This is a genomic window from Streptomyces sp. NPDC044002, from assembly GCF_056434525.1.
In genome coordinates, this window is record NZ_JBWKEZ010000006.1 from 158553 (window position 1) to 213173 (window position 54621).

A 54621-nucleotide genomic window follows, 5' to 3' on the forward strand; every position below is an offset into this window, starting at 1 on the left:
TTTCCCCTTTCCTCTCACCTTCGGGAGCGGAGGGACAAACAACAGACCCCCACACGGGCCGAGGCCCCGTTCCCCCCCCCTTGCTTGGGCCCCGCCCCCGGGCCGTTCACGGCGTGCTCCGCTGGACTTCCGGTCAGGCCTTGGCCCGCGCGGCGGCCTCGGCGGGCTCGGTTGCCTCGGAGGGCGCAGGGGCCCCGGCGCCGCCCTCGGCGGCCGGCTCGTGCAGGGCCGGCTTCGACTTCAGGGCGATCTCCTTGATGAACAGCACCAGCAGCAGCGCGAGCAGCGCGCTCGGGGCCGCGTACAGGAAGACGTCGCCGACGCCGTGCCCGTACGCGGACTCGATGACGGTCCGGAACGGCGCGGGCAGCTTGTCGAGGTCGGGGATCCCGCCGCCGCCGGTGCCGCCGTGCCCGAGGGCCGCGGCCTTCGGGCCGAGTGCGGCCAGCCCGTCCTGGACGTAGTGGGTGACCCGGTTGGCCATGACCGCGCCCAGTGCCGAGACGCCCATGGCGCCGCCGAGGGAGCGGAAGAAGGTGACGACGGAGCTGGCGGCGCCGAGGTCCTCGGGAGCCACCTGGTTCTGCGTCGCGAGGACCAGGTTCTGCATCATCATGCCGAGGCCGAGCCCGGTGAGCGCCATGTAGAGCGCGATGTGCCAGTACGGGGTGTCGTAGCGCAGGGTGCCGAGCATGCCGAGTCCGGCGGTCAGCAGCACGCCGCCGGAGACCAGCCAGGCCTTCCACTTGCCGGTCTTGGTGATGATCTGGCCGGAGACCGTGGAGGAGACGAAGAGGCCGCCGATCATCGGGATGGTGAGGATGCCGGACATGGTGGGGGACTCGCCCCGGGCCAGCTGGAAGTACTGGCTGAAGAAGACCGTGCCGGAGAACATCGCGATGCCGACGAACAGCGAGGCGGCGGAGGCCAGGCTGATGGTCTTGTTGCGGAACAGCCGCAGCGGGATGATCGGGTCGCTCGCGCGGGACTCGACGAGGAGGAAGAGCAGGCCGAGCACCACGGCGCCGCCGGTCATCGCCAGGGTGGTCCAGGAGATCCAGTCGTAGGAATCCCCGGCCTGGGTGACCCAGATCAGCAGGAGCGAGACGGCCCCGCTGATCAGGAAGGCGCCCAGCCAGTCGACCTTGACGTCGCGGCGGACCACCGGCAGGTGCAGGGTGCGCTGGAGGACGATCAGGGCGATGACGGCGAAGGGCACGCCGACGTAGAAGCACCAGCGCCAGCCGAGCCACGAGGTGTCGGTGATGACACCGCCGAGCAGCGGGCCGCCGACGGTGGCGACGGCGAAGACGGCGCCCAGGTAGCCGCTGTAGCGGCCGCGCTCGCGCGGGGAGATCATCGCGGCCATCACGATCTGGGCGAGGGCGGAGAGGCCGCCGACGCCGATGCCCTGGACCACCCGGCAGGCGATGAGCATCCCGGTGTTCTGCGACATGCCCGCGACCACGGAGCCGAGGACGTAGATCACCAGGGATATCTGGACGAGGAGCTTCTTGCTGAAGAGGTCGGACAGCTTGCCCCACAGCGGGGTCGCGGCCGTCATCGAGAGCAGGGCGGCGGTGACGACCCAGGTGTAGGAGGACTGGGTGCCGCCGAGGTCGCTGATGATCTGGGGCAGGGCGTTGGAGACGATCGTGGAGGACAGGATCGCCACGAACATGCCGAGCATGAGCCCGGACAGCGCCTTCATGATCTGCGGATGGGTCATGGGTGCGCCGTCGGACGTGGTCTCCGACCGGCCGCCTCCCCGCACACCGCCGGGTGTGGTCGTAGCCATGTGTTTCCTTTGCCTAGAAGCTCGATCGGAGTCGGGCCAGCAGGGTGTTCAGTGCGTCGATGTCCTCGGCCGACCAGTCGGCCAGGGCCTTCTCCAGCGCGTCGGTGTAGCGGGCGCCGAGCTCGGCGAGCATGGCGCGTCCGGCTTCGGTGAGGCGCAGGATCCGGCAGCGGCCGTCGCCGGGGTCGGTCTCCCGCTCGATCCAGCCGTGCTGCGCCACGTGGGCGACGTGCCGGCTGCTGACGGAGATGTCGACGGCCATGAACTCGGTGAGCCGGCTGAGCCGCATCTCGCCGTGCCGGTCGAGGACGGTGAGGACGGCGGCGGAGCCGGGCGGGCAGTGCGGGGGCAGCATCCGGGCCAGGTCGCGTTTGACCGCGCCGATTCCGGTGAGCTGGCGGGCCAGCTCCTCGTAGCGGGTGTGCTGGGCCGTCTGCGTGGTCACCGGGAACCGCCCCCATCTTGTTGCTTAGGGCAACCATAGAAGCGCATGGTTGCTACAGGCAAATGAATTCGGGGGGTGTGGCGGTAAAGGAATCGGAAAACCGGGATCGGGCGGCGGCGGTCGTGCCGCCGGCCTCAGTTCCAGGTGGCGGTGACGTTCCGGGTTTCCACGTGCATGCCCAGCGGGACCCGCCACGCCTCCACGCAGACCGTGTAGGTCTGCGTCTTCGAGCTGCCGCCCGCGATGGGGGCGGGCAGGGGCTGGGTCGTGGTGATCGTGGCCCAGTCGACGCCGAGGGCGCCGATGATGTGCGTCGCGAAGCCGACCGTGCCGGAGCGGGCCGCCGTGGTGCCGGTGTTGGTGAAGGTCACCGTGACGCGTTCGCACCAGCGGGAGGACGCCGGCGCGCGGACCGGGGCGCCGAGCGTGAGCCGGGCCGGGGTGGCCGGTGGGGCGGGCGGCGTCGTGCCCGGCTTCGGGGCGGGAGGGGCCGGAGGGGCTGGGGTGCCGGGGGTGCCCGGGGTGCCGGGTGAGATCGGCGGGGCGGGAGGGGCCGGGGTGTCGGGCGCGCCCGGGGTGGTGGCGCCCGTGCCCGCGCCCCCGGTGCCGCCGGGGGTGGCCGGGGTGTCCGGGTCCGGCGGGGTGCCGGGGGCGGGTGCGGAGCCGACCGGGGCGGTGGCCGTCCCTCCGCCCGGGCCGGAGCCGTCGCCCGGCCGGGACCCGGGCGCGCCGGGCGGCGTAGAACCGGGGGCGTCGGCGGAGGGGGCCGGTCCGCCGGATGTCAGCGGCTGGAACTCCACCTGGCCCCGCGGCGGCACGTTCTCTCCCGCACCCCGTTCGGGGCCCGCGGCGGCGGCGCCCACGACGACGTACCCGTCCCGGTCCTGCCCGCAGCCGGCGAGGGCCGCCAGGGCGGTGCAGCAGAGGGCGAGGGCGAGGGCGGCGCGGGGTCCCGTTCGCATCGCGCCAGTGTTCCTGACGCAGTGTCAAATGTGAACCCCGCCCGCCGGCGGCTCTGTGACTCAGTCCCCGATCAGGCCCGTCCGCAGCTGGGCGAGCGTGCGGGTGAGCAGGCGGGAGACGTGCATCTGGGAGATGCCGACCTCCTCGCCGATCTGCGACTGGGTCATGTTCGCGAAGAACCGCAGCATGATGATCTGCCGTTCCCGGGGCGGGAGTTTGGCGAGCAGCGGCTTGAGCGACTCGCGGTACTCGACGCCCTCCAGTGCGGTGTCCTCGTACCCGAGGCGGTCCGCGAGCGAGCCCTCGCCGCCCTCGTCCTCCGGGGAGGGCGAGTCGAGCGAGGAGGCGGTGTAGGCGTTCCCGACGGCGAGGCCGTCGACGACCTCCTCCTCGGAGACGCCGAGCACGGCCGCCAGCTCCGGGACGGTCGGGGACCGGTCCAGCTTCTGGGCCAGTTCGTCGCTCGCCTTGGTCAGCGCGAGGCGCAGTTCCTGGAGCCTGCGCGGGACGCGGACGGACCAGGAAGTGTCTCGAAAGAATCGTTTGATCTCGCCCACGACGGTCGGCATCGCGAACGTCGGGAACTCCACGCCGCGTTCGCAGTCGAACCGGTCGATCGCCTTGATCAGGCCGATGGTGCCGACCTGGACGATGTCCTCCATCGGCTCGTTCCGGCTGCGGAACCGGGCCGCCGCGTAGCGCACGAGCGGCAGGTTCAGCTCGATCAGGGTGTCTCGTACGTACGCCCGTTCGGGGCTGTCCGCGTCCAGGGCGGCGAGTCGCTGGAAGAGGGAGCGGGAGAGGGTGCGGGTGTCGATGGCTTCCGAGCGGTCGGCCACTGCCGGCAGCTCACGCGTGTCGAGCGTGAGCACCTTGGAGCTGCCCTGTTCTGCGGACATGCCACCCCCTTGAGGTCGCGGACGGTCGCGTCTCTGCGCCCGTCGGAGGAACGCAGCCTCCACCTGAATACCGGAGGCGGGGCTGCGGCAAACGCGGTTCCAGCAGAATGTCACATGTCGGCAACACGCTGTAGCGTCATGTCGACAAGTATCTCCAGCGACAGTCGGGCGACCGAGCAGAATGAGCCGATTCTGTAGGGAAACGCTGGAACAGCTCCACCCGATCCGGTTAGGCCTCGATCCTGTTTGCGGATCTCAGACGGGCGAAGCTCCGGGCGAGCAGCCGGGACACGTGCATCTGCGAGACGCCCAGCTCCGCGCTGATCTGCGACTGCGTCAGATTGTTGTAGTAGCGCAGGAGGAGGATCCGCTGCTCCCGTTCGGGGAGCTGCACCAGCAGGTGGCGTACGAGGTCGCGGTGCTCGACGCCGGCCAGCTCGGGGTCCTCGTAGCCGAGCCGGTCGAGCAGCCCGGGCATGCCGTCGCCCTCCTGCGCGGCCTCCAGCGAGGTCGCGTGGTAGCTGCGGCCGGCCTCGATGCAGGACAGCACCTCGTCCTCGCTGATCCGCAGCCGCTCGGCGATCTCGGGGGTGGTCGGGGTCCGGCCGTGGAGGGTGGTGAGGTCCTCGGTCGCGGCGTTCACCTGTACCCACAGCTCGTGGAGGCGGCGCGGGACGTGGACGGTGCGGACGTTGTCGCGGAAGTACCGTTTGATCTCGCCCACGACCGTCGGCATCGCGAAGGTGGGGAACTGCACCCCGCGCTCCGGGTCGAACCGGTCGATCGCGTTGATCAGGCCGATGGTGCCGACCTGGACCACGTCCTCCATCGGCTCGTTGCGGCTGCGGAAGCGGGCGGCCGCGTACCGGACGAGCGGGAGGTTGGCCTCGATCAGGGCCCCGCGCACCCGGTGGTGCTCGCTGGTGCCCGGCTCCAGGTCCTTCAACTGGCCGAAGAGCACCTGGGTCAGGGCCCGGGTGTCGGCGCCCCGTCCCTGCGGCCTCGCCGGCGTCTGGGGCAGGTCCCGGGGCAGGTCCTGGGGCAGGTCCCGGGACGGCTCCTGCGGCGGCTCCTGAGACGGCTCCCGGGACGCGTCCTGCGACTGTTCCTGCGGCTGCTCCCGCGACTGCTCCTGAGGGCGGGGGCCGGGGCGCGGCTCCCCCGTGCGCGGTTCCGCCGGACGCGGCCCGCCCGGGCGGAGCTCGGCGGTGCGGGGCTCGGCCGGGCGCGGCTCCTGGTGGCGCGGTTCGTGCGGGCGGAGCTCTTGCTGGGGAGGCACCTGAGGCGCAGTACTGGCCGGCACGGTCACGCCACCCCTTCGGTCAACTCATCGGTCAAAAGCGGTCATAGCATCACAAGAGATGTGCACTGTGTGCAAGCACCGTATATAGCCGTGTTGAGGGCAAGTTGGGCATTTAGGGGTATTCTTTTTACCGGCTCCCCCGACCGTGAACGCGAAAGGTCCCCCACCCGTCGGAGTGGGGGACCTGGAAGTCCGGAAATCGCTTCGGCGTACGGTTTCAGTTCACCAGTTCGGTGATGAACTCGCCGATGCCCGAGGCGGCATCCGATATGCCCTGGAAGCCTATTCCCACCATCTCCGCCGCCCGCTTGGGCTGGGTGATGATCACGAAGAGGACGAACACGGTGAGGACGCCCGTGATGAGCTTCTTGGTGTCCATGGACGGTGTCGGCCTCCCCAACCGGCGCTGCAAAGTCGGGTGAGTCTAACCGGTCAGGTTTGGTCACTCACCTGTCCTTTAAGGACCAATGACCCGGTGGTTGGGGCCCTTTGCCGCTGGGTGCCCGGTCGGGGCGGGCGCAGGATTGAACACGAGCCCACCGGTTCTGGCAGGAAACCGGTGGGTGAGGGACAGGGCCTCACTGCGGGGTCCGAGCCGCAAGCTTCCCCCCTGACTGCGGCTCGGGCTGGCAGGTCCGTCCCCGTCGGGGGAAGTGGCTTGTCCCCCCGATCGCCACTTCCCCCGTCCCCATCGTCGAAGGTCCCGACTCCGGTCGGGACCTTCTTCGCGTCCGGGGGAGGGCCGGGAAGGGGCAGGAGCGCCAGGGAGCGCCAGGGAGCGCCGGGCAGGGCCAGGGAGCGCCGGGGCTACTGGATGGCGCCGGCGAGGCCCAGGAGCGGCTGGACGGGCGCGATCACGGGGGAGAGCTGGTCGGGCAGGGTCATCAGCTGGTTCAGCTGGTTCGCGCCCTGGCTGAGCCGCGCGCCGATCTCGGGGACGGAGGGCTGGGCGCCGGCGGGCATGCCCGGGGCGGCGGCCGGGAGGTCCGGGAGGCTGAGCGGGGCCGCTTCCAGGGGCGCGGCGGAGGCGGCGGGTGCGGCGAGGCCCGCGGCGGCCCCCGCGAGGGCGAAGGCGGCGAGCATGCGCTGGGTCTTGGTCATGCCGTGACAACGGCCGAGCGGGCGGCCGGTCACGGCGGGCACGCGCGAGAGCCCCGGTTCGTACGAACCGGGGCTCTCAGTGGCGGTGGTGGAGGGATTTGAACCCCCGATGGGTTGCCCCATACTCGCTTTCGAGGCGAGCTCCTTCGGCCACTCGGACACACCACCGAGAGAGATCCTAGCCCAAGGTGGGGAGTGGTTTGCAAATCCGCAGGACGTGGCCTGGCTCACCACTCCCGGAAGGCTCCCGCGAGGGCCTCACAGCTCCCGGAAGAAGTCCGTGAGCTGCCGCGCGCACTCCTGCTCCAGCACCCCGCGGATCACCTCGGGGCGGTGGTTGAGCCGGCGGTCGCGCACGAGGTCCCACAGCGACCCGGCCGCGCCCGCCTTCTCGTCCCCCGCGCCGTAGACGACCCGCGCCACGCGGGACTGCACCAGCGCGCCCGCGCACATCACGCACGGCTCCAGGGTCACCACCAGCGTGCACCCGGTCAGCCGCCATTCCCCGAGCCGGGCGGCCGCCCGGCGCAGCGCCAGCAGCTCGGCGTGCGCCGTGGGATCTCCGGCGGCCTCCCGTTCGTTGTGCCCGGTGGAGAGGAGCTCCCCGCCGGGGCCGAGCACGACGGCACCGACCGGCACGTCGCCGGCCGGTACCGCCAGGGCGGCCTCCTCCAGCGCCAGGCGCATGGAGTCCCGCCAGGGATCCCGTACGGGATCGGGGTCGTACGTGATGTGGTGCTCGGTGATCACTAGCGGACGGCCTCCAGCACGTCGGTGGCGCCGAGGGCGTCGGCGATCTCGCTGAGGGCGTCTCCGTCGAGGTCCAGCAGTTCCTTGTGGCCGACCCCGAGATCGGCCAGCAGCCCGGGGTCGCCGAGGGGGCCGGCCGGCAGGGGATCGGAGCCGGCGCGCGGCTCGGCGTCCGCGTCGTCGTCGTCCTCGTCCGAGTAGGCGGCGATCGGCTCGTCCTCGCCGTCCTCGGTGCCGTCCAGGTCCAGTTCGTCGAGGTCGTCGTCCTCCTCGTCGGTGCCCAGCAGCTCCTTCGTCAGCATCGATCCGTAGGAGCTGCGGTCGGCCACGGCGGCGTTCGAGACGAAGTACCGAGGGTCCTCCTCTCCGTCCACGCGGATGACGCCGAACCAGGCGTCCTCCTGCTCGATGAGGGCGACCACCGTGTCGTCGTCGACAGCGGTGGACCGTGCGAGATCGATCAGATCACTGAGGGACTCGACGTCGTCGAGTTCCAGGTCGCTCGCTTCCCACCCGTCTTCGGTGCGCGCGAGCAGTGCGGCGAAGTACACCGTGACTCTCCCACTGGTCATAGGCGTGCCGGTTGGAGGTCCCCCCGGCCGGAGGTTGGGGTGTGCACGGCCGTGACGCTTGCCGTCCGCACCCCGCCCAATCGGCATCGTGGCAGAAACAGCGGCTTTGCGAGAGGTCTTCCGCGCGGCGGCCGTGTCGCGGCGCCGGTGGCGCGCCCCGCCGGGGGCCCGGTCGCGGGCCCGGTCAGGGGGCCGCCGGCGCGCACGCCGGTGGGCCGGGTGGCGCGCCGGGTGGCACACCCCGGCCGCAGCCCGGCCGCGCATCGGCCGCGTCCCGGCCTCCCGGTCACCAGCGGAAGGTGCGCATCCGCATCTGCTGCCGCATCCGGGCCGCTCGGGCGCGACGGGGCTGGACCCGGTCGCGCAGCTCCCTGGCCTCGTTCAGATCGCGCAGGAACTGCGCGCGTCGCGCCCTGCGCTGCGCCGCCGTCTCCGGCGCCTCGTACGCCTCTCTCCCGTCGGTGTAGTTCGGCTGCGTCTCGGGCATCGGCACCACCCCAGGCTGGTCCGGTCGTCCTCCTCCGCCGTCACGGAGCAGACCCCCCGGCTCCCACCTTCCCCCGGCCGGCGCGTTTGATGCCACCGGCGCGCAGATCGCCCCAGGTCAGGGGTCAGACCCCGGCGTCCTCGTCGGTGAGGGCCGGTACGACGGCCACCGGGCCGTGCGCGTGCTGGAGCACCGCGTGCGCGACCGACCCGATCAGCAGGGACCGTACGCGCGGGTGGTGGCGGCCCACCACGACCAGCGCGGCCGACCGGGACGCCTCCACCAGCCGCCCGGCCGCGTTCCCGGGCTCGGCGGCCTGCTCGACGGGCACGTCCGGGTACCGGCTCCGCACCGCCTCCAGCCGCCGGGTCTGGGCCCGCAGCATCTCCCGTTCGGCCGGCACGGCGTCCCCTCCGTCGGCGAGCGCCTCGGGCGGGATCACCGCGAAGGGGCCGCCGAGCACGTTCGCCGGGCCGGGCGGGATCGCGTACGCCGAGACCACCTGGACGGTGGTCCCCCGTGCGGCGGCTTCCGCGAAGGCGAAGGACAGCACGTCCTCGGGCGTCTCGGTGACGTGCAGCCCGAGCACCACCTTGCCGGCCGAGGCGCCCGCGGCCTCCCCGGCGGGGTCGGCGGCCGCGTCGCGGTCGGCGTGCGGGACCACCACCACGGGGCAGGAGGCGGTGGTGGCCACGGCCCTGCTGTTCGAGCCGAGCAGCAGCGCGGCGAACCCGCCGCGCCCCCGGGAGCCCATCACCAGCATCCGGGGCGAGCCCTCGCCGCTGATCACCCTCAGCGCCGCCGGGACCGAGCCCTCCAGGGCCTCGTAGCGGATGTCCGCGGGCTGCTCGGGGGAGGCCTCCAGGATGGCGCGTACGCGGTCGCCCACGGGGTCCGCGTACTCCTCGGGCTCGTTCGGGTCGTGCAGGGCCGAGCGGCGCCCGGCGTACAGCTGGGTGGCCTCGGGCAGCACGTGGGCGACGAGCAGGCCGGTGCCGTGCCGCAGGGCCGCCGTGCGGGCCCACTCCAGGGCGCGGAGGCTGTGCTCGGATCCGTCGACGGCCGCGATCACCAGTCCGTTGCTCACCAGACCAGCGTGCTGGGCGGCGGGGCGGCCCGCATCTCAGGGCCCGCGGCGGACGCGCGGCGGTGCGCACAGCGCGTAGCCTTTTGCCAGTGGGTCGCGAACAGGCGGCCGTTTTCGCAGGTAGCAGGGTCTCGCAGTTCGCTGATCGCAGGTCGAAGCCCGGCTGAGTCTTGGAGGATGTTGTGCGTTTGCAGGTCGTCGATCACCCCTTGGTGGCGCACAAACTCACCACGCTGCGCGACAAGCGCACCGACTCCCCCACCTTCCGTCGGCTGGCCGACGAGCTGGTGACCCTCCTCGCGTACGAGGCCACCCGCGACGTGCGCACCGAGCAGGCCGACATCGAGACCCCGGTCGGCCCGACCACCGGCGTCAAGCTGTCGTACCCGCGCCCGCTGGTCGTCCCGATCCTGCGCGCCGGCCTCGGCATGCTGGACGGCATGGTCCGGCTGCTGCCGACCGCCGAGGTGGGCTTCCTGGGCATGGTCCGCAACGAGGAGACCCTGGAGGCCTCCACGTACGCGACGCGCATGCCCGAGGACCTCTCCGGCCGCCAGGTGTACGTGGTGGACCCGATGCTGGCCACCGGCGGCACGCTGGTCGCCGCGATCCAGGAGCTCATCAAGCGCGGCGCCGACGACGTGACCGCCGTGGTGCTGCTGGCCGCGCCGGAGGGCGTCGAGGTCATGGAGCGCGAGCTCGCGGGCACGCCGGTGACGGTGGTGACGGCCGCCGTGGACGAGCGGCTCAACGAGCACGGCTACATCGTTCCGGGCCTGGGCGACGCGGGCGACCGCATGTACGGCTCGGCCGAGTAGGCGCCCCGGTTCAGGGGATCAGCACTTCGCGGAGGGCGCGGGCGCGGGGTTGGCCAGGACGGCCAGCGCCTTGTCCGCGTCCTCCTTCGTGCTGAGCTCCTTGAAGGAGTCGCCGAGGATCAGGTCGATGTCCGCGCCCTCGCGGGCGTCGGTCTGGGTGGTGACCCCGGCGAGCTGGGTGCCGAGGACGGAGTAGGCGGCCTTGTCCGTCCGCGGGGAGCCGAGCAGTATCCCGGGACCGGGGACCTTCTTGTCGAAGTCGGCGGGGGCGTTGCCGACGTGGCCGACGGCGAAGCCGCGCTTCTTCAGCTCGTCGCCGACGGCCTTGGCCAGGCCGGCGCGCGGGGTCGCGTTGTAGACGTTGACGGTGATCTGGCCGGGCTGCGGAAGGGCGACCGCGGGGGCCTTGGAGGCGGCGGGGCCCGCGTCCGGGGCGGTGGCGGGCTTCACCGCGTTCGCGGGCTTGGCGGAGGCCGTGGGGCAGTTCCCGTCGGACGCCGCCGTGTTGCGCTTGCCGCTGTCGTCGCCGCCGAACACGTCGATGAGCTGCAGCGCCCCGTAGCCGAGCAGGGCCAGGGCCAGGACGGATCCGAGCAGGGCGAGGACGATCTTCCGACGCCGCCGGGGGCGGCTCATACGGGGGTAGGCAGCTCCCGTTACGCGGTACTTTCCGCCCATGCCGGGGGGAGTGAGCATGCTCATGGGCGCAGCGTAGTGCCGTACCGGAACGATGCCTACTAAATGATCTGTTGATCGGGTAAGGCAGACCCGAAAGGCGCAATCAGTCCAGTTCGAGGACGCGCGCGTGCAGGACCTGGCGCTGCTGGAGGGCCGCGCGCACGGCGCGGTGCAGCCCGTCCTCCAGGTAGAGGTCGCCCTGCCACTTCACGACGTGGGCGAAGAGGTCCCCGTAGAAGGTGGAGTCCTCCGCGAGCAGGGTCTCGAGGTCCAGCTGCCCCTTGGTCGTCACGAGCTGGTCGAGCCGTACCGGGCGCGGCGCGACGTCCGCCCACTGCCGGACGCTCTCCCGGCCGTGGTCGGGGTACGGCCGCCCGTTTCCGATGCGCTTGAAGATCACACGGAAAGCCTACCGGGCCGGTGCCTCCGGGCGCAGCCTCGCGCGGTCGGTGCAAAAGTGGCAGACAGGCCTATTCCGGGAGGGATGCATGAGCCAGAGCACCGGCCCGGCCGTTCCGGCCGACCCGCCCGAACCGCCCGAACCGCCCGGCGGGCAGGAACCCGGGGCGCCCGACCCCGCCGTCGACGCGATCGCCGCCGGGTACGCCTTCACCGGCCCCGCGCTCGACCTCGGAGCCCTGCTCTGGGACGGGAAGTGCCTGCCCGGCCGGCAGATCCGGATCCCCCTCTCCATGCTCAACCGGCACGGGCTGGTGGCCGGGGCGACCGGCACCGGCAAGACCAAGACGCTCCAGCTGATCGCCGAGCAGCTGTCGGCGAACGGCGTGCCCGTCTTCCTGGCCGACATCAAGGGCGACGTCTCCGGCATCTCCGTCCCCGGCGCGGCGAACGAGCGGACCGCGGCCAGGGCCGGCGAGGTCGCGCAGGAGTGGGAGGCGACCGGGTACCCCGCCGAGTTCTACTCCCTCGGCGGGATCGGCCCCGGGATCCCCGTCCGCGCGACCGTGACTGCCTTCGGGCCGGTGCTGATGTCGAAGGTGCTCCAGCTCAACCAGACGCAGGAGCAGTCGCTCGGCCTGATCTTCCACTACGCCGACTCCAAGGGCCTGGAGCTGATCGACCTCAAGGACCTGCGGGCGGTCGTCGCCTTCCTCGTGTCCGACAAGGGAAAACCCGAGCTGAAGGGAATCGGCGGGCTCTCCACCGTGACCGCCGGAGTGATCCTGCGCGCCCTGACCGCATTCGAGCAGCAGGGCGCCACGGAATTCTTTGGCGAGCCCGAATTCGACACCGGTGAATTGCTCCGGACGGCCGCCGACGGGCGCGGAGTGGTCTCTGTACTGGAACTCCCGGCAGTACAGGACAAACCACAGCTTTTCTCCACATTTCTGATGTGGCTGCTCGCCGACCTCTACGGAGGACTTCCCGAAGTCGGTGATCTGGAACGGCCCAAGCTGGTGTTCTTCTTCGACGAGGCGCACCTCCTCTTCAACGGGGCCTCGAAGGCGTTCCTGGAATCCATCACCCAGACCGTCCGGCTGATCCGCTCCAAGGGGATCGGCGTCTTCTTCGTCACCCAGACCCCCAAGGACGTGCCCGCGGACGTGCTGGCCCAGCTCGGCAACCGCGTCCAGCACGCCCTGCGCGCCTTCACCCCCGACGACGCGAAGGCCCTCAAGGCCACGGTGAAGACCTTCCCCAACTCCCCCTACGACCTGGAGGAGACGCTCACCGGGCTCGGCACCGGCGAGGCCGTCGTCACGGTGCTCAGCGAGAACGGCGCCCCGACCCCGGTCGCCGCCACCCGGCTGCGCGCACCGCAGTCGCTGATGGGGCCGGTCGACGCCGAAGCCCTGGAGCGCGCCGTCAGGTCCTCGCTGCTGTACTCGCGCTACGCCGAGCCGGTCGACCGCGAGTCCGCGTACGAGAAGATCACCGCCGAACAGGCCGCCGCGGAGGCCGAGGCGGAGGCGGCCGCCGCGGCGGCGGAGGCCGAGAAGCAGGCCAAGGAGGCGGCGAAGGCGGCCCGTTCCGCCCCGAAACCGGAACCCTCGCTGGCCGAACAGGTCGTGGGGAGCGGGCTGTTCCGCTCCTTGGCGCGGTCGATCGGGACGCAGCTGGGCCGGGAGATCTCACGGTCGATCTTCGGGACCGCGCGCCGCCGCCGCTGAGCCGGGACGCCCCGGGTCCCCCTCCAGACGGAATCGAGCGAACCGGCTGTCGGGCGCCCGGCGGGCGCTGACAGACTCGGGGGTATGCGGACCGAACTCACCGACACCACGTCCAGCAAGATCGGCCGGGCGCTGCTCGACGCCCGCCGGGCCGTTGGCAGCCCGACCATGGGGCTGGTGCTGACCCTCGTCATAGTGACGGACGAGGAGAACGCCTACGACGCCGTACGCGCGGCCTCCGAGGCCTCGCGGGAGCACCCGTGCCGGATCATCGCGGTGATCAAGCGGACCCACCGGGGCCCGGAACGGCGGCGCCGGACCCGGCTCGACGCCGAACTGCGCGTGGGATCGGACGCCGGGTCCGGGGAGACCGTGATCCTGCGCCTGCACGGCGACCTCACCACCCAGGCCGGCTCGGTGGTGCTCCCGCTGCTGGTGCCGGACGCTCCGGTGGTGGCCTGGTGGCCGGCCGAGGCCCCCGCGGATCCCGCCCGCGACGACCTGGGCGCGGTGGCGCAGCGCCGGATCACCGACGCGCAGGAGGCAACGGACCCGGTCGGCGTGCTGGACGCGCGCGCGGCCTCGTACGCCCCCGGTGACACCGACCTCGCCTGGACCCGGCTGACGCCGTGGCGCTCCCTGCTGGCCTGCGCGTTCGACCAGAAGCCGCTGCCGGTGACCGGCGCCGCGGTGGAGAGCGAGCCCGACAACGCGAGCGCCGAGCTGCTGGCGCGCTGGCTGGAGGACCGGCTCGGCGTGCCGGTGGCCCGGGTGGCGTCGGAGGGGCCGGTCATCACCAGGGTCCGGCTGGAGACCTCCGCCGGGGAGGTGGTCGTGGACCGCCCGACCGGCTCGCTGGCCACGCTGGTGCTGCCGGGCTGGCCCGACCGCAAGGTCGCGCTCAAGATCCGCAGCACCGCCGAGCTGATCGCGGAGGAGCTGCGGCGGCTCGACGCCGACGAGGTCTACGCCTCGGTGCTGCGCGGCCGGGAGGCCCAGGCGTCGCTCTCGGCGTAGTGGTTGTCGTACGTGGGCTGGCTGTCGATGATGTCCTGCACGGTGGCCTCGCCCGCGCGCACCCGCCCGAGGAGGCGGTAGTAGTCGAAGCGGGCCATGCCGGGGGTGAAGCCGACGAACACCTCGGCGGTGTGGCCGGCGGCCGGGGCGAAGGCGTGCTTCACGCCGGGGGCGATGCTGATGAAGTCGCCCTTGCCGAGGGTGTGGACCTCGTCGCCGACGAGCACGTCGAGCCGGCCGTCGGTGACGTGGAAGAACTCGGTGGCCTTGGTGTGGAAGTGCACCGGGGCCCCGGCCGCGCCCACCTCGAAGCACGCGGTGTTGCAGGTGAGTTCGGGGGTGTCGGTGAGCAGCGTGATGAAGCTGCCGGGGCCGTCGGAGATGACTTCGGCCCCGGCAGCGCGGGTCAGGTTCTCGATCATGCGGCCGACCCTACGGCTCCCGGCCCCGCCCCCTGCCGACGGGTACCCCTGGAGCGCGCAACTCCGCTTCTGGGGCGGGAGTTCAGGCCCCCGCAGGCCTATGCGGAACGCTTGGCGGCGGCCTTCTGCGCCTGCTTGTACTCGCGGACCTTCGCCAGGGACTCCGGGCCCGTGATGTCGGCCGCCGAGCGGTGGACGTTCGGCAGGCCGTAGCCGCCGGCGGCCTCGCGCCAGCCCTTGGGGCGGACGCCGAACCGCTTGCCCAGCAGGGCCAGGAAGATCTGCGCCTTCTGCTCCCCGAACCCCGGCAGCGCCTTCAGCCGGGCCAGCAGCTCCGCGCCGCTCGCGGCGTCGGCCCACACGGCGGACGCGTCGCCGTCGTAGTGCTCCACCAGGTACGCGCAGAGCTGCTGGATCCGCTTCGCCATCGATCCCGGGTAGCGGTGCACGGCGGGCTTCTGCGACAGCAGCGCGGCGAAGGCCTCCGGGTCGTGGGCGGCGATGGCGTGCGCGTCGAGGTCGTCGCTGCCGAGCCGCTGGGCGATGGTCCAGGGCCCCGAGAACGCCCATTCCATCGGCACCTGCTGGTCGAGCAGCATGCCGGTGAGCGCGGCCAGCGGGCTGCGCGCGAGCAGGGCGTCGGCCTCGGGCTGCTGCGCGAGCCGGATGGTGATGTCGTCCATGCCCCCAGCCTCCCCCAGCGGGGGCCCCGGCGCCCGGTCGGCGCGCGATTGTCAGACCCCCCGCCTAGCGTGGGAGCGACAGGACAAGCACGCGTACGGACGGCACACGACACAGGAGTCGATCGACCATGGCTGAGTTCCCGGAAGGCGCCCCGTGCTGGGTGGATGCGATGTTCTCCGACGTGGAGGGCGCCAAGGAGTTCTACGGCGACGTGCTGGGCTGGACGTTCGGCGAGGCCAGCAGCGAGTACGGCAACTACACGCAGGCCTATTCCGACGGCAAGGCGGTCGCGGCCGTCGTGCCGCCGATGCCGGGCGGTGACGCACCCTCGCAGTGGTGTCTCTACTTCGCCTCGTCCGATGCCGCCGCCACCGCCGAGAAGATCAAGGCGGCGGGCGGCACGTTGATGATGGAGCCCATGCAGGTCGGCGCCTTCGGGACGATGGCGATCGCCAAGGAGCCGAGCGGCGCGGTCTTCGGCGTCTGGCAGCCCGGCGAGCACAAGGGCTTCGAGAAGCTCGGCGAGTCCGGTGCGTACGCCTGGGCGGAGGTGTTCACGCGCGAGCCGGAGAAGGCGGACGGCTTCCTGTCGCAGGTCTTCCCGTACGAGTCCCAGCAGATGGACCCCGGCGACGACCCTGAGGCGGCCGGGATGGACTTCAAGGTCTTCAGCGTCGGCGGTCCGCAGAACCCGGTGCTGGGCCGGATGAGGATGGGCGAGGAGTTCCCGCCGGAGATCCCCTCGTACGTACAGGTCTACTTCGCGGTGCCGGACTGCGACGAGGCGGTCGCGAAGACCCGCAAGCACGGCGGGCAGCTGCACTTCGGGCCGATGGACAGCCCCTTCGGCCGCTTCGCGGCGGTCACCGACCCGCAGGGGGCGGCGTTCGCGGTGATCGACCTGTCGACGACGGTCGGGGAGATGCCGAGCTTCGGCTAGCCGCCCGAGTCCGGAGCGGTTCCCCCGCCGGTCGACACGGCGGGGGAACGGGGGCGTGCGGGCGTCAGTGCAGCGGGTGGACGGTGAGCGCGGTCCGGAAGGCGGGGTGGTACGCCGGGTGGTACGCGGGGTGGAGCACCAGCGGGGCGTCCAGGACGGTCGGGTTCGAGGTGACGGTGTACACCACGGGATAGCCGAAGGGCGGGAGCGGGAAGGAGCTCGGCGCGGCCTGGGCGGGGGTGCTGGTGAACAGGGCGGTGCTGAGAGCGAGCGCCGCGGCGGCGGCGATGTTCTTGATCATGCGTGCAGAGATAGCGCCGGCCCGTCGGCGCCCACCAGCCGAGGACACTCCTGATCACCCGGTTGCCGGAGCCGATTCACCGCAGAATCGATCACTCGCCCGGTCCGCCGCACCCGCCCGGGGGAGGCGGATTCCCCCGGTCAGCCGTGCTGGGGGCCGGCGAGGGGGCGGCGGCCCCGGCGGACCGCCTGCCAGACGGCGCCCAGGGCCGCGGACTGCACCAGGGCGCAGGCGACCAGCAGGCCGGCGGAGAACCAGAGGGGAGGCTTCGAGGCGCCCCAGAGCAGCATGCCTACGGCCGTCGCCGCGAAGGAGGAGGGGGCGGTGACGAGCGTGGGCCAGATCCAGACGAACCCCGGGTCCTGACCGAAGAGGGAGACGCCCGTCGCGACCGCGAGGGCGGCGCCGACGAGGGTGAGGTAGACCGCCGAGACGGGATTGGCGAAGGTCAGGCGTATCAGAGTGCGCATGTTCATCGGTTCTCCCTGGGGCGTGGTGTGCCTCCAGGGTCGGCCCGGACGGGTGCGGTGTCGTGAGTACGCGTACCCAATCGCGCCCCGTACGGCCGCGGTTGCGGCGGCCGGCCCGCGTAAATCGGCGGAGTGTTCTCCGGAGGCCGCCTAGGGTGACCGACCATGCCTACCAATGAACAAGTGATCGAACGGGCCCTGGAGCGGATCAGCGCGGGCTACGTCTTCCCCGAGAAGACCGGCGCCATCGAGGCGGCGCTACGGGAGAGGCTCGCGCAGGGCGCGTACGCGGGTCTGGACGGGCCGGAGCTCTGCGCGACGGTGACGGCGGACCTCCAGGAGGTGTGTCCGGACAAGCACCTGCGCCTGCTGTGGACGGACGAGCCGCAGTCGCTCGAACCGGTGGACGACGACGGGGGCGAGGCCGCGTTCCTCGCGCTCCTCAGGGCGGAGCACCAGGGGATCCGCCGCGTCGAGCACCTGGAGGGGAACGTGGCGGTCATCGACGTCCGCCGCATCGCGACCGCGATCGAGGGCGCGAGCGCGATCGGCGCGGCCATGCAACTGGTCGCGAACAGCTCCGCGCTCGTCCTGGACCTGCGGGAGTGCCTCGGCGGGTCGGCGGAGGGGGCGGCGTTGTGGTGCAGCTACTTCTTCCCCGACGACCAGGTGCACCTCAACGACATCTACGACCGGGCCACCGACTCGACCCGGCAGTTCTGGACGACGGCACACCTGCCGGCGCCGCGCTACACGGACCGTCCCGTCCACGTGCTGACCAGCAGGACGACGTTCTCCGGCGGCGAGGACGTGGCGTACACCCTGCAGGCGCACGGCAGGGCCGTCGTCGTCGGCGCGACCACGCGGGGCGGGGCCCATCCGACGGCCCGCCACGCGGTCGCCGAGCACGTCCTGGTGACCGTGCCGACGGCCCGGGCCATCAACACCGTCACCGGCACCAACTGGGAGGGCGTGGGCGTGGTACCGGACATCCAGGTCCCGGCGGAGCGGGCGCTGGAGGAGGCGCTCGCCGTCAGCGCGGCGGCAGTTGGTCGTACGTCCTGAACGTGTAGAGCGCGGACAGGGTGATCGAGTTGCCGGTCCCCGCGGGGAGGCCGAGCTTGTCGTTCAGGACCTTCCCGAGGGGCCCGCAGCCCTCGGCGGCCGGCACCGCGAAGGAGCCGTCGGCGGCGGCGAACTTGATCACGGGCGGGTTCTTGGAGATCCGGTCGGACTTGCCCACGCGCTTCAGCCGGATCTCGACGGGGGCGTCGCCCGCGCCGATGACGCAGCCCTGCGGGAGCAGCGGGCTCAGCACGCGGTAGCGGAGCGTGAAGAGGCCCATGTCGTCGCCGACGCTGTAGAAGTCCGAGCGCCCGCCGTACTCCGGCTGGACGGAGAGGCCGAGCACGGGACTGCGGTCCCCTGCGGGGTTCCCGAACAGCCCGCCGGGGACGGCGGTCGGACCGCTGCGCAGCGCGCCCCAGACCTGGCCCTTGCTCCCGTCGGGCATCGGACCCTCGGCGTGGGTGATGGTCATCGGGGCGAACTCGGGCAGGGTGCGGTTGCCGAGCTTCAGGGACCCGGTGGCGGTCAGGACCTCGCACTTCCACTGTGCCGCGTCGACCCCGGCGGGGATGGCCGGGCAGTCGGTGAAGTCGAACGAGGGCGCGGGCGCCGGCGCCGGTGCGGGCGAGGCGCTCGCGGTCCCGGCGACGGCGACGGTGAGGGCGGCGGCGAGGCCGAGCCCGGCGGCCGTGCGGCGGAGGAGGGTGTTGGTCTGCATGCCCCCAAGGTGCCGCTCCGCCCGCCCCGCGGGTCACCGGGAAACCCCGGGGCCCACCCTGAGGAGTCCCTGATGCGAGGTCAGGGGCTGCCCCTCACACGGGAGTTGGGGAACGCTCGGCGAGCAGGGCGAGGGCGAGGCCGCGGCCGAGGCCCCCGCGCGGGCGTCTCAAGGGTGCGGGCGCGCGGGGGCCGCGCGGCGCTCTACTCGATGAAGAGGCTCCGGCCGTGGCCGATCGCGACCTGGCCCGGGAAGATCGGGTGCACCACCCGGCCGTCGCAGTCCGTGCCGTCCCACACCCAGGCCACCCCGTTCGTGAGGTTGACGACCTCCGACGGGGCGAAGTCGCCCAGGGGGAAGCAGCCACTGGGGTTCTCGTTCGGTGCGCCGTCGATGAACAGGACCCCTTGGGCCGCCTGTGCCGTGCCGGGGGTCGCCAGCGCCAGGGCCGCGGCCGCCGCGCACGCCCCGAGCAGCCCCGCCGTCCTCCGCGCCCGCATCCGCACCCGCATCCGCATCTGCATCCGTTCGCCTCTTCCCTCTCGCCCTGCCAGGTGTCATGACCGACGGTAGGCGGAGGTCACGTTCCGTGACACGGCGCGTGGAGGTGAAGGAGGGGCGTGAGGAGTGTGCGGGGCGTGCGCTCAGACCGCGGTCAGTGCCGGGACGGACAGGGTGCCGAACCAGACGTGGGTGACCGCGCTGACGTAGCGGGCCCCGCAGCGGTCCGAGGGGACCACCAGCTGGCTGCCCGGGACGTCCAGCTCCTCGCCGTCCAGGCGGGTGGCCAGCAGGACCGGACTCCCGCAGAAGTCCGCGTCCAGCTCCGCCCAGGACAGCACCGTGTGGTGTCCGTCGCCGCCGCTGACCGCGAGGAGGTAGCGGCTGCGGTCCTTGCGGCGGCGGGCGTCGAAGACCGGGCCGGCGCCGGCGACGACGTCCCGCAGCAGTGCGCCCTCGAAGACGTGGTGCTGCGGGCCGTTCGTCGCGCAGTCGAAGGTGACCTCCGCCCGGTGCTGAGGCCACTCCCGCAGGTCGGAGACGGTGAGGAGGGCCGGGTGGTCGAGGTCGCCGTGCAGCAGGAGTGAGGGCATGGAGCAGTCATGCCCCGCCGGAGCGGCGGTGGAACCTCATCTGCGAGGTTGGGAGGGTCGTATGAGCCGCATCTATGTGCTCAATTGCCGTTTCCGCCTTGCAGCTTCCGGTTGATTGCCCGCCAAACCACATCACGTGTCACCGGCAGCTCGGTGAAGCGGATCCCCGTCGCGTCCCGCAGGGCGTTCGCGAACGCCGGGGCCACCGGGTTGAAGGGGCTCTCGCTCATGGACTTCGCCCCCAGCGGGCCGATCGCGTCCGAGGTCTCCATGAAGTGCACCTCCGTGCGCGGTACGTCCGCGTACTGCGGCAGCCGGTAGCGGCGGAACGCGGCCGTGGTGACCTCCCCGCGCTCGTCCACCCGTACCGTCTCGAAGAGGGTGGCGCCCAGGGCCTGGGCCACCCCGCCCTCGACCTGGCCCCGGCACTGCATCGGGTTCACGACCTTGCCGGCATCGGCCGCGTGGACGCTGCGCAGGATCCTCATCTCGCCCGTTCCGGGGTCCACGGCGAGGCGGAACCACTGGGAGTTGAAGGCGACCGAGCGCGGGGAGCCGGTCCAGTGGCCCTCCGCCGTCATCTCGTGCAGCGCGTTCCTGTCGCAGGCGGCCTCGTACAGCTCCTTGAGGGTGACGACCCGGCCCGCGCAGTCGAAGGCCTCGGCGCCGAGTACGCACAGGTGCCGGGCCACGCCCGTGTGGCGCGCCGCGAAGGTCCGCAGGCGCTCCGCCAGGGCGTCGGCCGCCAGCATCACGGCCTTGCCCGCCACCACGGTGCCGGCCGACCCGAACGCGCCGGTGTCGTGGCGGACCACGTCCGTGTCGGACTGGCGGACCGTGATCCGGTCGAGGGTGGTGTTCAGCGCCCCGGCGGTGATCTGCTTGTGGACGGTGGTGGTGCCGTTGCCGAACTCCGCCGTGCCCACCGCGATGTCGTACGTGCCGTCGCGCAGCAGGCTGACCGTGGCGTCGGCGAAGTGGCCGCCCGGAGGTCCGGTCGCGATCATGGCGACCGCGGATCCCGTGCCGGTGAGCCAGCCCTCGGGGACGTCCTCGTGGCTGCGGTCCTCGGCCTCGGCCCTGCGGACGATGTCCATGCACTGCTTCATGCCGTACGAGGCGATGAAGAGGTCCTCCTCGTGGCCGATCGGGGTCACCATGTGGTCGCCGGGGCCGATGACGTTCTTCTCGCGCAGGACGAGGGGGTCCATGCCGAGGCGGATGGCCAGCTCGTCCATCACCGATTCGAGGGCGAAGAGGACCTGGCCCAGGCCATAGCCCCGGAAGGCGCCCGCGGGCACGGTGTTGGTGTAGACGGAGTAGGCCTCCACCTCCTTGTTCGGGGCCTTGTACACGGCGAAGGACTCGCCGGCGCTGTGGAACATGACGGCCGGGCCGTGGTTCCCGTAGGCGCCCGTGTTGGAGACGATGCGGATGCGCAGCGCGGTGAGCGTGCCGTCCTTCCTGGCCCCGATCTTGACGGTGATCTTGAAGGGGTGGCGGGTGGTGGCGCCGTAGAACTGTTCGGCCCGGGTGAATTCGAGCTTCACCGGGCGCCGCAGCTTCAGGGCGGCGAGGACCACGATGTCCTCGGTCAGCATCTCCTGCTTGCCGCCGAACCCGCCGCCCACGCGGCCCGCGACGACGCGGACCTCGTCCTCGTTCAGGTCGTAGAGGGCGCACAGCGCCCGCCGGGTGAGGAACGGGGCCTGGGTGGAGGACCGGACGGTGATCCGCTCGCCGCTGCCGTCCTCCTTGGGCTCGAACCAGGCGACGCTGCCGTGGGTCTCCAGGCTGGCGTGCTGCACGCGCTGCGTCCGGAAGGTCTCCTCGTGGACGACGTCCGCCTCCGCGTAGCCCGCCTCCATGTCGCCGATCGTGCCGTGGACCTCGCCGCACACGTTGTTCCCGGCGCGGAAGATCCCCGACTCGGGGCCCTTGGGGTGCAGGACCGGAGCGCCCGGCAGCATCGCCTCCTCCGGGTCGATGACGAACGGGAGTTCCTCGTACGTGACGACCACGCGCCGGCAGCCCTCCTCGGCGGCCTGCTCGCTGTCGGCGACCACGGCGGCCACGCGCTGGCCGACGAAGCGGACCACGTCGTCCAGGACCCGGGTGTCCATCGGGTCCTCGGTCGGGTGCTCGTGGCGGGCGGAGGAGTACAGGCGGTCGGGGGCGTCGTGGTGGGTGAGGACCGCGTGCACGCCCGGGACCTGGAGGGCGTCGCGGGTGTCGATGCCGACGATGCGGGCGTGCGGGTGCGGGGAGCGCAGCAGCTTCATGTGGAGCAGGCCGGGCACCTCGACGTCGAACGTGTAGCGGGCGGTGCCGGTCACCACCTGGGGACCGGCCGGGGCGCCCGGGCTGCGGCCGAACGCCTGCCCCGCCTCGGGCTCCTCGACGTGCTTGACCCCGCGGACGGCGTCCTCGATGGCGCGGTAGCCCGTACAGCGGCAGATGTTGCCCTTGAAGGCGCGCGGGAGGTCGTCGAGCTTGCCGTCGTCGTGGGCGGTGCCCCGCTCGGCCTGGAGGGCGGAGGTGGTCATCAGGAAGCCGGCCGTGCAGAAGCCGCACTGGAAGCCCTGGGCTTCGAGGAACTGCTTCTGCGCCGGGTGGAGCTCGCCGCCGGGCTTGGCCAGGCCCTCGACGGTGGTGACGGAGCGGCCCTCGGCGCGGACGGCCGGGTAGAGGCAGCTGTGCACCGGCTGCCCGTCGACGTGGACCGTGCAGGCCCCGCAGTCGCCCTGGTCGCAGCCCTTCTTCACGCCGAACCAGCCGCGCTCGCGCAGGTAGGTGCGCAGGCACTGGCCGGCGCGCGGCTCGTCCTCGAAGCGCTGCTCGTTGATCTCGATCCCGTAGCTCATCGGGGGCCCTCCTCCAGGGTGAGTTCGCGGCGGATCTCCTCCGCCTGCCGCAGTGCCATGTGCCGTCGCCACTCGGGAAGTCCGTGGATGTCGTCGAACCACTCCCCGGGGCGGACGGCGTCGTCGATGGCCGCCCGCAGCGCGTCCGCCGTGGGCGGCAGCGCGAACCAGAAGCGGAACGGGCGGGTGGTGGCGGCGGAGACGGTGACGGCGAGGGAGCCGTCCCGCGGGTCGAGGGCGCCGATCACCAGGGAGCCGGAGCGGCCCAGTCCGTAGAGCGAGGCCTGCCGGAAGGCCGTTCGGGTCTCCAGGGCGCGGGCGGGGATCCGTGCGGAGCGCAGCAGCTCGCCGTCGCGCAGGTCCTTGACGCCGGCGCCGCGGATGAAGTCGGTGACGGGCATCCGGCGGGTGGTGCCGTCCTGGCCCTGGAGCAGGACGGTGCCGTCGAGGCCCGCGGTCAGGGAGATGACCGGCCCGGCCGGCAGGCCGTTGCAGAGGTTCCCGCCGACCGTGGCCATGTTCCAGATCTTGAAGCTGGCCAGGAAGGCCCGGCAGCACTGCTCGATGAGCGGGGCGGCGGTGCGCGACAGGGTCCGGCCGAAGCGGGACAGCTCGGTGATGGTGCAGGTGGCCGCGATGTCGAGGGAGCCGTCCGGCTGCCAGGACAGCGGCGGCCAGCCCATCCGGGAGAGGTCGACGAGGCGGCGGACGTGGGGCTGGGGCTCGGAGAAGAGGTAGGTGCCGCCGCCGAGGAAGGCGTCACCGGGACGCCAGGGTTCGCGGCGCCGCGCGTCGCGCACGTCGAGCACCGTGTTGAGGTCCATTTCGCGCCACCAGCCTTCCTGCCGTCGGGGGTTCGCCTCAGTGAAGCAACGGCACAGGGGGCGGGACGACTGGTCCGGGCCACGGAAAGGATCCGGCCCCGGCGGGCCGCGCCTGGTGAATCATCCAAGAGGTATAGGCCGCCAGCAGCCTTGCATTTACGATGACATTCGTCGTATTCACCTCGCGAATGTGGGACACCCCCACCGCAAGGAGTCCCCATGCACGTCCTCGACCTGCTCCAGTCGGACAATCTCGGCCTCACCCTGCTCTGGGGCGAGGAAGCGCTTCTCGGCCAGGAGATCAGCGGTGTCACCGCCACCGACCTGGAGGACCCCGGCCGTTTCCTGGGCCCGGGCGAGCTGGTGCTGAGCGGGCTGGTGTGGTGGGCGGAGGGCGAGCCGGCCAAGGCCGACCGCTTCGTCTCCGCCCTCGCGGAGGCCGGGGCCACCGCCCTGCTCGCCGGCGAGGAGACCCACGGGCGGGTCCCCGACGAACTGGTCGCCTCCTGCCGGGCCCACCGGATGCCGATCGTGGCCGTCCCCGGGCGGACCAGCTTCCGCGCCGTCACCGAGGCGGTGTACCTGCGCCAGTGGGGCGACCTCAGCCGCCGCCCGACCCGGCCCTTCGCCCTCCCCGAGAACGTGCGCGGCGAGCTGAGCCGGCTGCTGGAGGACGGCGCCGCGCCCGCCGAACTGCTGGACCGGGCCTGCGCGCACCTCGGCAAGGTGGCGTGCTACCTGCTGACCGGGAGCGGGCGCACGGTGGCCCGTACGCCCTCCGCCCCCGCGATACCCGCACAGCGGGCCGCCGCCCCCGCGCGGGGCGGGCTCACCCTGCGCGTCGAGGCCGACAGCTCCCCGTACGACGCCTGGCAGCTGCACGTCCCGGACGCCGACGCGGCCCCGCCCCGGGTGCTGCACGAGATCGCCGAGGTCCTCGCCCAGTACCGCGAGGGCCGCGAGCGCCGCGACACCGCCGCCGCGCGGGCGGCCGGGCAGGCCCTGACCGGGCTGCTGTCCGGCCCGGCGGAGCCCGACCCCGCGGCGCTGGAGGAGGCCCTCGCGGCGGCCGGACTGCCCGCGACGGGCCCGTACCGGGTGCTCGCGGCCACCTCGGGGGCGGCGCTGGCCGAGGCGCTGGCGCACCTGGAGGGGGTTCCGTGGGCGGCGGGCGACGCGGCCGCCGTGCTGTACGAGGACCCGCGCGGGCACGTGGACATCGCGGCCGAGCTGCGCGCACTGTGGCCGCTGCTGCAGGCCTGCGGGGTCCCGGGAGCGGACCTGCGCCTGGGCGCGGGCGCCCGGGCGGCGGGGCCGGAGGGCCTGCGCGCCTCCCTCGGCCAGGCCCGCTTCGCCCTCACGGCGGCCGCCGGGGCGGAGGGCCGGGTGCGGGCGGTCGAGCAGCTGGACACCCTCGCGGAGCTGCTGTCGGGGGTGCCGGGGGAGGTCCGCTCGGTGTTCGGGACGGCGACGCTGGGGGCGCTGGGGGACGGCATGCTGCGGGAGACCCTGGAGGTCTTCCTGGCCAACAACTGCTCGTGGGCCCGGACGGCGGAGGCGCTCCACCTGCACGTGAACACCGTGCACTACCGGATGGAGCGGGTGGAGGCCCTGACGGGCCGCGACCTCTCGCGCCTGGACCACAAGCTGGACCTGTACGCGGCGCTGCTCTGCCGCTGACCCCGCACTACCCGGGGAGGTCCACGTGGACCTCCGTCGACTTGATGCGGGCGGTGACGCTGACGCCGACCGCGATCCCGAGCTCCTCCACCGACTCGCGGGTCACCACCGAGACGATGCGGTGCGGGCCCGACTGGATCTCCACCTGGGCCGCGACCTCGTCGGCCCGCACGGCGGTGACGATGCCCGGGAAGGCGTTGCGCACGGAGGTCGCGGCGGCCCGGCCGGGCACGGGGTGCAGCCCGGCGGCCCGCCCGGTGGCGAAGGCGGCCAGCGCGGCGCCGTCGACGGACCGGGTGCCGTCGGGGGCGCGCAGCGAGGGCAGCCGCCCGGCGTCGGCCCAGCGGCGGACGGTCTCGGGGCTCACGCACAGCAGGGCCGCGGCCTGTCCGATCGAGTAAGACGGCACGCCCGCAGCTTAGGGGCTGCCGTCCCGGTCGCGGCGGGGCATAGGGCCGGCCTATGGGTCCATCGGTCCGGGGGTCCTACCGGGGGCCGGAGGACCGGACGAGGGTGGTGGCAAGAGCCTTCCGATGAAGCAAGGACGCCATGTACACCCTCCTGTTCCTCCTGATCTCCCTCTGCCTGTGGGCGGTGCTGCGCGACTGGCCGCGCAGGTCACGGCTGTTGCTGTGGGCGGGGACGCTGGCGCTCACCACGCTCGCGTTCCTCCCCCACCTCGACCGCGCCTTCGGCCTGAGCTTCTGAGGAGGAGCCCGAATGACCGCCACCGCGACCACCACCGCCACCGCGAGCACCACCGTCACCACGCTTCCCCCCGCCCGGCTCTCCCACCGCCTCGGCCTCTGGTTCGCCCACGCCTACGTGCTGGGCATGTGCGCCACCATCGGCGGCGCGTACGTCTTCCAGTTCGGCCTGTGGGAGTACCCCTGCCCGATGTGCCTGCTCCAGCGGATGTTCATGCTGCTCAGCGCGCTCGGACCGGCCATGATCGTCGCCCGTTCGCGCAAGGGCGCCGTGAGCACCGCCGAGTTCGCCTCCGGGTGGGGCGTCGCGATCGTCTCGGCGCTGATCGGCAGCACCGTCTCCGCCTCGCAGGTGCTGATGCACATCGTGCCCCCGGACCCCGGCTACGCGGGTGCCCTGTTCGGCCTGCACCTCTACACCTGGGCCGCGATCACCTTCCTGCTCGCCGTCCTCGCGGCGGCCGTGAACCTCGTCCTGGCCCGCGAGTCCCAGCCCCTGGGCGCCGCCCAGGCCTCGCCGGCCCTGCGCCGCGCGGCCGGCTTCACCCTGGCCGTCCTCGCGTTCTTCGCGGTGAGCAACCTGGTGGCCTGCTTCCTCCTCCAGGGCCTGCACTGGCAGATGCCGGGCGACCCGGCCGGCTACCGGTTCTTCACCGATCTGCTGTGAGGTTGCGGGTCATCCGCTCCAGGACGCTGACGGCGGTCCGGTACTCCTGCGGGGAGATGCCGGCCGTCGACAGCTCGCGGAAGGCGCCGATGCGCCGCGCGGCCAGCCCGAGCCGGGCTCGGCCGTCGTCGGTGAGGGCGAGGCGGTCCGGCTCCGGCCGGGCCGCCCAGCCGCCGGCGAGTACGGCCGCGACGGCGGAGTCCAGGGCGGCGGCGTCGGCGTTGGCCGCGAGGACGGTCCGTACGGTGGCGTCGCCGGCTGCGGGGTCATCGCGCAGGACGTTCAGGACCTGCCAGCCGAGCCGGGTGAGGCCGAACTCGGCCAGCAGGGCGTCCATGGCGTCGGTGAGGGCCTGGTCGGTGCGGTTGAGCCAGTAGCCGATGGGCTTCATCGGGGGTGCTCCTTCGGACGGGCTCACGGACGGGGGGCGAAGGCGGCGGCGTTCTCGCGGGCCCACTGGGCGTAGGTGCGGGCGGGGCGGCCGAGGAGGGTCCCGGTGGTGTCGGCGACGGTGGCGGGGCCGTGGCAGGCGGCCTCCCACAGGTCGAGCAGCGAGGAGACCATCGGCGCGGGCATGTGGGCGCCCATCTGGCGCTCGGCCTCGGCGCGGGTGATCTGCTCGACGGGGATCTCGCGGCCGATCGCGTCGGACAGGACGGCGAGCTGGCGGCGGAAGGTGAGCGACTCGGAGCCGGTCAGGGTGAGCCGGCGGCCGGTGAGGGAGTCGCCGGTGAGGGCCTCGAAGGCGATGTCGGCGATGTCCTCGGGGTGGATGGGCGCGATGTGCGCGTCCGGGTAGGCGAGCTGGACCGGCAGGGACCGGCCGACGGGGTACGCCCAGCCGAAGGAGTTGCTGGCGAAGGCGTCCGGGCGCAGGAAGGTGCAGGTCAGGGCGGAGGCGGCGAGGGCGCGCTCGACCTCCAGGCTGTGGCCGGCGAGCGGGTCGTCCGCGGCGCCGGGGGCGAGGACGGAGGACGAGGACAGCAGGACGACGTGCTCGACGCCGGCGGCCCCGGCGGCGGCGATCAGCTCGTGGATGCCGGCGGGCTCGGGGTAGAGGAAGACCTGCCGGACGCCGTCCAGTGCGGCGGCGAAGGTCTCGGGGTGGTCGAGGACGAGCTCGCGGGTCTCGACGCCGGCCGGGACGGTGAGCCGGGCGGGGTGGGAGCTGGCGGCGCGGACGGTGCGGCCGGCGGAGTGCAGGCGGTCTACGAGGGCCTGGCCGACCTTGCCGCGGGCGCCGGTGACGAGGGTGCTCATGGGGGTTCTCCGTTCGTGGTGCGGCAGCCATTCGTTGACCGCCGACATATGCATGCTTGCATGCACACGTTTTCAGGTCAACACATGTTTGCCGACAGTCACGTATGTACGATGAGGGTCATGACGAAGCAGCAGGCGGACGCGGCGGGCGCGGCGGACATGGGTGACGAAGAGCTGCTGAACGCGGTCGGCCCGGCGTTCGGGAAACTGCGGCGCTCCTCGCTCCTGGAGGTCGAGGACCCGATCTCCCAGAAGGACCTCGGCCGGACCCTGGTCCTCAACGTGGTCCTGGAGATCGGACAGGACGGCGCCCGCGAGGTCACCGTCGGCGCGGTCGGCGCGCACCTGGGCACCGACCCCTCGGTGGCCAGCCGCATGGTGTCCGACTGCATCTCCGCCGGCTACCTGGTCCGCGCCGCCTCCCAGCAGGACGGCCGCCGCACGGTCCTCCACCTCAGCCCCGACGGCGAGGAGCTGATGGTCCGCTTCCGCCGGCACCAGCGCTCGGCGTTCGAGTACATCACCGCCGACTGGAGCGAGCGCGAACGCCTGGACTTCGCCCGCCTGATGCTGAAGTACGTCGCCTCCCAGGAGTCCCTGCGCCGGCGCGGGGCTTGAGCCGCCCGGGGCCGGCGGGAGCCGGCCGCGGCAGTGCCTTCGGCACCTTCGGGGAACTGCTCCAGGGCGTACTGCCCGGCGCCGGCGGCCACTTCATGGTGACCCTGCCGCTGGCGCGGTGGTCCACTGCCGAGTTCTCGTACGACCCGTCCGCCCCCGGCGTCCGGGTCGCCCCGGCCCACAAGCGCCGGGCGGCACGGCTGGCGGTACGGGCCCTGCGCGCCGCAGGCCTCGGCGGCGGCGGCCGGCTGCGGCTGGGCGGCGAACTGCCCGAGGGGAAGGGCATGGCCAGCTCCTCGGCCGACCTCGTGGCCACGGCCCGGGCCGTCGCCGACGCCGTGGGCGCCCGGTTCGGCCCCGCCGACGTCGAGGCGCTGCTGCGCGGCGTGGAGCCGACCGACGGGGTCATGTACGACGGGATCGTCGCCTTCGGGCACCGCGAGGTCCGGCTCCGGGAGCGGCTGGGCACCGTACCCGCCATGACGGTCGTCGGCTACGACGAGGGCGGCACCGTCGACACCATCGGCCGCAACCGCACGGCCGCCGCACCCGGCCCGGACGAGCGGCGCGAGTACGCCCTCCTCCTCGACCGGGCGCGCGAGGCGGTCCGCGCCGCCGACCTGCCCGCCCTCGGCCGCGTCGCCACCCGCAGCGCCGAGCTGCACGCCGGCCGCCACCCGCGCCCCGCCCTGTCCGCCCTGCTGCGCATCTGCCGGGACGTCGGCGGGCTCGGCGTGGCCTGCGCCCACAGCGGCACCGTGCTCGGCATCCTGCTGCCCCACGACGACCCCGCCACCCCCGCGAAGGCCGCCGCGGCCCTGTCCGCCTGCGCTGCCGCCCTCCCCGGCACCACCCGCCTCCACCGCACCCTCGGCCCGGCCGACGACTGGACCGGCGCGGGGCGGAAGGCGGTGATTCCGGGCATTGACAGACACTGTCCACCAAGCGAGGTAGACAGTGTCTACGAAAGTGGCCGCATCTGAGTACGCGTACTCAGGACGCACCTTCCCCGCACTGGAAGCGTCTGACGCATGGACAAGATCTACTCAGTGGTGGGCGGGACCCTCTCCGGTCTGTTCACCGGGTACCTGGCGATGGGGCTGTGGTGGTGGGGCGCCACCGAGGACGGCCGCTGCGAATCCGGCCCCACGATCTGCCTCCCGGTGTACCAGTTCACCGCCTTCGTCGCGTGGTTCGCCGCGGCGGTGGTCTTCTTCGTGATCGCCCTGCGCCTGCTGGACGTCCGCCCGAGAACGGCGACCGTCCCGGCCTGCCTCGCCCTCCAGATGTACGCCCTGGCCCTGCTGGCCCCGCTCTCGCCCCACGACTACCCGGAGCCCTCGCTCCTCACCCTCTCCGCCCTGGCCGCCGGCCCGGGCCTGGTGGCCCTCTGCTCGTTCCCGGACTGGCGCCGCCGGGGCCTCGCCGCGACCGGCGCCCTGGCCGCCGGCTCCTTCGTCGCGTACGGCTGCGCCGAAGGCTTCCCGTGGTGACCCCGCCCGGCCTTGGCTGGCTGCCGGGGGTGGAGGAACTGCTGCTGAGCACGGCCCCGCCCGCCCCCGCCGCCCCGGCCCGCCCGCACCCGACGGTCCGCGGGATCCGCGAGTCCCTCCCCGGACCCCGCCTCGCCGCCTTCGACGCCGAACTCGCCGACACCGAAGCCGACGCCCTGCCCGCCCTCCTCCACCACTGGGCCGCCCTCGCGGCGGACGGGGCAGGGGCATGACCGGCGGCCGGACCGGGAAACGCCGAAGGGCCGGACCGCTTTCGCGGTCCGGCCCTTCGGGCTGGCGGAGGATACGAGATTCGAACTCGTGAGGGGTTGCCCCCAACACGCTTTCCAAGCGTGCGCCCTAGGCCTCTAGGCGAATCCTCCGCCGCAAACAATACAAGACGTTGAGGGGTGCTCGCGAACACGATCCCGGCCGGGGGTCCCGAGCGGATCCGGGGAGGGGTCCGGCTCGATTCCGGGGGCCCGTATCCGCTAGGGTGGGGCCCAGCCCCTCACGTGGCGCTATCTCACCCAACTCCCCCAGGGCCGGAAGGCAGCAAGGGTAAGTGGGCTCTGGCGGGTGCGTGAGGGGCGCTTTGCGTTCCGGGGCGGGTCCGGGGGCGTCGGCGGGCCGTTGTTGTCGGTGGGCCCGGATAACCTCGTAGACGTGTCGTCCCTTGCGCTGTACCGCCGCTATCGCCCCGAGTCGTTCGCCGAGGTCATCGGGCAGGAGCATGTCACTGCCCCGCTGATGCAGGCCCTGCGGAACAACCGGGTCAATCACGCGTACCTGTTCAGTGGCCCGCGCGGCTGCGGCAAGACGACCAGCGCGCGCATCCTGGCGCGGTGCCTCAACTGTGAGCAGGGTCCCACCCCGGATCCGTGCGGGGAGTGCCAGTCCTGCCGTGACCTGGCCAGGAACGGGCCGGGGTCCATCGACGTCATCGAGATCGACGCCGCTTCGCACGGTGGTGTCGACGACGCGCGCGACCTGCGGGAGAAGGCCTTCTTCGGGCCCGCGTCCAGCCGGTACAAGATCTACATCATCGACGAGGCGCACATGGTCACCTCGGCGGGCTTCAACGCCCTGCTGAAGGTGGTCGAGGAGCCGCCGGAGCACCTCAAGTTCATCTTCGCGACCACCGAGCCCGAGAAGGTCATCGGGACGATCCGCTCCAGGACGCACCACTACCCCTTCCGGCTCGTGCCGCCCGGAACGCTGCGCGACTACCTCGGCGAGGTCTGCGGGCGCGAGGGCGCCAAGGTCGAGGACGGCGTGCTGCCGCTCGTCGTGCGCGCCGGCGCCGGGTCCGTGCGTGACTCCATGTCCGTCATGGACCAGCTCCTCGCCGGTGCGGGCGAGGAGGGTGTGACGTACGCCATGGCCACCTCCCTGCTCGGGTACACGGAGGGCTCGCTGCTCGATTCCGTCGTCGACGCCTTCGCCGCGGGGGACGGGGCCGCCGCGTTCGAGGTCGTCGACCGGGTGGTCGAGGGCGGGAACGACCCGCGCCGGTTCGTCGCCGACCTGCTGGAGCGGCTGCGCGACCTGGTGATCCTGGCCGCCGTGCCGGACGCCGGGGAGAAGGGGCTGATCGACGCCCCCGCCGATGTCGTGGAGCGGATGCAGGCCCAGGCGTCGGTGTTCGGCGCCGCCGAGCTCAGCCGCGCCGCCGACCTGGTCAACGCCGGGCTCACCGAGATGCGCGGTGCCACCTCGCCCCGCCTGCAGCTGGAGCTGATCTGCGCCCGGGTGCTGCTGCCCGCCGCCTTCGACGACGAGCGCTCCTTCCAGGCCCGGCTGGACCGGCTGGAGCGCAGCGGGCCGCCCGCCGGTGCCGCCTTCGCCCCCGCGCCGGCCGCGCCGCCCGCCATGGGCTACGTGCCCGGGCCGGAGGCGCACGGCATGGCTCCGGCCGGTCCCGGCGGCGGGGTCGCCGCCGCGCGTGCCGCCGTACGGGGTCCCGTGCCGGAACCGGCTCCGGTCCAGACCCCGGCCCCCGTCCCGGCCCCGGCGCCCGCGCCCGTCCAGGCCCCCGCGCCCGTCCAGGCCGCAGCTCCGGCCGCCGCTCCGCCCGCGCCCGCCCAGGCGCCCGGTGCGTGGCCCGGGGCGGCCCAGCCCGGCAGCGGGGCACCCGCCCCCGGCGCCTGGCCCGGGGCTTCCACGCCGGCCGCGCCGGCCGCCCCCGCCACCCCGGCCGCGCCCGCCGCCGGGGCGTGGCCCAGCGCCGCCGTGCCCGGCAGCGGAGCCCCGGCCGCCCCCGCGCCCGCCCCCGCCCCGGCGGCCTCCTCCGGGCCCGCGCCGGCGGCCGCCGCGCCCTCCGCCGAGATGGCGGCCGGGGCCGGGCAGGTCCAGGCGATGTGGCCGGGCGTCCTGGAGGCCGTCAAGAACCGCCGCCGCTTCACCTGGATCCTGCTCAGCCAGAACGCCCAGGTCACCGGCTTCGACGGGACCACCCTCCAGCTCGGCTTCCCCAACGCCGGAGCCCGCGACAACTTCGCGAGCAGCGGCAGCGAGGACGTCCTGAAGGCGGTCCTGGCCGAGCAGTTCCAGGTCAACTGGAAGATCGACGCCGTGGTCGGGGGCGGCGGGCCGGCCCCGGCGGCGCCCTCCTCGTACTCCTCCTACCCGGCGCCGGCCGCCCCCGCCTACAGCCCGCCCCCGGCGGCCCCGCAGGCCCCGCCCGCCGCGCCGGTCCAGCAGGCCCCGCAGCCGTCCGCGTACCAGCCGCCGCCCCCGCAGTCGGCGCCCGCGGCCCAGCCGCCCGTGCAGCAGGCGCCGCCGCCGGTGGCCCCCGAGGACGACGTGCCGGAGGAGGACGACCCGGACCTCGTCGACAGCGCCCTGACCGGACACGACCTGATCGTGCGCGAGCTCGGGGCGACCGTTGTGGAGGAATACACGAACGAGTAGCCCCCGCTGATTGGGTGGCCGCACGAAACCGGCCGCGCCGTCCGGGCTACCCTGGGCGGCGTGAAGGTCCTCGTCATCGGCGGCGGCGCCCGCGAACACGCCCTGTGCCGCTCTCTGTCCCTCGACCCCGACGTCTCCGCGCTGTACTGCGCCCCCGGCAACGCCGGCATCGCCGAGGTGGCGGAGCTGCGCCCGGTCGACGCCCTCGACGGCGCGGCGGTCGCCGCCCTCGCCGTCGAACTCGGCGCCGGACTGGTCGTCGTCGGCCCGGAGGCCCCCCTCGTCGCCGGCGTGGCGGACGCCGTCCGTGCGGCCGGCATCCCGGTCTTCGGACCGTCCGCCGAGGCCGCGCAGCTGGAGGGCTCCAAGGCCTTCGCCAAGGACGTCATGGCCGCCGCCGGGGTCCCGACCGCGCGCAGCTACGTCTGCACCACCGCGGAGGAGGTCGACGCGGCCCTCGACGCCTTCGGCGCCCCGTACGTGGTCAAGGACGACGGCCTCGCCGCCGGCAAGGGCGTCGTCGTCACCGAGGACCGGGCCGCCGCCCGGGACCACGCGCTGGCCTGCGACCGGGTCGTCATCGAGGAGTACCTCGACGGCCCCGAGGTCTCCCTCTTCGCCATCACCGACGGCGTCACCGTGCTGCCGCTCCAGCCCGCGCAGGACTTCAAGCGCGCGCTCGACGGCGACCAGGGCCCCAACACCGGCGGCATGGGCGCGTACTCGCCGCTCCCGTGGGCGGACCCGAAGCTGGTCGACGAGGTCATGGAGCTGGTCCTCCAGCCGACCGTGGACGAGCTCCGCCACCGCGGCACCCCCTTCTCCGGGCTGCTCTACGCGGGCCTGGCCATCACCGGCCGCGGCACCCGCGTCATCGAGTTCAACGCCCGCTTCGGCGACCCCGAGACCCAGGTGGTCCTGGCCCGGCTGCGCACCCCCCTCGCCGGCGTGCTGCTGAACGCCGCGAACGGCACCCTGAACACCCTCCCGGCGCTGAACTGGAGCGACGACGCGGCCGTCACGGTGGTCATCGCCTCGCACAACTACCCCGGCACCCCGCGCACCGGCGACCCGATCGAGGGCCTCGGGGACGTGGCGGCCGAGGACGCGCCCGACGCGTACGTGCTGCACGCCGGGACCCGCCGCGAGGGCGACGCCGTCGTCAGCGCGGGCGGTCGCGTCCTGTCGGTGACGGCGACCGGTTCCGACCTGGCGCAGGCGCGAGAGAAGGCGTATAAGGCGGTCGGGCGGATCAAGCTCGACGGGTCCCAGCACCGCACGGACATTGCCGCCAAGGCGGCCGAAGGCCGCTGACCAGCACGGCCGTCATGACGCGGGCCCGGTGCGCGAAGACGCGCGCCGGGCCCGCGCGTACGTACGCGTGCGACTGCATCCGGCCGCCTTCGAACGCAGCCACCTTTAGCCAAAGCCATTCCATCGGGTGATCGTCACCCGGACTGCCTGACGTCCGCGCCCGCCCCAACTAGGGTGCGGCGCAAGCATTCCGGCACATGGCCCACCGGCATTGCGATGTCAGTGGCGGGTGTCACAGTGGGGGAGTGAGCAAAGCCGCCGCAGGGCAGAGGGGGTGAGGTCCGGCCGTGTCCGGAACCGGTTCGATCGCAGAAGTGGGCGCGCCGTTCGCGCGTTCGCGGGCCCTCGCCGTGCTGCGGGTCCGCAGCAGGGCCACGGCCGCCGTGCTGCTGCCCGCCGCCCTCGCGGTGGTGCTCGTCGCCGCCCGGATGACGGGCCGGCTGGCCGGAGACCCCTGGCCGGCGGTGACCCTGGCCGTCTGCGCGGTGGCCGCCCTGGTGCTGCTGGCGGGCGGGATATTCGGCGCGGTGGTGCTGCGCGCGGGTCCCGCCGTGACCCCGACGGTGCCGCTGCCGGAAGCCGCCGCCCCCGACCTCTACCGCCTCGTGCGGGACCTGGCCGACCGGATGGACGTCCCCGCGCCCTCCGCGATAGCCCTCACCCCGGACTGCGACAGCTGGCTGGAGGACCGCACCCATGCCGCCCACCGCCGCAGGGGGACGGGCGCCGGCCCGGAGTCCGAGCCCGGCGCGGCCCCCGTGCTGGTGATCGGCTCGCCCTTCCTGTGGTGGATGCGGGTCGCCGAGCTGCGGGCCGTCCTGGCGCCCGTCGTCGCCGGTACGGGCCCCTCCGCGCACCCGGACATAGCCGACGCCCGCGGCTTCGTACGCGGCCTCGACGCGGCGGCGGACATCGGCGGCAGGCCCGGCCTGGGCTGGATCGGCGGCCCGGCCCGGCTGCTGCTGCGGCTGTGCCGGACGGACGCCGCCGAGATGGAGCGCGGGGTGGCCGCCGCCGCATCCGACCGTGCACAGGGTGTGGACTACGGCCTGCGCATCGTCGCCCAGGAGCAGGTGGGCCTCGCCTACGCGGGCTGGGACCGGCTGCTGACCCGGGTCGCGCTGCCCGCCTGGCGGATGGGCCGCTGGCCGGCGCACCTGGATGCAGGGGTGGTCTCCGCCCTGACCGAGCTGTCCCGGCGGGACCGGCTGGCCGAGGGGTTCACCTCGCGGCTCGGCGAGCGCCCCGCCTGCGACCTGCTGGAGCAGCCCGGCGTGGTCGACGAGGCCGCCTCCCTGCTGGCGGCCCGGCTGTTCCACGGCGGCCCGGCCGAGGCGGGCCCGGACTGGTCCCCCGTGGACTGGGCGGCCTACCCGCAGGAGGTCGTGGACCGCAAGTGGCGCAGCGAGGCGGCCCGCCTGCACGCCGCCCTGGACGCCCTGTCCGTCCCGGCGGACCTGGCACCGCCCGCCGCCGCCCAGCCCCGGCCGGACGTCCCGGCGGCCCCGGCGGAGCCCGTGCCCGTCACCACGGGCGCCCCCGCCCAGGCCGGAGCCTCCGCCAGTGGCACCCCGGGTGCCCCCGCCGCCCCCGCCCGCCCCGCGGAGCGGCCCGCCGCCCCGGGCGAACCGGTTCCCCCGGGCGGGGCGACGCTGGAGCGGGTCCTCGGCTACCTCACCGACCCCGCCGGTGAGGGCGCGGCCGGGGAGGCCCTCGCCGGGCGGCTCAGCGGCGACCTGGCCCGGGAGGAGCGCGCCGCCGGAGCCGCCAGGCCCCAGCCGCGCGGCGGCGCGGACACGCTGCCGCTGTTCCCGCTCCAGCCCCCGCGCAGCGGCCGCGACCTGCTCGCCGACCACGTCACCGCCCTGGTCTGCTGCGCCGCCGTGGACTGGGCCGGCGCGGGCCCCGGCCTGGACTGGCTGGACGGCCCCGTCCTGCTGGTCGGCGGCGAGCGCCGCGCCGACCTCGCCCCCCGGGTGCTCTCCCTCGTCGAGGACGGGGACCCGGCCCCGCTGCGCGACTGGCTCGCGGAGCTCGGCGTACGCCCCGAGAAGCCCGTACGCCTCCTCTGAACCGCCCGCCCCGCGTTCCGGTCACGTCAATTCACGACGAACGGTGACGGAGTGAGTGCGTTATGTGATGTGCTTGGGACCGGTCGCGGAAAGGTGTCCGAAAAACCGCCGCGCACCTGACTGGAGCAAACGCGTTCGGGGGAGCGAGGGAGGGGAGCGGTATGGGTGCGGACCAGATCCGGCGTTGGGAGTCGGGTGCGCTCGCGCACGCGGTGACCGACCCCTTCGGCCAGGGCCCCCTGCCCTGGTTCCGGGGCAGCGAGCTGTACTTCGACGACACCGGCCAGGTCGTCCCCTGGTACGTGGACCCCGCCGTCGCCACCCCCGGCCAGAGCCCGGGCCGGCACCCGGGCGTCCCCGCCCAGGCCCCCCGGGGCGGCGGCCCCCGCACCGCCGACGACGTCCACCGGCAGATCAAGGGCTTCGCCTCCACCGGAGCGGTCACCCCCGGCGAGGCCATCGACTTCCACATCACCGTCGACCCGCCCCAGCAGTTCTCCGTCGACGTCTACCGGATCGGCCACTACGGCGGCGACGGCGCCTCCAAGATCACCACCAGCCCCCGGCTGTCCGGCATCGTCCAGCCGCCCCCGCTCACCGCCGACCGCACCGTCTCCTGCCACCACTGGTGGCTCTCCTGGCGGCTCCAGGTCCCCTCGTACTGGAGCGTCGGCGCCTACGTGGCCGTCCTCACCACCGCCGACGGCTACCGCTCCCACATCCCCTTCACGGTCCGCGACGACCACCCCGCCGACCTCCTCCTGCTGCTCCCGGACATCACCTGGCAGGCCTACAACCTCTACCCCGAGGACGGCCGCACGGGCGCCAGCCTCTACCACGCGTGGGACGAGCGGGGCCGGCTGCTCGGCGAGCGCGACGCCGCCATCACCGTCTCCTTCGACCGCCCCTACGCGGGCGCCGGCCTGCCGCTGCACGTGGGCCACGCCTACGACTTCATCCGCTGGGCCGAGCGCTACGGCTACGACCTCGCCTACGCCGACACCCGCGACCTGCACTCCGGCCGCGTCGACCCGACCCGCTACCGGGGCCTGGTCTTCCCCGGCCACGACGAGTACTGGTCGGTCCCCATGCGCCGCACCGTCGAGCGCGCCCGCGACCACGGGACCTCGCTCGTCTTCCTCTCCGCGAACACCATGTACTGGCAGGTCGAGCTGTCCCCCTCGCCCTCCGGGGTCGATGACCGGCTCCTGACCTGCCGAAAACGCCGCGGCCCCGGCCGCCCCAGCCTCTGGCGCGAGATCGACCGCCCCGAGCAGCAGCTGCTCGGCATCCAGTACGCGGGGCGGGTCCCCGAGCCCGCGCCGCTGATCGTCCGCAACGCCACGCACTGGCTCTGGGACTCCACCGGAGCCGCCGAGAACGACGAGCTCGACGGGCTGGTGGCCGGCGAGGCCGACCGGTACTTCCCGCGCACCCAGCTCCCCGAGCACCAGGACCGCATCCTGCTCGCGCACTCCCCGTACCTCGACGGCGAGGGGGCCAAGCGCCACCAGGAGACCTCCCTGTACCGGGCCCCGAGCGGCGCCCTGGTCTTCGCGTCCGGCACCTTCGCCTGGTCCCCGGCGCTCGACCGCCCCGGGCACGTGGACGAGCGGGTCCAGCGGGCGACGGCGAACCTCCTCGACCGGATCTGCAAGCGGGACTGAGCCACCCCCTGGCCGGGGCACGGGGGCCCGTGCGGGAGAATGGTCCCGCGCTCGTACAGAACCACAGGGAGACCCCGTGCCCGGATTCGTCGAAAAGCCCGAGCCGGTGCAGGTGCCCGGCCTCGCCCACCTCCACACCGGCAAGGTCCGCGACCTCTACCGCGACGAGGACGGCAACCTCGTGATGGTCGCCAGCGACCGCATCTCCGCCGCCGACTGGGTGCTGCCCACCGAGATCCCGGAGAAGGGCCGCATCCTGACGCAGCTCTCCCTCTGGTGGTTCGAGCAGCTCAAGGACCTGGTCCCCAACCACGTGATCGGCACCGACCTGCCCGCCGGCGCCCCCGCCGACTGGGCCGGCCGCACGCTGGTCTGCAAGAGCCTGGACATGGTCCCCGTCGAGTGCGTGGCCCGCGGCTACCTCACCGGCTCCGGCCTCAAGGAGTACGTCCAGTCCCGCACGGTCTGCGGCCTCGCCCTCCCCGAGGGCCTGGTGGACGGCTCCGAGCTGCCCGCCCCGATCTTCACCCCGGCCGCCAAGGCCGAGGTCGGCGACCACGACGAGAACGTCTCCTACGAGGAGGTCGCCCGCACCACCGGCGCCGAGACGGCCGCGCTGCTGCGCCAGACCACCCTCGCCGTGTACGGACGGGCCCGCGACATCGCCCGCGAGCGCGGCATCATCCTGGCGGACACCAAGTTCGAGTTCGGCTTCGACAAGGACGGCACGCTCGTCGCCGCCGACGAGGTCCTCACCCCGGACTCCTCGCGCTTCTGGCCGGCCGACCAGTGGCAGCCGGGCCGCACCCAGCCCTCGTTCGACAAGCAGTACGTCCGCGACTGGCTGGCCTCCCCGGCCTCCGGCTGGGACTCCAAGGGCGAGCTCCCGCCGCCGGTCCTCCCGCAGGAGGTCGTGGCGCAGACCCGCGCCAAGTACGTCGAGGCCTACGAGCGCCTCACCGGCCAGACCTGGAGCTGACACGACGAAGGCCCCGATCGGTGATCGGGGCCTTCGCCAGCTGAGCGGACAACGCGACTCGAACGCGCGACATCCACCTTGGCAAGGTGGTGCTCTACCAACTGAGCTATGTCCGCCTGTGCGCCGTAGCGCGAGACCTACTATACCCAACCCCGCTGCCGTGCGAGACGCACTGCCGTGTGCCGGTTCTCCGCGCCGAGCTTCGTCGCCGCCGACGACAGGTAGTTGCGCACGGTCCCCTGCGACAGCGAGGCCCGCTCCGCGATCTCCGCGATCGGCGCCCCGTCCGCCGCGAGTTCCAGCACCTCCGCCTCGCGGGCGGTCAGCGGGGAGTCGCCCGCGCTGATCGCGTCGGCCGCCAACTCCGGGTCCACGTAACGCCCTCCGGCGTGCACGGTGCGGATCAGCTCGGCCAGCCGCTGCGCCGAGACCGTCTTCGGCGCGAAGGCCCGGACCCCCGCCGCGAGCGCCCGCTTCAGGTGTCCGGGACGCCCGTGACTGGTCACGATCATGGTCTTGCAGTCGGGCAGTTCGGCCCGCAGGGATGTGGCCACGCTCACACCGTCGGCGCCCGGCATCTGGAGGTCCAGCACCGCCACGTCCGGCCGGTGCGCCCGCGCCATGGCGAGGGCCTCCGGCCCGGAGGCCGCCTCGGCCACGACGACGAGGTCGTCCTCCAGGCCCAGCAGTGCGGCCAGCGCGCCCCGGATCAGGTGTTCGTCGTCGGCCAGAAGTACGCGTACGGGGCTCACGCCCGCACCTCCACTCGTCGCGTGTCCAGGGGCACCTCGGCCCGCAGCCGGAACCGGCCGCCCTCGGCCGGCCCCGCCAGCAGGGTCCCGTCCACCGCCGCGAGCCGCTCCCGCAGCCCGGCCAGCCCGGACCCGGGCATCCCGGCGGGTGTCTCGGGCACCCCGTCGTTCTCCACCAGCAGCGTCACCGTGCCCGAGTCCGCCGGGGCGGTGAGCCGGATCAGGCAGCTGCGCGCGTCCCCGTGCCGCAGGATGTTCGTCGTCGCCTCCCGGACCACCCAGCCCAGCGCCGACTGCACCTCGCCCGGCAGCTGCCGCCCGGACGTCGCGTACTCGACCCGGCAGTCCATCCCGGCCGCGCTCAGCACCCCGCGCGCGCCCTCCAGCTCCACCGAGAGGTCCGCCTCCCGGTAGCCGCGCACGACGTCGCGCACCTCCCGCTGCGACTCGCGCGCGATCCGCTGCACCTCGATCATCTGGTCCACGGCCTCGGGGCGTTCGCGCCGTGCCAGCTGGACCGCCAGCTCGCTCTTGAGGGCGATCACCGCCAGGTTGCGGCCCATCACGTCGTGCAGGTCCCGTCCGAACCGCAGCCGCTCCTCGGCGACCGCCAACTGCGCCTGGACTTCCCGGGCGTGGTCGAGTTCGTAGACGGTGCGCAGCAGCCAGCCGGAGAACCCGCAGGTGAAGGCGAGGAAGACGCCGGCGACCAGGACGGTGACGAAGTACCCGATGATCTCGCTGAGCGGCAGGCCGAGCGCGGCGACGGTCGCCGCGGAGCCGACCGCGGCGACGAGGGGGACGTACTTCATGTGCTGGACCTTCTCCACGGCGAGGACGAGGGATCCGCAGCCGAAGCAGGTCACCCCCACCACCAGGCCGGGGGCCACGGATTCGTCGAGGCTGCCGAACCGGCGCAGGAACAGGAAGAGCAGTACGGCCGCGGCGGTGGCGGCCGTGGTCACCACCGCGAGCCTGACCGGGCGTTCGCGGCGGCCGCACACGGCGTCGAGGGCCCTGGACGAGAGGAAGCCGACGAGGACCGCGTGGGCGACGACCACGACCAGGGCGGCGAAGGCCAGCGGCCGCGGGGTGTCGTTGTCCTCGCTGGCGGCGACGGCGACCAGCCCGAAGGACACGATCTCGATGAGCACGAACGCGTGGAAGGACCAGCGCGTGTACACCTCGACCTTCCCCGCGCTGCTGCGCTTCTTCCACCACCCGGTCAGCTTCGACACGTTCCGTCCCCCCGGCTCTTCGCTCTGGTCAGCGGCGCGGTTCCCAGCGGAACCACCGCTGGACAGCAAACACCGTGACGATGATCCAGGCCAACGTGGTGAGCGCGGCACCCAGCAGGTCGTAGCCCGGCACCCCGCCGCTCCAGCCGGCCCGTACGAGCGTCATCACACCGCTGAGCGGCAGGAGTTCGCACACGGAGGCCACCACGTCGGGCATCTTGTCCGTCGGGGCGAACACCCCCGAGCCGATCATCGTCGCCAGGAACAGCGGCAGCGTGGTCAGCCCCGCGGTCTCCACGTTGCGGGTGAACGCGCTGGTGAGCGCGGCCAGTCCGGCGAGCAGCGGTATCGCGGCGAGCACGCCGGCGGCCACCAGCGCCGGGTTGGCGGGCATCGGGGCGTCCAGCACCGCGGCGCCGGCCACGGTGAGCGCGGTGATCTGGGCGAGGGCGATGGCGGTGGCGGGCAGCGCGCTCCCGGCGAGGATCTCCAGGTCGCCGGCCTCGCCGGTGCGCAGCCGCTTCAGTACGAGTTCCTCGCGGCGGGCCACGTACGCGGAGACCAGGTTCATGTAGACGACGAGGAGCAGCACCATCCCGATGCCACCGGTGAGGGTGGCCTCGGCGACGGCGGCCGCGGTGTCCCCGCCGACGGAGGAGCGCAGGACGAACACCATCAGGGCGGGCAGCAGCACGGCCACGCTCAGCGCGGCCCGGTTGCGCAGCAGCAGCGTCAGTTCGGAGCGGCCGAGTGCCGCGATCCGGCCGGGGTTCAGGGTCATGGTGTTCATCGGGTCCCCGCCATCGTGTCGTCGTGGGCAAGAGTGCCGGTGCCCGCGTGGCGCCGGTTCCGGGCGATCTCCAGGAAGGCCTCCTCCAGGGAGGCGTGGCGGGCGTCGAGCCCGGCCAGTGCCACCCCGGCCGTGTCGGCCCAGGTCAGCAGGGCGCCCAGGTCGTGCTGGAGCCGTTCGGTGCGGATCTCGACCTGCTGCCCGTCGGCTGCCGCGCGCAGTTCCAGCGGGAGCCGGGCGGCCGGGACTCCGGCGGGCAGGGTGAAGCGGATCCGGGACGGCTGGGTGGCCGTCACCTCCTCGGGGGTGCCGGAGAGGACCAGTTCCCCCTCGTGGAGGATCGCGAGGCGGTCGGCGAGCTGCTCGGCCTCCTCCAGGTAGTGCGTGGTCAGCAGCACCGTGGTGCCCTGCGCCCGCAGTTCCCGGACGAGGGCCCAGGTGTCCTGGCGGCCCTCGGGGTCCATGCCGGTGGTCGGCTCGTCGAGGAAGAGCACCTCGGGCCGGCCCAGCAGGGCGAGCGCGAGGTCGAGCCGCCGCCGCTCGCCGCCGGACAGCTGCTTGACGCGTACGGACGCCCGTGCGGCCAGTCCGACCAGCTCCAGGACCTCCGCCGCGGGGCGGGCACCGGTGGTGACCCCGCTCCACATCCGGACGGTCTCGGTCACCGACAGGTCCGAGGGGAAGCCGCCCTCCTGGAGCATGACCCCGGTCCGCGGGCGGACCTCGGCGCGCCGGGTGTGGGGGTCGAGGCCGAAGACGCGGACCTGCCCGGCGGTCGGGGCGGCGAGCCCTTCCAGCAGCTCGACCGTGGAGGTCTTGCCGGCGCCGTTGGTGCCGAGCAGGGCGAAGACCTCGCCGCGCGCCACGGAGAAGGTGACGCCCCGCACGGCTTCGAAGCCCCCGGCGTAGCCGCGGCGCAGTTCCTCTGCCTGGATCACTGTGTCGGTGGTCATGGCTCAAGCCTCGCGGCGGCCCGGCGGGCGGAGCAGTGCACGCTGTCACCGCCCGCGATGACATTTGTCATCGGATGTGGGCCGCGTCACAAAAGCGAAAGAGGAAGGGGGAAATGACGAAGGCCCCGATCGGAATCCGATCGGGGCCTTCGTTCACTGAGCGGACGACGCGACTCGAACGCGCGACATCCACCTTGGCAAGGTGGTGCTCTACCAACTGAGCTACGTCCGCATGCTGCTACGACCGGGGTCGTTGCGATGCGAGCACTACTCTACCTGATCCACAACCGTGGTCGGTAAAGCTGTGCAGAGCGGGTGACAGGGATTGCACACTGCGCCTCCCCCCTGGAAGGGGGGTGTTCTGCTACTGAACTACACCCGCACGACTTCGGGGTTCTTGCCTTTCGGCCTGGCCCCTCGGCGTGATCCACACACTAGCCGATCGGAGGGGGTGCATGGCAAATCCGGGTCGGCGGACCATCGGACGGACGGCCGCCCGATGGTCACCGGGCGGCCGCCGGACGGTCAGTGGGCGGCTTCGTACGCGCTGTAGACCGTCTTGGGGATGCGGCCCCGCGGCGGTACGTCGTGCCCGTGCGAGCGGGCCCAGGCCCGCACCACCGCCGGGTCCGGCGCGATCGACGTCGTCTTGAACGTCTTCCCGGAGCGGGACCGGCGGCGGCCGGCGGCCACGAAGGGGGCCAGGCTCTTCCGCAGTTTCTTTGCGTTGGCCGCATTGAGGTCGATCTCGTACGACTTACCGTCCAGGGCGAACGTGACCGTTTCCGCCGCTTCTCCGCCATCGATGTCGTCGGAGATCGTGACTACTACGCGCTGCGCCACGGATATCGGTCCCTTCGTGCGCCGTCGCCGCCCGCTGACGTGCGGTGATGTCGCCTGTGTGGATGTTTCGGTGGAATACGTCAAACCGTTGGAATCCCGGCTGATTCCTTTGTACCGCGATTCCCATTGAATTGCGAAGCCCAGTTAATTATCCCCGCGTGTCCCGTCGCAATCCCGAGGGCGTGGTTTTCCGGTGGATTTTGCGAAGCGTTGGTGAAGCCGAAACGGCCGCAGGTTCGGACCCGACGGATATCTACCCGCGTAGAAATTTCGGGCGGGTACGCTGAGGGAACCGCCTTCGCACCAACCACCTCATCGGGAGTGCCAGTGGCACGCGTCGTAGTCGACGTCATGCTCAAGCCGGAGATCCTCGACCCCCAGGGCCAGGCGGTGCAGCGTGCACTGCCGCGCCTGGGCTTCGATGGGATCGCCGACGTCCGCCAGGGGAAGCGTTTCGAACTGGAGGTGGAGGGACCGGTCGACCAGGCCGCCCTCGACCGCATCCACAAGATGGCCGAAACGTTCCTCGCCAACACCGTCATCGAAGACTTCACCGTGAAGGTCGAGGCCTGACGGTGACCACACGCATCGGAGTCGTCACGTTCCCCGGAACGCTCGACGACCGTGACTCGCTGCGCGCCGTCCGCCTCGCGGGGGCCGAGCCGGTCTCGCTCTGGCACCGCGACAAGGACCTGCACCAGGTCGACGCGGTCGTCCTCGCGGGCGGCTTCTCCTACGGGGACTACCTGCGCGCCGGAGCCATCTCCCGGTTCTCGCCGGTGATGGAGACCATCATCGAGCAGGCCAAGGCCGGCATGCCCGTCCTCGGCATCTGCAACGGCTTCCAGGTCCTCACCGAGGCCCACCTGCTGCCGGGGGCGATGCTCCGCAACAACCACCTCCACTTCATCTGCCGCGACCAGAAGCTGCGGGTGGAGAACGCGGACACCGCGTGGACCGGCGACTACACCGCCGGCCAGGAGATCTCCGTACCGCTCAAGAACATGGACGGCCGGTACGTCGCCGACGAGCGCACGCTCGACGAACTGGAGGCCGAAGGCCGAGTGGCCTTCCGGTACCTGGACGTGAACCCCAACGGCTCGCTGCGCGACATCGCCGGCATCACCAACGCCGCGGGCAACGTCGTCGGCCTCATGCCGCACCCCGAGCACGCGGTCGAGCCGCTGATCGGGACCGGCCGCACCGACGGCCTCCCGTTCTTCACGTCGGTCCTGAAGAAGCTGGTCAGCGCATGAGCCTCGACACCGTAAAGAACGCCACCGAGACCCCGGACGCCTCCCAGCCCTGGAAGGAACTCGGCCTCAAGGAGGACGAGTACGCCCGGATCCGCGAGATCCTCGGCCGCCGTCCCACCGGCGCCGAGCTGGCCATGTACTCGGTCATGTGGTCCGAGCACTGCTCGTACAAGAGCAGCAAGGTCCACCTCGCCCAGTTCGGCAAGAAGGCCCCCAAGAACGACGCCATGCTCGTCGGCATCGGCGAGAACGCCGGCGTCGTCGACGTCGGCCAGGGCTACGCGGTCACCTTCAAGGTCGAGTCGCACAACCACCCGAGCTACATCGAGCCCTACCAGGGCGCGGCCACCGGCATCGGCGGCATCGTCCGCGACATCCTCGCGATGGGCGCCCGCCCGGTCGCGGTCGTGGACCCGCTGCGCTTCGGCGCGGCAGACCACCCCGACACCAAGCGCGTCCTGCCGGGCGTCGTCGCCGGCATCGGCGGCTACGGCAACTGCCTGGGCCTGCCGAACATCGGCGGCGAGGTCGTCTTCGACGAGTGCTACCAGGGCAACCCGCTGGTCAACGCCGGCTGCATCGGCGTGATGAAGCACGAGGACATCCACCTCGCCAAGGCCTCCGGCCCCGGCAACAAGGTCATCCTCTACGGCGCCCGCACGGGCGGCGACGGCATCGGCGGCGTCTCGGTCCTCGCGTCCGAGACCTTCGACGACACTAAGCCCACCAAGCGCCCCGCCGTCCAGGTCGGCGACCCCTTCCAGGAGAAGCTCCTCATCGAGTGCACCCTGGAGATCTTCAAGGAGAAGCTGGTCGCGGGCATCCAGGACCTCGGCGGCGCCGGGCTCTCCTGCGCGACCTCCGAGCTCGCCTCCGCCGGCTCCGGCGGCATGCGCGTCGAGCTCGACACCGTGCCGCTGCGCGACGCGACGCTCTCGCCCGAGGAGATCCTCATGAGCGAGTCGCAGGAGCGCATGTGCGCGATCGTCGAGCCGCAGCACGTCGACCGCTTCATGGAGATCTGCGAGAAGTGGGACGTCATCGCCACCGTCATCGGTGAGGTGACCGACGGCGAGCGCCTGGAGATCTTCTGGCACGGCGAGCAGATCGTGGACGTGCCCCCGGGCACCGTCGCCCACGAGGGCCCGGTCTACAACCGCCCCTACGCGCGCCCCTCCTGGCAGGACGCCCTCCAGGCGGACGACGCGGGCAAGCTGCCCCGGCCGGGGACCTCCGAGGAGCTCCGCGCGCAGGTCCTGGCCCTGGTCTCCTCCCCGAACCAGGCCTCGAAGTCCTGGGTCACCGACCAGTACGACCGCTTCGTGCAGGGCAACACCGTGCTGTCCCAGCCCGAGGACGCCGGCATGATCCGCATCGACGAGGAGACCAACCTCGGCGTCGCGATGGCCACCGACGGCAACGGCCGCTACGCCAAGCTCGACCCGTACACGGGCGCGCAGCTGGCGCTGGCGGAGTCCTACCGCAACGTGGCCGCGACCGGCGCCAAGCCGCTCGCGATCTCCGACTGCCTGAACTTCGGCTCCCCCGAGGACCCGGACGTCATGTGGCAGTTCGCCGAGGCCTGCCGCGGTCTCGCGGACGGCTGCCTGGAGCTGGGCACCCCGGTGACCGGCGGCAACGTCTCCCTCTACAACCAGACGGGCGACGTCGCGATCCACCCGACCCCGGTCGTCGCGGTCCTCGGCGTCATCGACGACGTCAACCGCCGCACGCCGATGGCGTTCGCGGAGGCCGGCCAGCTGCTGTACCTGCTGGGCGACACGGCCGAGGAGTTCGGCGGCTCGGCCTGGTCCCAGGTCGTCCACGACCACCTCGGCGGCCTGCCGCCCAAGGTGGACCTGGGCCGCGAGAAGCTGCTCGCCGAGATCCTGATCTCCGCCTCGCGCGACGGCATGATCGACGCCGCGCACGACCTGTCGGACGGCGGCGTCGTCCAGGCGCTCACCGAGTCCTGCCTCAAGGGCGGCAACGGTGCCCGCGTGGTCGTCCCGGAGGGCCTGGACGCGTTCACCTTCCTGTTCTCCGAGTCCGCGGGCCGCGCCATCGTGGCCGTCCCGCGCAGCGAGGAGCTCCGCTTCACCGACATGTGCGGTGCGCGGGGCCTGCCGGCCGCCCGCATCGGCGTGGTCGACGGCGACGCGATCGAGGTCCAGGGCGAGTTCACCCTCCCCCTGGCCGAGCTCCGCGAGGCCCACGAGGCGACGATCCCGGGCCTGCTGGCCTGATCCCGCGCTCGCAGCGGCCCCCGTCCGGAACCCTTCCGGGCGGGGGCCCGCCGTTTTCCGCGGCCGCCCGGGCCGCCCGTTGGTAGCGTCGCCCGCGTCGCGTCGTCGCCGCAGGAGGCCCGGATGTTCGCACCACTGGAGCCGTCCGGCGGCGGACCGCTGCCGGACCGGGGCCGACGGCGCAACGCCCTCAACGCGCTGCTCTGCACCGCCGGGGCGGCGGGCGTGCTCCTCGGCGGCTGGGCCCTGTACGACTCCCACCGGTCGGGGCAGCACCGCGCGGAAAGCCGTACGGAGATCAGGCAGGCGTGCGCGGACCTGGCCGACCCGGACGCGGTGCTGCGGCTGGACGGAGGCCGGGACCGGGTGTCGGCCGACGAGGACGCGTACGGGCACCGGCTGGACCTGTCCGACCTGCCCGACCTCTGCGAGCTGCGCAGCGGCCGCGCCGGGGAGCGGGACCGGCCCCCGTACCTCACCCTCAAGGTCCACTCCCTGCCCCAGCCCGGCCTGCACGTCCTCGACCCGGCCGACGAGCCCGTCGACCCGTGGGCCCCGAGGGACCCCACCGAGGACGTCACCGACCGGATCGCCGCCCCGCTCCCCGCTCCCCTCGGGGACGGGAGGGCCGGCAGCCACACCGCGCGCTCCGTCACGGTCGAGGCCGTGTGCCGTGAGGACGCCGCCGGGGTGACCTCCTTCAGGGCCACCGCGACCGCCCGGTACGGGGAACCGACCGCCGGCGACCGCAGGGCACTGGCCGCCATCGCCCGCACGGCGGCGGTGCGGGCGGCGCAGCGCAAGGGCTGCGAGACCACCCCGCCCGAACTCCCCGCCGACCTGCCCGCCCCCGGGCGGGACCTCGGCCCCGCGGACCGCGCGACCGGCGGCTGCGCCTGGTACGCGGCCCACCTGCACGGCCGCCCGGACCGGAAGCGGCTGCCCGACCGGGCGCTCGGCACCCCGCCGGCGGAGCGGGCGGCGCAGGAGTCCTGCGTCCTCGTGCTCGGCACGGACACGCGGCGCGGCATCCGGGCCGAGCTCCTCGCCGAGGGCGTCCGGGCCGGCGGCCCCTCGGACCTCCTCACGAACCCCTGGTGGCTGCAGACCCGCGCCTACTTCGGGGACGACGCGGACGGCACGAGGGTCAAGCCCTTCACCGGCGGGCTCCACGACATCGCGGCGGGCCAGGCCGGCCGCGAGAACCGCGTCGTGTACGCGTCGGCCACCTGCGGCGGCCGCCCCGCCGTCTTCGGCATGACCACGGCCTACCGCTACGACCAGGTGCTCGGCCCGCGGCTGGACGAGGTCTTCACGGCCTACGCCACCGCGACGGCCGCGCGGCACGGCTGCACCGGACTCGTGCTGCCCGCACCCGAGTAGGGTCGGGCCATGCCGCCCGCCAAGAAGAAGCCGCGCACCTACGACCAGGCGAAGATCCGCGCCGCGGTCACCGCCCAGTTCGGGCATGTGGCCCGGGCCGTCGGGGAGTTGACCCCCGAGCAGCTCGCGCGGCCCAGCGGGCTCGGGGAGTGGAGCGTGGCCGAGCTCGCCGCGCACGTCGCGTGGATCGCCGACTCGCTGGGCCGCGGCCTCGCCCGGCCGCCCGCCGCCGTCGCCGAGCTGACCGCCGTCGAGTGGCCCTTCGCCACCGCCTCCCTCGCCGGGAAGATCTCCGAGGCCGCCCGGGAGACCCTGACCGGCGCCCCGCTCCCCGAGCTGTACGAGCAGGCCGGCGCCCGCCTCGCCGCGGCGCTGGAGGCCAACCCCGGCAGCCGGGTGCTGGACCTGTGGATCGGGGACATGACCCTGGCCGACTTCCTGGTCACCCGCACCGTCGAGCTGGTCGTCCACACCGACGACCTCAACCGCGCCGCGGGCCTAGGCATCCCGGTCGACCGGCAGGCCCTGGCGGCCTGTACGCGCCTCCTCGCCGACGCCCTCGCGCTCAAGGCCCCCGGCGGATCCGTCGAGGTACGGGTGCCGCCCTTCGCGGTGGTCCAGTGCGTCGAGGGCCCCCGCCACACCCGCGGCACCCCGCCGAACGTGGTGGAGACCGACCCGCTGACCTGGATCCGGCTCGCGACGGGCCGTACCGGCTGGGCCGCGGAACTGGACGCCGCCCGGGTCAGCGCCAGCGGCGAGCGCGCCGACCTGTCCGGGCTGCTGCCCCTGATGGGCTGAGCGGGACGGAACCGGCCGGGCGCCGGCACCGTCCCAGGGGCATGCGTACCCTCAGGCTCCTCGCGACCGGCGCCCCGGCCCTCGTACTGGCCCTGACCGCGTGCAGTGCGGCCGGTCAGGACGGCGGCGACGCCGCCCCGACCGTGCAGACCCCCACCACGGCGCCCGTCCCGGACGCCCCGCTCACCGCGACCGCCTGGACCGTGCGCTCCGTCGCCGGGACCACCGCCCCCGCCGACCGGGAGGCCCGCTTCACCCTCACCCCCGAGGGCCAGGCGAGCGGCACCCTCGGCTGCAACCGGTTCAGCGCCCCGGCCGCGGTCGACGGCACCACCGTGACCTTCGGCCCGGTGACCAGCACCCGGATGGCGTGCGAGGGCACGGCGGGGGAGGTGGAGCGGGCCCTGACCACCCTCTTCGGCGCCGGGCCCCTGACCTGGAAGGTCCAGGGCGGGACCCTCACCCTCACCGCCCCGGACGGCAGCACCGCCACCGCCGAGGCCGCGTCCGCCGCGGAGTGAGGGGTCAGGCCGGGTAGGGCAGCAGGCCCTTGTCGACCGCCTCCCAGGCCCCCCGCAGCTCCGCCAGCCGGGCCGGCTCGACGGCCGCCCTGTCGGCCTGCTCCCGCAGGTCCCCGGCCAGGTTGAACAGCTGGTCGCGCCCCGACTTGCCGCGGTAGTACTTCCAGTCGCCCCGGCGCAGCGCCCGCTCCCCGCGCACCCGCCAGAACAGGTTCCGCTCGGCGACCCGCTCGCCGCGCAGCAGGTACCCGGCCAGGCTCACCCCGTCCAGCGGGTACGCCCGGTGCGGCCGGGTGCCGGCCACCTCCAGCAGGGTCGCGGTCCAGTCGGGGCTGAACACGGGCACCCGGCTGACCTGGCCGCCGTCCAGCCGGGCGGGCCAGCGGACGATGTTCGGCACGCGGATCCCGCCCTCCTGGAGCGAGGCCTTGTTGCCGGACAGCGGCCAGTTGTAGGAGAACCGCTCGCCGCCGTTGTCGCTGGAGAAGACGACCAGGGTGTCGTCCTCCTGGCCGGAGCGCTTCAGCGCCTTCAGCACCTCGCCGACCGACCGGTCGAGGTCCTCGACCATCTGCTTGTACTTCTCGACCGAGCCGCCGTCCTGGTGCCACAGGGCCCGCGCGTCGCCCGCCTTGATCCGCCGGACGATCTCGGCGCTCTCGGCGGTGTCCCCGTCGGCGATCCACGGCCAGTGCGGAGTGGTGAAGTTCAGGTTCAGCAGCCACGGCTTGCCGCCGTGGTCGCGGGAGACGTACTCGCTCGCCCGCTCCGTGATGATCCGCGTGTAGTAGCGCAGGTCCTTGTACGCGGCGTCGCCCTCGTAGAGGTCGTACTCGCCGCCCAGGCCCAGCTTGGAGTAGTACTCCAGGGCCCCGCCGAAGTTCCCGAAGAAGGTGTCCCAGCCGGACTTCGTCGGGCTGTGGTCGGGCAGGTGGCCGGCGTGCCACTTGCCGATCAGCGCGGTGGCGTAGCCGGCCTCCTTCAGCAGCGAGGCCAGCGTCGGGTGCGTCGGGTCCAGGCCCGCCGACTTGTCGGCGATCGGCTCCGCCAGACCGCCCTTGGTACGGGCCGGGTAGCGCCCGGTGTACAGGCTGAACCGGGTCGGGGAGCAGGTCGCGGAGCCGGAGTAGGCGTCGGTGAAGCGGACCCCCTGGCGGGCGAGGCGGTCCAGGTTCGGGGTCTTGATGTGCGGGGAGCCGTACGAGGAGAGGTCGGCCCAGCCGAGGTCGTCCCCGAGGATGAACAGGATGTTCGGACGGCGCGACTGCCGGCCCCGCGCGGCCCGGAACTCGCGCTCCTCCGGGCCCGCCTCACGGGCGTCGGCGGCCTGTGCCGGAGCGGCGCCGAGCCCCACGGCGGCGGTGGCCGCGGTCGCTCCGACGGCCCCTCCGAAGGCACGGCGGGACAGCTTGCTGTTGTACGAAGACACGGGAACTCCAAGGCCCGGCCCGGCCGCCCCTGCCCCGGGCGGGCGCGCAACGGCGCGCGGCACGGCAGGGCGGGGCTGGGCGGGCGAAATCAGGAAGAAGCAGAAAGAGTTGTGACTACGCAGAACAGCGACAGATGGCGCTCGCGACACGGACCAGGTCTACGTGGCGGCGCTCGACGAGGGTGACGGCACGGTCACCGAGAGGCTGCATGGGGCGAGAGCCTGTACGAATTCCCTCGTAGCTGTCAACAAAGTGATCGGAATACGAGACGGGGCCGCCCCGTCACCCTCTGTGCTGTGAGATTTCCCGGCCGTCCCCAATTCGGACCAGTGGTCGATCTCGCCTACACTCGGTGGCGTGCCTCGTGGTGATGGACGACTCAACCACGACCTGCTCCCCGGTGAGAAGGGCCCCCAGGACGCTTGCGGCGTCTTCGGTGTCTGGGCTCCGGGTGAAGAGGTCGCCAAGCTCACCTACTTCGGACTGTATGCACTGCAGCACCGCGGACAAGAGTCCGCGGGAATCGCTGTGAGCAACGGTTCCCAGATCCTCGTCTTCAAGGACATGGGCCTCGTTTCCCAGGTCTTCGACGAAACCTCCCTCGGATCCCTCCAAGGTCATATCGCGGTCGGTCACGCCCGCTACTCGACCACCGGAGCGTCCGTCTGGGAGAACGCTCAGCCCACTTTCAGGGCGACCGCCCACGGCTCGATCGCCCTGGGTCACAACGGCAACCTGGTGAACACCGCCGAGCTCGCCGAGATGGTCGCCGACCTCCCCCGTCAGGACGGCCGCGCCACCCAGGTGGCCGCCACCAACGACACCGACCTGGTCACCGCCCTCCTCGCCGGACAGACCGACGAGGACGGCAAGCCCCTGACCATCGAGGAGTCGGCCGCCAAGGTCCTCCCCCAGGTCAAGGGCGCCTTCTCCCTGGTCTTCATGGACGAGGGAACCCTCTACACCGCCCGTGACCCGCAGGGCATCCGCCCGCTGGTCCTCGGCCGCCTGGAGCGCGGCTGGGTGGTCGCGAGCGAGACCGCCGCCCTCGACATCTGCGGCGCCAGCTTCGTCCGCGAGGTCGAGCCGGGCGAGCTCATCGCGATCGACGAGAACGGCCTGCGCACCTCGCGCTTCGCAGAAGCGAAGCCCAAGGGCTGCGTGTTCGAGTACGTCTACCTGGCGCGCCCGGACACCGACATCGCCGGCCGGAACGTCTACCTCTCGCGCGTCGAGATGGGCCGGCGCCTCGCCAAGGAGGCCCCGGTCGAGGCCGACCTGGTGATAGCGACGCCGGAGTCCGGCACGCCCGCCGCCGTCGGCTACGCCGAAGCCAGCGGGATCCCGTACGGCTCCGGCCTGGTCAAGAACGCCTACGTCGGCCGGACCTTCATCCAGCCCTCGCAGACGATCCGCCAGCTCGGCATCCGCCTCAAGCTCAACCCGCTCAAGGAAGTCATCCGGGGCAAGCGCCTCGTCGTCGTCGACGACTCGATCGTCCGCGGCAACACCCAGCGCGCCCTCGTGAAGATGCTCCGCGAGGCCGGTGCGGCCGAGGTCCACATCCGGATCTCCTCCCCGCCGGTGAAGTGGCCGTGCTTCTTCGGCATCGACTTCGCCACCCGGGCCGAGCTGATCGCCAACGGCATGACGGTCGACGAGATCGCCACGTCGCTGGGCGCGGACTCGCTCTCGTACATCTCGCTCGACTCGATGATCGAGGCGACCACCATCCAGAAGCCCAACCTCTGCCGTGCCTGCTTCGACGGCGAGTACCCCATGGAGCTGCCCGACCCGCAGCTCCTGGGCAAGCAGCTCCTGGAGAACGAGCTCGCGGGCGGCACCGACGCCGCCGACGCGCTCCGCCGCCCGTAGGCCCGTGGGCCGGCCCTCCCCGGGCCGGCCCGGCTCCAGCTCCGCCTGCGCCGAGCCCTGTCTTTGAGGCTTCTCCCGGGGCCCGGCACCACACGCAGCAACGACACGAAAGCTCTCGCCTGTCATGACAGAGAAGACCACCGGTGCCAGCTACGCAGCCGCCGGCGTCGACATCGAAGCGGGCGACCGCGCCGTCGAGCTGATGAAGGAGTGGGTGAAGAAGACGCAGCGCCCCGAGGTCCTCGGCGGCCTCGGCGGATTCGCCGGCCTCTTCGACGCCTCCGCCCTCAAGCGCTACGAGCGCCCCCTGCTGGCCTCGGCCACCGACGGCGTGGGCACCAAGGTCGACATCGCCCGCCAGCTGGGCGTGTACGACACCATCGGCCACGACCTGGTCGCCATGGTCATGGACGACATCGTCGTCTGCGGCGCCGAGCCGCTCTTCATGACGGACTACATCTGCGTCGGCAAGGTGCACCCCGAGCGTGTCGCCGCCATCGTCAAGGGCATCGCCGAGGGCTGCGTCCTCGCCGGCTGCGCCCTCGTCGGCGGCGAGACCGCCGAGCACCCGGGCCTGCTCGGACCGGACGACTTCGACGTCGCCGGCGCCGGCACCGGCGTGGTCGAGTACGACCGCCTCCTGGGCGCCGATCGCATCCGTACGGGGGACGCCGTCATCGCGATGGCTTCGTCCGGCCTTCACTCGAACGGGTACTCGCTCGTCCGGCACGTCCTCTTCGACCGGGCCGGGATGTCCCTGGACCAGCACGTCGACGAGCTCGGCCGGACCCTTGGCGAGGAGCTGCTGGAGCCGACCAAGATCTACTCGCTGGACTGCCTGGCCCTCACCCGGACGGCCGAGGTCCACGCGTACTCGCACATCACGGGCGGCGGCCTCGCGGCGAACCTCGCCCGGGTCATCCCGGACCACCTGCACGCCACCGTCGACCGCTCCACCTGGGCGCCCGGCGCGATCTTCGACCTGGTCGGCAAGGCCGGCAGCGTCGAGCAGCTGGAGCTGGAGAAGACCCTGAACATGGGCGTCGGCATGATGGCCGTGGTCCCGCAGGAGTCGGTGGACGTGGCCCTGACCACCCTGGCCGACCGGGGCGTCGAGGCCTGGGTCGCCGGCGAGATCCTCGACCGGGGCGACCACGCCGAGGGCGCGACCCTGACCGGGAGCTACGCGGTCTGAGCAGCACTGAAACCCGGTCCGGGGCGATGCCCTGGACCGGGTTTCGGCACAAGTGGAACAAGTTCAGTCAGCCTGCGGGTCCGCACGCCGTGAACAGAGGATCGGTGCGTCAAGCCCCGCGACGGTGCGCCGAGGGACCGGACTGCTCGTCCTCGTCCTCGTCGTCATCGTTGTACAGATCCGCGTACTTGGCGTACGGGTCGTCGTCGTCCAGATCGTCATCGACTTCGACCGGCGCGCTGATAGGCAGCGGCTCTGTCTGCGATGCGCCCAGCTCATTGGCCAGACGCGAGAGGTCAGTCCCGCCGCTGTTGTACTTCAGCTGGCGGGCGACCTTTGTCTGCTTGGCCTTGGCCCGGCCGCGCCCCATGGCTCGACCCCCTCGGTGACGGGGCTCGACGGCCCCAGAGTCTGACACGCGTTCATGGTTCGGAGCGGGCTCTCCGTGGAGAGACCGTCCGTAGGGGTTTAACGGTACCTGCTTCCGCGGCCATACGGTACGCCGCCCGCATGACGTGCCTCTCCACAGAACC

General features: G+C 73.0%; 57 protein-coding genes, 5 tRNA genes, 1 other RNA gene and 1 pseudogene. 26 read left to right on the top strand and 38 right to left on the bottom strand.

The annotated features are described in order from the left end of the window. Positions 1 to 136 precede the first annotated feature (136 nt). The 12 genes and pseudogenes from AC07A6_RS06870 to AC07A6_RS06925 all read right to left on the bottom strand — a co-directional run. Positions 137 to 1729, bottom strand: a pseudogene (locus AC07A6_RS06870) (MDR family MFS transporter); the annotation flags it as partial. Between the two features lie 82 nt (positions 1730 to 1811). Further along, a complete protein-coding gene (locus AC07A6_RS06875) occupies positions 1812 to 2243 on the bottom strand; it encodes a MarR family winged helix-turn-helix transcriptional regulator (protein ID WP_478776339.1) in 432 nt (143 codons plus the stop codon). Positions 2244 to 2377: 134 nt separating this feature from the next. Then, positions 2378 to 3205, bottom strand: a complete 828-nt coding sequence (locus AC07A6_RS06880; protein ID WP_478776340.1) for a hypothetical protein — start codon at positions 3203 to 3205, stop codon at positions 2378 to 2380. Positions 3206 to 3265: 60 nt separating this feature from the next. Then, on the bottom strand, positions 3266 to 4105 hold the full coding sequence (locus AC07A6_RS06885) for an RNA polymerase sigma factor SigF (RefSeq protein WP_362456440.1): 840 nt from the start codon (positions 4103 to 4105) through the stop codon (positions 3266 to 3268). 229 nt (positions 4106 to 4334) lie between these two features. After that, positions 4335 to 5150: an RNA polymerase sigma factor SigF gene (locus AC07A6_RS06890; RefSeq protein WP_478776388.1), complete on the bottom strand. Its 816-nt coding sequence runs from the start codon at positions 5148 to 5150 to the stop codon at positions 4335 to 4337. A gap of 475 nt (positions 5151 to 5625) precedes the next feature. After that, complete coding sequence (locus tag AC07A6_RS06895; protein WP_164720920.1) at positions 5626 to 5787, bottom strand: hypothetical protein; 162 nt, start codon at positions 5785 to 5787, stop codon at positions 5626 to 5628. Between the two features lie 428 nt (positions 5788 to 6215). Further along, the gene (locus tag AC07A6_RS06900) at positions 6216 to 6509 is read right to left on the bottom strand and encodes a hypothetical protein (protein WP_362456437.1); all 294 of its coding nucleotides are present in this window, start codon (positions 6507 to 6509) and stop codon (positions 6216 to 6218) included. A gap of 80 nt (positions 6510 to 6589) precedes the next feature. Then, a tRNA-Ser gene (locus AC07A6_RS06905) sits at positions 6590 to 6677 on the bottom strand. A 90-nt stretch (positions 6678 to 6767) separates the two neighbouring features. Next, entirely contained in the window at positions 6768 to 7196 is a 429-nt protein-coding gene (gene tadA, locus AC07A6_RS06910; RefSeq protein WP_260618639.1) for a tRNA adenosine(34) deaminase TadA, read from the bottom strand. A gap of 62 nt (positions 7197 to 7258) precedes the next feature. Continuing rightward, positions 7259 to 7810, bottom strand: coding sequence for a tRNA adenosine deaminase-associated protein (locus AC07A6_RS06915; RefSeq protein ID WP_362456855.1), 552 nt, complete (start codon positions 7808 to 7810; stop codon positions 7259 to 7261). Positions 7811 to 8117: 307 nt separating this feature from the next. Continuing rightward, complete coding sequence (locus AC07A6_RS06920; RefSeq protein ID WP_478776341.1) at positions 8118 to 8318, bottom strand: hypothetical protein; 201 nt, start codon at positions 8316 to 8318, stop codon at positions 8118 to 8120. A gap of 124 nt (positions 8319 to 8442) precedes the next feature. Then, positions 8443 to 9405: a universal stress protein gene (locus AC07A6_RS06925; protein WP_478776342.1), complete on the bottom strand. Its 963-nt coding sequence runs from the start codon at positions 9403 to 9405 to the stop codon at positions 8443 to 8445. 182 nt (positions 9406 to 9587) lie between these two features. On the opposite strand from AC07A6_RS06925, the gene upp reads away from it, so the two are divergent. After that, entirely contained in the window at positions 9588 to 10223 is a 636-nt protein-coding gene (gene upp / locus AC07A6_RS06930) for a uracil phosphoribosyltransferase (RefSeq protein WP_266575412.1), read from the top strand. Positions 10224 to 10241: 18 nt separating this feature from the next. Here upp and AC07A6_RS06935 read toward each other — a convergent pair whose 3' ends face one another. After that, positions 10242 to 10925 carry a LytR C-terminal domain-containing protein gene (locus AC07A6_RS06935; RefSeq protein ID WP_386271936.1) on the bottom strand — a complete coding sequence of 228 codons (684 nt, stop codon included), beginning with the start codon at positions 10923 to 10925 and terminating at the stop codon, positions 10242 to 10244. Between the two features lie 79 nt (positions 10926 to 11004). Next, positions 11005 to 11301 carry a type II toxin-antitoxin system VapB family antitoxin gene (locus AC07A6_RS06940; RefSeq protein ID WP_125601156.1) on the bottom strand — a complete coding sequence of 99 codons (297 nt, stop codon included), beginning with the start codon at positions 11299 to 11301 and terminating at the stop codon, positions 11005 to 11007. A gap of 88 nt (positions 11302 to 11389) precedes the next feature. Here AC07A6_RS06940 and AC07A6_RS06945 point away from each other — a divergent pair, with 88 nt between their 5' ends. Both AC07A6_RS06945 and opcA read left to right on the top strand, forming a co-directional pair. Next, complete coding sequence (locus AC07A6_RS06945; RefSeq protein WP_478776343.1) at positions 11390 to 13033, top strand: helicase HerA-like domain-containing protein; 1644 nt, start codon at positions 11390 to 11392, stop codon at positions 13031 to 13033. Between the two features lie 84 nt (positions 13034 to 13117). Then, on the top strand, positions 13118 to 14050 hold the full coding sequence (gene opcA / locus AC07A6_RS06950; protein WP_362456424.1) for a glucose-6-phosphate dehydrogenase assembly protein OpcA: 933 nt from the start codon (positions 13118 to 13120) through the stop codon (positions 14048 to 14050). Here the strand turns inward: opcA and AC07A6_RS06955 are convergent. Both AC07A6_RS06955 and AC07A6_RS06960 read right to left on the bottom strand, forming a co-directional pair. Next, entirely contained in the window at positions 13999 to 14472 is a 474-nt protein-coding gene (locus AC07A6_RS06955; protein WP_362456421.1) for a cupin domain-containing protein, read from the bottom strand. The two genes, opcA and AC07A6_RS06955, sit on opposite strands and share 52 nt — an antisense overlap. A gap of 98 nt (positions 14473 to 14570) precedes the next feature. Beyond that, positions 14571 to 15155 carry an HhH-GPD-type base excision DNA repair protein gene (locus AC07A6_RS06960; protein WP_478776344.1) on the bottom strand — a complete coding sequence of 195 codons (585 nt, stop codon included), beginning with the start codon at positions 15153 to 15155 and terminating at the stop codon, positions 14571 to 14573. A 128-nt stretch (positions 15156 to 15283) separates the two neighbouring features. On the opposite strand from AC07A6_RS06960, the gene AC07A6_RS06965 reads away from it, so the two are divergent. After that, a complete protein-coding gene (locus AC07A6_RS06965) occupies positions 15284 to 16096 on the top strand; it encodes a VOC family protein (RefSeq protein WP_362456415.1) in 813 nt (270 codons plus the stop codon). A gap of 64 nt (positions 16097 to 16160) precedes the next feature. Here AC07A6_RS06965 and AC07A6_RS06970 read toward each other — a convergent pair whose 3' ends face one another. After that, positions 16161 to 16397, bottom strand: a complete 237-nt coding sequence (locus AC07A6_RS06970; protein ID WP_478776345.1) for a hypothetical protein — start codon at positions 16395 to 16397, stop codon at positions 16161 to 16163. A 140-nt stretch (positions 16398 to 16537) separates the two neighbouring features. Further along, positions 16538 to 16873, bottom strand: coding sequence for an SCO4225 family membrane protein (locus tag AC07A6_RS06975; protein WP_478776346.1), 336 nt, complete (start codon positions 16871 to 16873; stop codon positions 16538 to 16540). A 159-nt stretch (positions 16874 to 17032) separates the two neighbouring features. On the opposite strand from AC07A6_RS06975, the gene AC07A6_RS06980 reads away from it, so the two are divergent. Continuing rightward, on the top strand, positions 17033 to 17932 hold the full coding sequence (locus AC07A6_RS06980) for a S41 family peptidase (RefSeq protein WP_478776347.1): 900 nt from the start codon (positions 17033 to 17035) through the stop codon (positions 17930 to 17932). Here AC07A6_RS06980 and AC07A6_RS06985 read toward each other — a convergent pair. From AC07A6_RS06985 to AC07A6_RS07005, 5 genes are all read right to left on the bottom strand, one after another. After that, positions 17901 to 18653: a hypothetical protein gene (locus tag AC07A6_RS06985; protein ID WP_478776348.1), complete on the bottom strand. Its 753-nt coding sequence runs from the start codon at positions 18651 to 18653 to the stop codon at positions 17901 to 17903. The two genes, AC07A6_RS06980 and AC07A6_RS06985, sit on opposite strands and share 32 nt — an antisense overlap. 203 nt (positions 18654 to 18856) lie before the next feature. After that, positions 18857 to 19177 (bottom strand): hypothetical protein, encoded by a 321-nt coding sequence (locus AC07A6_RS06990; RefSeq protein ID WP_478776349.1) that lies wholly within the window; start codon positions 19175 to 19177, stop codon positions 18857 to 18859. A 120-nt stretch (positions 19178 to 19297) separates the two neighbouring features. Beyond that, the gene (locus AC07A6_RS06995) at positions 19298 to 19747 is read right to left on the bottom strand and encodes a molybdopterin-dependent oxidoreductase (RefSeq protein WP_386271928.1); all 450 of its coding nucleotides are present in this window, start codon (positions 19745 to 19747) and stop codon (positions 19298 to 19300) included. A gap of 80 nt (positions 19748 to 19827) precedes the next feature. After that, a complete protein-coding gene (locus AC07A6_RS07000) occupies positions 19828 to 22611 on the bottom strand; it encodes a molybdopterin-dependent oxidoreductase (protein WP_478776350.1) in 2784 nt (927 codons plus the stop codon). Continuing rightward, complete coding sequence (locus tag AC07A6_RS07005; RefSeq protein ID WP_478776351.1) at positions 22608 to 23435, bottom strand: FAD binding domain-containing protein; 828 nt, start codon at positions 23433 to 23435, stop codon at positions 22608 to 22610. Before AC07A6_RS07005 ends, AC07A6_RS07000 begins: the two co-directional genes overlap by 4 nt. A 219-nt stretch (positions 23436 to 23654) precedes the next feature. On the opposite strand from AC07A6_RS07005, the gene AC07A6_RS07010 reads away from it, so the two are divergent. After that, a complete protein-coding gene (locus AC07A6_RS07010; protein ID WP_478776352.1) occupies positions 23655 to 25115 on the top strand; it encodes a PucR family transcriptional regulator in 1461 nt (486 codons plus the stop codon). Positions 25116 to 25122: 7 nt separating this feature from the next. On the opposite strand, the gene AC07A6_RS07015 is transcribed toward AC07A6_RS07010, so the two are convergent. After that, on the bottom strand, positions 25123 to 25524 hold the full coding sequence (locus AC07A6_RS07015; RefSeq protein ID WP_478776353.1) for a TOBE domain-containing protein: 402 nt from the start codon (positions 25522 to 25524) through the stop codon (positions 25123 to 25125). Positions 25525 to 25664: 140 nt separating this feature from the next. Between AC07A6_RS07015 and AC07A6_RS07020 the strand changes: the two genes are divergently transcribed. Further along, positions 25665 to 25823: a hypothetical protein gene (locus AC07A6_RS07020; RefSeq protein WP_470981379.1), complete on the top strand. Its 159-nt coding sequence runs from the start codon at positions 25665 to 25667 to the stop codon at positions 25821 to 25823. 12 nt (positions 25824 to 25835) lie between these two features. Next, the gene (locus tag AC07A6_RS07025; RefSeq protein ID WP_478776354.1) at positions 25836 to 26489 is read left to right on the top strand and encodes a disulfide bond formation protein B; all 654 of its coding nucleotides are present in this window, start codon (positions 25836 to 25838) and stop codon (positions 26487 to 26489) included. Here AC07A6_RS07025 and AC07A6_RS07030 read toward each other — a convergent pair. Continuing rightward, on the bottom strand, positions 26473 to 26880 hold the full coding sequence (locus tag AC07A6_RS07030; RefSeq protein WP_478776355.1) for a MarR family winged helix-turn-helix transcriptional regulator: 408 nt from the start codon (positions 26878 to 26880) through the stop codon (positions 26473 to 26475). The two genes, AC07A6_RS07025 and AC07A6_RS07030, sit on opposite strands and share 17 nt — an antisense overlap. Before the next feature lie 23 nt (positions 26881 to 26903). Continuing rightward, positions 26904 to 27749, bottom strand: coding sequence for an NAD(P)H-binding protein (locus AC07A6_RS07035; protein ID WP_478776356.1), 846 nt, complete (start codon positions 27747 to 27749; stop codon positions 26904 to 26906). Between the two features lie 120 nt (positions 27750 to 27869). Here AC07A6_RS07035 and AC07A6_RS07040 point away from each other — a divergent pair, with 120 nt between their 5' ends. Genes AC07A6_RS07040 through AC07A6_RS07055 form a run of 4 tightly spaced genes read left to right on the top strand, consistent with a single transcriptional unit; the run spans position 27870 to position 30093 of the window. Beyond that, positions 27870 to 28367, top strand: a complete 498-nt coding sequence (locus AC07A6_RS07040) for a MarR family winged helix-turn-helix transcriptional regulator (RefSeq protein ID WP_478776357.1) — start codon at positions 27870 to 27872, stop codon at positions 28365 to 28367. Continuing rightward, positions 28364 to 29350, top strand: a complete 987-nt coding sequence (locus AC07A6_RS07045; protein WP_478776358.1) for a GHMP family kinase ATP-binding protein — start codon at positions 28364 to 28366, stop codon at positions 29348 to 29350. Before AC07A6_RS07040 ends, AC07A6_RS07045 begins: the two co-directional genes overlap by 4 nt. A 48-nt stretch (positions 29351 to 29398) precedes the next feature. Next, positions 29399 to 29860 carry a hypothetical protein gene (locus AC07A6_RS07050; RefSeq protein ID WP_478776359.1) on the top strand — a complete coding sequence of 154 codons (462 nt, stop codon included), beginning with the start codon at positions 29399 to 29401 and terminating at the stop codon, positions 29858 to 29860. Beyond that, positions 29857 to 30093, top strand: a complete 237-nt coding sequence (locus AC07A6_RS07055) for a hypothetical protein (RefSeq protein WP_478776360.1) — start codon at positions 29857 to 29859, stop codon at positions 30091 to 30093. The genes AC07A6_RS07050 and AC07A6_RS07055 overlap by 4 nt, the downstream gene beginning before the upstream one ends. 62 nt (positions 30094 to 30155) lie before the next feature. Here the strand turns inward: AC07A6_RS07055 and AC07A6_RS07060 are convergent. After that, positions 30156 to 30243: transfer RNA gene (locus AC07A6_RS07060), tRNA-Ser, on the bottom strand. Between the two features lie 119 nt (positions 30244 to 30362). Between AC07A6_RS07060 and ffs the strand changes: the two genes are divergently transcribed. From ffs to AC07A6_RS07090, 6 genes are all read left to right on the top strand, one after another. Further along, positions 30363 to 30461, top strand: an RNA gene (ffs, locus tag AC07A6_RS07065) — signal recognition particle sRNA small type. Positions 30462 to 30526: 65 nt separating this feature from the next. Further along, positions 30527 to 32773 (top strand): DNA polymerase III subunit gamma and tau, encoded by a 2247-nt coding sequence (locus tag AC07A6_RS07070; RefSeq protein ID WP_478776361.1) that lies wholly within the window; start codon positions 30527 to 30529, stop codon positions 32771 to 32773. A 60-nt stretch (positions 32774 to 32833) separates the two neighbouring features. Further along, positions 32834 to 34087: a phosphoribosylamine--glycine ligase gene (purD, locus tag AC07A6_RS07075; protein ID WP_362456364.1), complete on the top strand. Its 1254-nt coding sequence runs from the start codon at positions 32834 to 32836 to the stop codon at positions 34085 to 34087. Between the two features lie 287 nt (positions 34088 to 34374). Continuing rightward, positions 34375 to 36159, top strand: coding sequence for a hypothetical protein (locus tag AC07A6_RS07080; protein WP_478776362.1), 1785 nt, complete (start codon positions 34375 to 34377; stop codon positions 36157 to 36159). Between the two features lie 161 nt (positions 36160 to 36320). Continuing rightward, a complete protein-coding gene (locus AC07A6_RS07085; RefSeq protein ID WP_478776363.1) occupies positions 36321 to 37826 on the top strand; it encodes a N,N-dimethylformamidase beta subunit family domain-containing protein in 1506 nt (501 codons plus the stop codon). A 76-nt stretch (positions 37827 to 37902) separates the two neighbouring features. Further along, a complete protein-coding gene (locus tag AC07A6_RS07090; protein WP_386274919.1) occupies positions 37903 to 38805 on the top strand; it encodes a phosphoribosylaminoimidazolesuccinocarboxamide synthase in 903 nt (300 codons plus the stop codon). 43 nt (positions 38806 to 38848) lie between these two features. Here the strand turns inward: AC07A6_RS07090 and AC07A6_RS07095 are convergent. The 8 genes from AC07A6_RS07095 to AC07A6_RS07130 form a co-directional block, all read right to left on the bottom strand. Beyond that, positions 38849 to 38921, bottom strand: a tRNA-Gly gene (locus AC07A6_RS07095). Between the two features lie 24 nt (positions 38922 to 38945). After that, entirely contained in the window at positions 38946 to 39557 is a 612-nt protein-coding gene (locus AC07A6_RS07100) for a response regulator transcription factor (RefSeq protein ID WP_007265383.1), read from the bottom strand. Beyond that, positions 39554 to 40795 (bottom strand): sensor histidine kinase, encoded by a 1242-nt coding sequence (locus AC07A6_RS07105; RefSeq protein WP_478776364.1) that lies wholly within the window; start codon positions 40793 to 40795, stop codon positions 39554 to 39556. Before AC07A6_RS07105 ends, AC07A6_RS07100 begins: the two co-directional genes overlap by 4 nt. A gap of 28 nt (positions 40796 to 40823) precedes the next feature. Next, complete coding sequence (locus AC07A6_RS07110) at positions 40824 to 41585, bottom strand: ABC transporter permease (protein WP_386272024.1); 762 nt, start codon at positions 41583 to 41585, stop codon at positions 40824 to 40826. Further along, positions 41582 to 42538, bottom strand: coding sequence for an ABC transporter ATP-binding protein (locus tag AC07A6_RS07115; protein WP_478776365.1), 957 nt, complete (start codon positions 42536 to 42538; stop codon positions 41582 to 41584). The genes AC07A6_RS07110 and AC07A6_RS07115 overlap by 4 nt, the downstream gene beginning before the upstream one ends. A 159-nt stretch (positions 42539 to 42697) precedes the next feature. Beyond that, positions 42698 to 42770: transfer RNA gene (locus tag AC07A6_RS07120), tRNA-Gly, on the bottom strand. A gap of 78 nt (positions 42771 to 42848) precedes the next feature. Then, a tRNA-Gly gene (locus AC07A6_RS07125) sits at positions 42849 to 42920 on the bottom strand. Positions 42921 to 43063: 143 nt separating this feature from the next. After that, on the bottom strand, positions 43064 to 43381 hold the full coding sequence (locus AC07A6_RS07130) for a histone-like nucleoid-structuring protein Lsr2 (RefSeq protein ID WP_125819353.1): 318 nt from the start codon (positions 43379 to 43381) through the stop codon (positions 43064 to 43066). A gap of 327 nt (positions 43382 to 43708) precedes the next feature. Here AC07A6_RS07130 and purS point away from each other — a divergent pair, with 327 nt between their 5' ends. The 6 genes from purS (at position 43709) to AC07A6_RS07160 (ending at position 49588) form a co-directional block, all read left to right on the top strand. Further along, a complete protein-coding gene (gene purS, locus AC07A6_RS07135) occupies positions 43709 to 43954 on the top strand; it encodes a phosphoribosylformylglycinamidine synthase subunit PurS (protein ID WP_042801325.1) in 246 nt (81 codons plus the stop codon). A 2-nt stretch (positions 43955 to 43956) separates the two neighbouring features. Continuing rightward, entirely contained in the window at positions 43957 to 44637 is a 681-nt protein-coding gene (purQ, locus tag AC07A6_RS07140) for a phosphoribosylformylglycinamidine synthase subunit PurQ (protein WP_125594811.1), read from the top strand. After that, positions 44634 to 46883 (top strand): phosphoribosylformylglycinamidine synthase subunit PurL, encoded by a 2250-nt coding sequence (gene purL, locus AC07A6_RS07145; protein WP_362456343.1) that lies wholly within the window; start codon positions 44634 to 44636, stop codon positions 46881 to 46883. Before purQ ends, purL begins: the two co-directional genes overlap by 4 nt. A gap of 123 nt (positions 46884 to 47006) precedes the next feature. Further along, entirely contained in the window at positions 47007 to 48266 is a 1260-nt protein-coding gene (locus AC07A6_RS07150) for a hypothetical protein (RefSeq protein ID WP_478776366.1), read from the top strand. A 9-nt stretch (positions 48267 to 48275) separates the two neighbouring features. Then, positions 48276 to 49067, top strand: coding sequence for a maleylpyruvate isomerase family mycothiol-dependent enzyme (locus AC07A6_RS07155; protein ID WP_478776367.1), 792 nt, complete (start codon positions 48276 to 48278; stop codon positions 49065 to 49067). 41 nt (positions 49068 to 49108) lie between these two features. After that, complete coding sequence (locus AC07A6_RS07160; RefSeq protein WP_478776368.1) at positions 49109 to 49588, top strand: META domain-containing protein; 480 nt, start codon at positions 49109 to 49111, stop codon at positions 49586 to 49588. Positions 49589 to 49592: 4 nt separating this feature from the next. On the opposite strand, the gene AC07A6_RS07165 is transcribed toward AC07A6_RS07160, so the two are convergent. Both AC07A6_RS07165 and AC07A6_RS07170 read right to left on the bottom strand, forming a co-directional pair. Further along, entirely contained in the window at positions 49593 to 51017 is a 1425-nt protein-coding gene (locus AC07A6_RS07165; RefSeq protein ID WP_478776369.1) for a sulfatase-like hydrolase/transferase, read from the bottom strand. Positions 51018 to 51132: 115 nt separating this feature from the next. Next, positions 51133 to 51228 carry a putative leader peptide gene (locus tag AC07A6_RS07170; RefSeq protein ID WP_352211348.1) on the bottom strand — a complete coding sequence of 32 codons (96 nt, stop codon included), beginning with the start codon at positions 51226 to 51228 and terminating at the stop codon, positions 51133 to 51135. A 147-nt stretch (positions 51229 to 51375) separates the two neighbouring features. On the opposite strand from AC07A6_RS07170, the gene purF reads away from it, so the two are divergent. Then, positions 51376 to 52893: an amidophosphoribosyltransferase gene (purF, locus tag AC07A6_RS07175; RefSeq protein ID WP_125819347.1), complete on the top strand. Its 1518-nt coding sequence runs from the start codon at positions 51376 to 51378 to the stop codon at positions 52891 to 52893. 124 nt (positions 52894 to 53017) lie between these two features. Next, on the top strand, positions 53018 to 54088 hold the full coding sequence (gene purM / locus AC07A6_RS07180) for a phosphoribosylformylglycinamidine cyclo-ligase (protein WP_362456326.1): 1071 nt from the start codon (positions 53018 to 53020) through the stop codon (positions 54086 to 54088). Positions 54089 to 54197: 109 nt separating this feature from the next. Here the strand turns inward: purM and AC07A6_RS07185 are convergent, their stop codons facing one another. Next, a complete protein-coding gene (locus AC07A6_RS07185) occupies positions 54198 to 54458 on the bottom strand; it encodes a DUF3073 domain-containing protein (protein WP_125602468.1) in 261 nt (86 codons plus the stop codon). Positions 54459 to 54621: the final 163 nt, after the last annotated feature.

Excerpts from the sequence above, each read along its gene's own strand:
- AC07A6_RS07000 (WP_478776350.1), bottom strand. The coding sequence starts at position 22,611 with ATGAGCTACGGGATCGAGATCAACGAGCAGCGCTTCGAGGACGAGCCG.
- AC07A6_RS07005 (WP_478776351.1), bottom strand. The coding sequence starts at position 23,435 with ATGGACCTCAACACGGTGCTCGACGTGCGCGACGCGCGGCGCCGCGAA.
- AC07A6_RS07030 (WP_478776355.1), bottom strand. The coding sequence starts at position 26,880 with ATGAAGCCCATCGGCTACTGGCTCAACCGCACCGACCAGGCCCTCACC.
- AC07A6_RS07155 (WP_478776367.1), top strand. The coding sequence starts at position 48,276 with ATGCCGCCCGCCAAGAAGAAGCCGCGCACCTACGACCAGGCGAAGATC.
- AC07A6_RS06945 (WP_478776343.1), top strand. The coding sequence starts at position 11,390 with ATGAGCCAGAGCACCGGCCCGGCCGTTCCGGCCGACCCGCCCGAACCG.
- AC07A6_RS07035 (WP_478776356.1), bottom strand. The coding sequence starts at position 27,749 with ATGAGCACCCTCGTCACCGGCGCCCGCGGCAAGGTCGGCCAGGCCCTC.
- AC07A6_RS07025 (WP_478776354.1), top strand. The coding sequence starts at position 25,836 with ATGACCGCCACCGCGACCACCACCGCCACCGCGAGCACCACCGTCACC.
- purM (WP_362456326.1), top strand. The coding sequence starts at position 53,018 with ATGACAGAGAAGACCACCGGTGCCAGCTACGCAGCCGCCGGCGTCGAC.
- AC07A6_RS07170 (WP_352211348.1), bottom strand. The coding sequence starts at position 51,228 with ATGCAGCCTCTCGGTGACCGTGCCGTCACCCTCGTCGAGCGCCGCCAC.
- AC07A6_RS07040 (WP_478776357.1), top strand. The coding sequence starts at position 27,870 with ATGACGAAGCAGCAGGCGGACGCGGCGGGCGCGGCGGACATGGGTGAC.
- AC07A6_RS06980 (WP_478776347.1), top strand. The coding sequence starts at position 17,033 with ATGCCTACCAATGAACAAGTGATCGAACGGGCCCTGGAGCGGATCAGC.
- AC07A6_RS06920 (WP_478776341.1), bottom strand. The coding sequence starts at position 8,318 with ATGCCCGAGACGCAGCCGAACTACACCGACGGGAGAGAGGCGTACGAG.
- AC07A6_RS06935 (WP_386271936.1), bottom strand. The coding sequence starts at position 10,925 with ATGAGCATGCTCACTCCCCCCGGCATGGGCGGAAAGTACCGCGTAACG.
- AC07A6_RS06975 (WP_478776346.1), bottom strand. The coding sequence starts at position 16,873 with ATGAACATGCGCACTCTGATACGCCTGACCTTCGCCAATCCCGTCTCG.
- purL (WP_362456343.1), top strand. The coding sequence starts at position 44,634 with ATGAGCCTCGACACCGTAAAGAACGCCACCGAGACCCCGGACGCCTCC.
- AC07A6_RS06880 (WP_478776340.1), bottom strand. The coding sequence starts at position 3,205 with ATGCGAACGGGACCCCGCGCCGCCCTCGCCCTCGCCCTCTGCTGCACC.
- AC07A6_RS07085 (WP_478776363.1), top strand. The coding sequence starts at position 36,321 with ATGGGTGCGGACCAGATCCGGCGTTGGGAGTCGGGTGCGCTCGCGCAC.
- AC07A6_RS06985 (WP_478776348.1), bottom strand. The coding sequence starts at position 18,653 with ATGCAGACCAACACCCTCCTCCGCCGCACGGCCGCCGGGCTCGGCCTC.
- AC07A6_RS07020 (WP_470981379.1), top strand. The coding sequence starts at position 25,665 with ATGTACACCCTCCTGTTCCTCCTGATCTCCCTCTGCCTGTGGGCGGTG.
- tadA (WP_260618639.1), bottom strand. The coding sequence starts at position 7,196 with ATGCGCCTGGCGCTGGAGGAGGCCGCCCTGGCGGTACCGGCCGGCGAC.
- AC07A6_RS07185 (WP_125602468.1), bottom strand. The coding sequence starts at position 54,458 with ATGGGGCGCGGCCGGGCCAAGGCCAAGCAGACAAAGGTCGCCCGCCAG.
- AC07A6_RS06895 (WP_164720920.1), bottom strand. The coding sequence starts at position 5,787 with ATGGACACCAAGAAGCTCATCACGGGCGTCCTCACCGTGTTCGTCCTC.
- AC07A6_RS07010 (WP_478776352.1), top strand. The coding sequence starts at position 23,655 with ATGCACGTCCTCGACCTGCTCCAGTCGGACAATCTCGGCCTCACCCTG.
- AC07A6_RS07160 (WP_478776368.1), top strand. The coding sequence starts at position 49,109 with ATGCGTACCCTCAGGCTCCTCGCGACCGGCGCCCCGGCCCTCGTACTG.
- AC07A6_RS06960 (WP_478776344.1), bottom strand. The coding sequence starts at position 15,155 with ATGGACGACATCACCATCCGGCTCGCGCAGCAGCCCGAGGCCGACGCC.
- AC07A6_RS07110 (WP_386272024.1), bottom strand. The coding sequence starts at position 41,585 with ATGAACACCATGACCCTGAACCCCGGCCGGATCGCGGCACTCGGCCGC.
- opcA (WP_362456424.1), top strand. The coding sequence starts at position 13,118 with ATGCGGACCGAACTCACCGACACCACGTCCAGCAAGATCGGCCGGGCG.
- AC07A6_RS06885 (WP_362456440.1), bottom strand. The coding sequence starts at position 4,105 with ATGTCCGCAGAACAGGGCAGCTCCAAGGTGCTCACGCTCGACACGCGT.
- AC07A6_RS06970 (WP_478776345.1), bottom strand. The coding sequence starts at position 16,397 with ATGATCAAGAACATCGCCGCCGCCGCGGCGCTCGCTCTCAGCACCGCC.
- AC07A6_RS07050 (WP_478776359.1), top strand. The coding sequence starts at position 29,399 with ATGGACAAGATCTACTCAGTGGTGGGCGGGACCCTCTCCGGTCTGTTC.
- AC07A6_RS07115 (WP_478776365.1), bottom strand. The coding sequence starts at position 42,538 with ATGACCACCGACACAGTGATCCAGGCAGAGGAACTGCGCCGCGGCTAC.
- AC07A6_RS06990 (WP_478776349.1), bottom strand. The coding sequence starts at position 19,177 with ATGCAGATGCGGATGCGGGTGCGGATGCGGGCGCGGAGGACGGCGGGG.
- AC07A6_RS07150 (WP_478776366.1), top strand. The coding sequence starts at position 47,007 with ATGTTCGCACCACTGGAGCCGTCCGGCGGCGGACCGCTGCCGGACCGG.
- AC07A6_RS06955 (WP_362456421.1), bottom strand. The coding sequence starts at position 14,472 with ATGATCGAGAACCTGACCCGCGCTGCCGGGGCCGAAGTCATCTCCGAC.
- AC07A6_RS06995 (WP_386271928.1), bottom strand. The coding sequence starts at position 19,747 with ATGCCCTCACTCCTGCTGCACGGCGACCTCGACCACCCGGCCCTCCTC.
- AC07A6_RS06900 (WP_362456437.1), bottom strand. The coding sequence starts at position 6,509 with ATGACCAAGACCCAGCGCATGCTCGCCGCCTTCGCCCTCGCGGGGGCC.
- AC07A6_RS06965 (WP_362456415.1), top strand. The coding sequence starts at position 15,284 with ATGGCTGAGTTCCCGGAAGGCGCCCCGTGCTGGGTGGATGCGATGTTC.